Source organism: Salarchaeum sp. III (assembly GCF_036418315.1).
Classification (GTDB): domain Archaea; phylum Halobacteriota; class Halobacteria; order Halobacteriales; family Halobacteriaceae; genus Salarchaeum.
Map to the genome: position 1 here is coordinate 54,889 of NZ_JAZHPG010000019.1, position 55,893 is coordinate 110,781.

58 protein-coding genes and 2 pseudogenes (2 of these 60 cut by a window edge) are annotated in these 55,893 nt (G+C 59.2%); 30 read left to right on the plus strand and 30 right to left on the minus strand.

Annotated features, from left to right (window positions below; translation table 11 throughout):
* On the minus strand, positions 1–55 hold the 5' end (the start) of the coding sequence (locus U3A55_RS03710) for a DUF4396 domain-containing protein (RefSeq protein ID WP_330990161.1). The gene continues 689 nt to the left of window position 1, outside the view; the window shows 55 of its 744 coding nt (coding positions 1–55); the start codon lies at positions 53–55; the stop codon falls past the left edge of the window.
* Between the two features lie 324 nt (positions 56–379).
* On the opposite strand from U3A55_RS03710, the gene U3A55_RS03715 reads away from it, so the two are divergent.
* The 6 genes from U3A55_RS03715 (at position 380) to U3A55_RS03740 (ending at position 3,144) form a co-directional block, all read left to right on the plus strand.
* Positions 380–676: a hypothetical protein gene (locus U3A55_RS03715; protein WP_330990162.1), complete on the plus strand. Its 297-nt coding sequence runs from the start codon at positions 380–382 to the stop codon at positions 674–676.
* A 61-nt stretch (positions 677–737) separates the two neighbouring features.
* Positions 738–1,091 (plus strand): SHOCT domain-containing protein, encoded by a 354-nt coding sequence (locus U3A55_RS03720; RefSeq protein ID WP_230892622.1) that lies wholly within the window; start codon positions 738–740, stop codon positions 1,089–1,091.
* 93 nt (positions 1,092–1,184) lie between these two features.
* Positions 1,185–1,601, plus strand: coding sequence for a DUF302 domain-containing protein (locus U3A55_RS03725; RefSeq protein ID WP_330990163.1), 417 nt, complete (start codon positions 1,185–1,187; stop codon positions 1,599–1,601).
* 3 nt (positions 1,602–1,604) lie between these two features.
* Positions 1,605–1,958 (plus strand): SHOCT domain-containing protein, encoded by a 354-nt coding sequence (locus U3A55_RS03730; protein ID WP_330990164.1) that lies wholly within the window; start codon positions 1,605–1,607, stop codon positions 1,956–1,958.
* 123 nt (positions 1,959–2,081) lie between these two features.
* The gene (locus U3A55_RS03735) at positions 2,082–2,390 is read left to right on the plus strand and encodes a thioredoxin family protein (RefSeq protein WP_230892625.1); all 309 of its coding nucleotides are present in this window, start codon (positions 2,082–2,084) and stop codon (positions 2,388–2,390) included.
* Positions 2,391–2,409: 19 nt separating this feature from the next.
* Entirely contained in the window at positions 2,410–3,144 is a 735-nt protein-coding gene (locus tag U3A55_RS03740; RefSeq protein ID WP_330990165.1) for a plastocyanin/azurin family copper-binding protein, read from the plus strand.
* A gap of 43 nt (positions 3,145–3,187) precedes the next feature.
* Here the strand turns inward: U3A55_RS03740 and U3A55_RS03745 are convergent.
* A pseudogene (locus tag U3A55_RS03745) lies at positions 3,188–3,345 on the minus strand (IS5/IS1182 family transposase); the annotation flags it as partial.
* A 94-nt stretch (positions 3,346–3,439) separates the two neighbouring features.
* On the opposite strand from U3A55_RS03745, the pseudogene U3A55_RS03750 reads away from it, so the two are divergent.
* A pseudogene (locus U3A55_RS03750) lies at positions 3,440–3,877 on the plus strand (hypothetical protein); the annotation flags it as partial.
* 319 nt (positions 3,878–4,196) lie between these two features.
* Here the strand turns inward: U3A55_RS03750 and U3A55_RS03755 are convergent.
* Complete coding sequence (locus U3A55_RS03755) at positions 4,197–6,479, minus strand: heavy metal translocating P-type ATPase (RefSeq protein WP_330990167.1); 2,283 nt, start codon at positions 6,477–6,479, stop codon at positions 4,197–4,199.
* A gap of 148 nt (positions 6,480–6,627) precedes the next feature.
* Positions 6,628–6,825, minus strand: a complete 198-nt coding sequence (locus U3A55_RS03760) for a heavy-metal-associated domain-containing protein (RefSeq protein ID WP_157687662.1) — start codon at positions 6,823–6,825, stop codon at positions 6,628–6,630.
* 131 nt (positions 6,826–6,956) lie between these two features.
* Here U3A55_RS03760 and U3A55_RS03765 point away from each other — a divergent pair, with 131 nt between their 5' ends.
* Positions 6,957–7,556, plus strand: a complete 600-nt coding sequence (locus U3A55_RS03765) for an AsnC family transcriptional regulator (RefSeq protein ID WP_157687661.1) — start codon at positions 6,957–6,959, stop codon at positions 7,554–7,556.
* A 57-nt stretch (positions 7,557–7,613) separates the two neighbouring features.
* Here the strand turns inward: U3A55_RS03765 and U3A55_RS03770 are convergent, their stop codons facing one another.
* The 3 genes from U3A55_RS03770 to U3A55_RS03780 are packed head-to-tail and all read right to left on the minus strand — an operon-like array spanning position 7,614 to position 9,909.
* Entirely contained in the window at positions 7,614–8,348 is a 735-nt protein-coding gene (locus tag U3A55_RS03770; RefSeq protein ID WP_158832289.1) for a hypothetical protein, read from the minus strand.
* Positions 8,348–9,094 carry a hypothetical protein gene (locus tag U3A55_RS03775; protein WP_330990168.1) on the minus strand — a complete coding sequence of 249 codons (747 nt, stop codon included), beginning with the start codon at positions 9,092–9,094 and terminating at the stop codon, positions 8,348–8,350. Before U3A55_RS03775 ends, U3A55_RS03770 begins: the two co-directional genes overlap by 1 nt.
* A complete protein-coding gene (locus U3A55_RS03780) occupies positions 9,091–9,909 on the minus strand; it encodes an ABC transporter ATP-binding protein (RefSeq protein ID WP_330990235.1) in 819 nt (272 codons plus the stop codon). Before U3A55_RS03780 ends, U3A55_RS03775 begins: the two co-directional genes overlap by 4 nt.
* A 375-nt stretch (positions 9,910–10,284) precedes the next feature.
* Here U3A55_RS03780 and U3A55_RS03785 point away from each other — a divergent pair, with 375 nt between their 5' ends.
* Positions 10,285–11,619 (plus strand): permease, encoded by a 1,335-nt coding sequence (locus U3A55_RS03785; RefSeq protein ID WP_330990169.1) that lies wholly within the window; start codon positions 10,285–10,287, stop codon positions 11,617–11,619.
* 30 nt (positions 11,620–11,649) lie between these two features.
* Here U3A55_RS03785 and U3A55_RS03790 read toward each other — a convergent pair whose 3' ends face one another.
* From U3A55_RS03790 to U3A55_RS03800, 3 genes are all read right to left on the minus strand, one after another.
* Entirely contained in the window at positions 11,650–12,045 is a 396-nt protein-coding gene (locus tag U3A55_RS03790) for a hypothetical protein (protein ID WP_330990170.1), read from the minus strand.
* Between the two features lie 137 nt (positions 12,046–12,182).
* Positions 12,183–12,458: a DUF7521 family protein gene (locus U3A55_RS03795; protein ID WP_004515576.1), complete on the minus strand. Its 276-nt coding sequence runs from the start codon at positions 12,456–12,458 to the stop codon at positions 12,183–12,185.
* A gap of 3 nt (positions 12,459–12,461) precedes the next feature.
* Positions 12,462–12,812 carry an ArsR/SmtB family transcription factor gene (locus U3A55_RS03800; RefSeq protein WP_188870793.1) on the minus strand — a complete coding sequence of 117 codons (351 nt, stop codon included), beginning with the start codon at positions 12,810–12,812 and terminating at the stop codon, positions 12,462–12,464.
* Positions 12,813–12,926: 114 nt separating this feature from the next.
* Here U3A55_RS03800 and U3A55_RS03805 point away from each other — a divergent pair, with 114 nt between their 5' ends.
* Complete coding sequence (locus tag U3A55_RS03805) at positions 12,927–13,487, plus strand: DoxX family protein (RefSeq protein ID WP_066419124.1); 561 nt, start codon at positions 12,927–12,929, stop codon at positions 13,485–13,487.
* Positions 13,488–13,599: 112 nt separating this feature from the next.
* Positions 13,600–13,905 carry an SHOCT domain-containing protein gene (locus U3A55_RS03810; protein ID WP_330990171.1) on the plus strand — a complete coding sequence of 102 codons (306 nt, stop codon included), beginning with the start codon at positions 13,600–13,602 and terminating at the stop codon, positions 13,903–13,905.
* Between the two features lie 14 nt (positions 13,906–13,919).
* Here the strand turns inward: U3A55_RS03810 and U3A55_RS03815 are convergent, their stop codons facing one another.
* Positions 13,920–14,369: a universal stress protein gene (locus U3A55_RS03815; protein ID WP_330990172.1), complete on the minus strand. Its 450-nt coding sequence runs from the start codon at positions 14,367–14,369 to the stop codon at positions 13,920–13,922.
* 155 nt (positions 14,370–14,524) lie between these two features.
* Positions 14,525–15,910: a permease gene (locus tag U3A55_RS03820; protein ID WP_330990173.1), complete on the minus strand. Its 1,386-nt coding sequence runs from the start codon at positions 15,908–15,910 to the stop codon at positions 14,525–14,527.
* Positions 15,911–16,092: 182 nt separating this feature from the next.
* Here U3A55_RS03820 and U3A55_RS03825 point away from each other — a divergent pair, with 182 nt between their 5' ends.
* Complete coding sequence (locus U3A55_RS03825) at positions 16,093–16,464, plus strand: SHOCT domain-containing protein (RefSeq protein WP_158832271.1); 372 nt, start codon at positions 16,093–16,095, stop codon at positions 16,462–16,464.
* A 26-nt stretch (positions 16,465–16,490) separates the two neighbouring features.
* Positions 16,491–17,147: a hypothetical protein gene (locus U3A55_RS03830; RefSeq protein WP_330990174.1), complete on the plus strand. Its 657-nt coding sequence runs from the start codon at positions 16,491–16,493 to the stop codon at positions 17,145–17,147.
* 20 nt (positions 17,148–17,167) lie between these two features.
* On the opposite strand, the gene U3A55_RS03835 is transcribed toward U3A55_RS03830, so the two are convergent.
* Positions 17,168–17,692, minus strand: a complete 525-nt coding sequence (locus tag U3A55_RS03835) for an ArsR/SmtB family transcription factor (RefSeq protein WP_158832267.1) — start codon at positions 17,690–17,692, stop codon at positions 17,168–17,170.
* Between the two features lie 182 nt (positions 17,693–17,874).
* Between U3A55_RS03835 and U3A55_RS03840 the strand changes: the two genes are divergently transcribed.
* The 3 genes from U3A55_RS03840 to U3A55_RS03850 are packed head-to-tail and all read left to right on the plus strand — an operon-like array spanning position 17,875 to position 20,696.
* Positions 17,875–18,090, plus strand: coding sequence for a heavy-metal-associated domain-containing protein (locus U3A55_RS03840; protein ID WP_158832265.1), 216 nt, complete (start codon positions 17,875–17,877; stop codon positions 18,088–18,090).
* A gap of 4 nt (positions 18,091–18,094) precedes the next feature.
* Positions 18,095–20,014: a heavy metal translocating P-type ATPase gene (locus U3A55_RS03845; protein ID WP_158832263.1), complete on the plus strand. Its 1,920-nt coding sequence runs from the start codon at positions 18,095–18,097 to the stop codon at positions 20,012–20,014.
* A gap of 28 nt (positions 20,015–20,042) precedes the next feature.
* Positions 20,043–20,696 (plus strand): hypothetical protein, encoded by a 654-nt coding sequence (locus U3A55_RS03850; protein ID WP_006183494.1) that lies wholly within the window; start codon positions 20,043–20,045, stop codon positions 20,694–20,696.
* A gap of 32 nt (positions 20,697–20,728) precedes the next feature.
* Here the strand turns inward: U3A55_RS03850 and U3A55_RS03855 are convergent, their stop codons facing one another.
* From U3A55_RS03855 to U3A55_RS15195, 8 genes are all read right to left on the minus strand, one after another.
* Positions 20,729–21,976: a tyrosine-type recombinase/integrase gene (locus U3A55_RS03855; protein ID WP_330990176.1), complete on the minus strand. Its 1,248-nt coding sequence runs from the start codon at positions 21,974–21,976 to the stop codon at positions 20,729–20,731.
* A 22-nt stretch (positions 21,977–21,998) separates the two neighbouring features.
* Complete coding sequence (locus U3A55_RS03860; RefSeq protein ID WP_330990177.1) at positions 21,999–22,526, minus strand: hypothetical protein; 528 nt, start codon at positions 22,524–22,526, stop codon at positions 21,999–22,001.
* Positions 22,523–23,059, minus strand: coding sequence for a DUF7437 domain-containing protein (locus U3A55_RS03865; protein ID WP_330990178.1), 537 nt, complete (start codon positions 23,057–23,059; stop codon positions 22,523–22,525). The genes U3A55_RS03860 and U3A55_RS03865 overlap by 4 nt, the downstream gene beginning before the upstream one ends.
* A 405-nt stretch (positions 23,060–23,464) precedes the next feature.
* A complete protein-coding gene (locus U3A55_RS03870; protein ID WP_205252845.1) occupies positions 23,465–23,866 on the minus strand; it encodes a hypothetical protein in 402 nt (133 codons plus the stop codon).
* Positions 23,859–24,797, minus strand: a complete 939-nt coding sequence (locus tag U3A55_RS03875) for a ParA family protein (protein ID WP_205252858.1) — start codon at positions 24,795–24,797, stop codon at positions 23,859–23,861. Before U3A55_RS03875 ends, U3A55_RS03870 begins: the two co-directional genes overlap by 8 nt.
* A 136-nt stretch (positions 24,798–24,933) precedes the next feature.
* Positions 24,934–28,572, minus strand: coding sequence for a UvrD-helicase domain-containing protein (locus U3A55_RS03880; protein ID WP_330990179.1), 3,639 nt, complete (start codon positions 28,570–28,572; stop codon positions 24,934–24,936).
* Entirely contained in the window at positions 28,565–31,621 is a 3,057-nt protein-coding gene (locus tag U3A55_RS03885) for a PD-(D/E)XK nuclease family protein (RefSeq protein ID WP_330990180.1), read from the minus strand. The genes U3A55_RS03880 and U3A55_RS03885 overlap by 8 nt, the downstream gene beginning before the upstream one ends.
* Before the next feature lie 236 nt (positions 31,622–31,857).
* Positions 31,858–32,097, minus strand: coding sequence for a hypothetical protein (locus tag U3A55_RS15195; protein ID WP_442978269.1), 240 nt, complete (start codon positions 32,095–32,097; stop codon positions 31,858–31,860).
* 112 nt (positions 32,098–32,209) lie between these two features.
* On the opposite strand from U3A55_RS15195, the gene U3A55_RS03895 reads away from it, so the two are divergent.
* Complete coding sequence (locus U3A55_RS03895) at positions 32,210–32,575, plus strand: hypothetical protein (RefSeq protein WP_330990182.1); 366 nt, start codon at positions 32,210–32,212, stop codon at positions 32,573–32,575.
* Between the two features lie 30 nt (positions 32,576–32,605).
* A complete protein-coding gene (locus U3A55_RS03900; RefSeq protein WP_330990183.1) occupies positions 32,606–33,175 on the plus strand; it encodes a TATA-box-binding protein C in 570 nt (189 codons plus the stop codon).
* Here the strand turns inward: U3A55_RS03900 and U3A55_RS03905 are convergent, their stop codons facing one another.
* Positions 33,176–34,321 carry a DNA cytosine methyltransferase gene (locus tag U3A55_RS03905; protein WP_330990184.1) on the minus strand — a complete coding sequence of 382 codons (1,146 nt, stop codon included), beginning with the start codon at positions 34,319–34,321 and terminating at the stop codon, positions 33,176–33,178.
* Between the two features lie 233 nt (positions 34,322–34,554).
* Here U3A55_RS03905 and U3A55_RS03910 point away from each other — a divergent pair, with 233 nt between their 5' ends.
* A complete protein-coding gene (locus tag U3A55_RS03910; RefSeq protein WP_330990185.1) occupies positions 34,555–34,824 on the plus strand; it encodes a transcriptional regulator in 270 nt (89 codons plus the stop codon).
* A gap of 129 nt (positions 34,825–34,953) precedes the next feature.
* A complete protein-coding gene (locus tag U3A55_RS03915; protein ID WP_330990186.1) occupies positions 34,954–35,991 on the plus strand; it encodes a hypothetical protein in 1,038 nt (345 codons plus the stop codon).
* Between the two features lie 21 nt (positions 35,992–36,012).
* On the opposite strand, the gene U3A55_RS03920 is transcribed toward U3A55_RS03915, so the two are convergent.
* On the minus strand, positions 36,013–36,834 hold the full coding sequence (locus U3A55_RS03920; protein ID WP_330990187.1) for a hypothetical protein: 822 nt from the start codon (positions 36,832–36,834) through the stop codon (positions 36,013–36,015).
* Positions 36,835–36,911: 77 nt separating this feature from the next.
* Positions 36,912–37,547, minus strand: coding sequence for a hypothetical protein (locus U3A55_RS03925; protein ID WP_330990188.1), 636 nt, complete (start codon positions 37,545–37,547; stop codon positions 36,912–36,914).
* A 546-nt stretch (positions 37,548–38,093) separates the two neighbouring features.
* Here U3A55_RS03925 and U3A55_RS03930 point away from each other — a divergent pair.
* A complete protein-coding gene (locus U3A55_RS03930) occupies positions 38,094–39,122 on the plus strand; it encodes a Cdc6/Cdc18 family protein (protein ID WP_330990189.1) in 1,029 nt (342 codons plus the stop codon).
* Between the two features lie 18 nt (positions 39,123–39,140).
* Here U3A55_RS03930 and U3A55_RS03935 read toward each other — a convergent pair whose 3' ends face one another.
* The gene (locus U3A55_RS03935; RefSeq protein WP_330990190.1) at positions 39,141–39,827 is read right to left on the minus strand and encodes an SOS response-associated peptidase; all 687 of its coding nucleotides are present in this window, start codon (positions 39,825–39,827) and stop codon (positions 39,141–39,143) included.
* 986 nt (positions 39,828–40,813) lie between these two features.
* On the opposite strand from U3A55_RS03935, the gene U3A55_RS03940 reads away from it, so the two are divergent.
* The 7 genes from U3A55_RS03940 (at position 40,814) to U3A55_RS03970 (ending at position 46,768) form a co-directional block, all read left to right on the plus strand.
* Entirely contained in the window at positions 40,814–41,404 is a 591-nt protein-coding gene (locus U3A55_RS03940; protein ID WP_330990191.1) for a hypothetical protein, read from the plus strand.
* A gap of 2 nt (positions 41,405–41,406) precedes the next feature.
* The gene (locus U3A55_RS03945; protein WP_330990192.1) at positions 41,407–41,880 is read left to right on the plus strand and encodes a hypothetical protein; all 474 of its coding nucleotides are present in this window, start codon (positions 41,407–41,409) and stop codon (positions 41,878–41,880) included.
* Between the two features lie 5 nt (positions 41,881–41,885).
* Positions 41,886–43,538 carry a ThiF family adenylyltransferase gene (locus U3A55_RS03950; protein WP_330990193.1) on the plus strand — a complete coding sequence of 551 codons (1,653 nt, stop codon included), beginning with the start codon at positions 41,886–41,888 and terminating at the stop codon, positions 43,536–43,538.
* A 105-nt stretch (positions 43,539–43,643) separates the two neighbouring features.
* Positions 43,644–43,895, plus strand: a complete 252-nt coding sequence (locus U3A55_RS03955; protein WP_330990194.1) for a hypothetical protein — start codon at positions 43,644–43,646, stop codon at positions 43,893–43,895.
* A gap of 168 nt (positions 43,896–44,063) precedes the next feature.
* Entirely contained in the window at positions 44,064–45,164 is a 1,101-nt protein-coding gene (locus tag U3A55_RS03960) for a hypothetical protein (RefSeq protein ID WP_330990195.1), read from the plus strand.
* A gap of 450 nt (positions 45,165–45,614) precedes the next feature.
* On the plus strand, positions 45,615–46,454 hold the full coding sequence (locus tag U3A55_RS03965; RefSeq protein WP_330990196.1) for a hypothetical protein: 840 nt from the start codon (positions 45,615–45,617) through the stop codon (positions 46,452–46,454).
* A 2-nt stretch (positions 46,455–46,456) separates the two neighbouring features.
* Entirely contained in the window at positions 46,457–46,768 is a 312-nt protein-coding gene (locus U3A55_RS03970) for a hypothetical protein (protein WP_330990236.1), read from the plus strand.
* Between the two features lie 191 nt (positions 46,769–46,959).
* Here the strand turns inward: U3A55_RS03970 and U3A55_RS03975 are convergent, their stop codons facing one another.
* Positions 46,960–48,018 (minus strand): hypothetical protein, encoded by a 1,059-nt coding sequence (locus U3A55_RS03975; RefSeq protein WP_330990197.1) that lies wholly within the window; start codon positions 48,016–48,018, stop codon positions 46,960–46,962.
* 346 nt (positions 48,019–48,364) lie between these two features.
* Between U3A55_RS03975 and U3A55_RS03980 the strand changes: the two genes are divergently transcribed.
* Complete coding sequence (locus U3A55_RS03980; protein WP_330990198.1) at positions 48,365–50,533, plus strand: type B DNA-directed DNA polymerase; 2,169 nt, start codon at positions 48,365–48,367, stop codon at positions 50,531–50,533.
* Positions 50,534–50,671: 138 nt separating this feature from the next.
* On the opposite strand, the gene orc4 is transcribed toward U3A55_RS03980, so the two are convergent.
* The 3 genes from orc4 to U3A55_RS03995 form a co-directional block, all read right to left on the minus strand.
* Positions 50,672–51,904 carry a DNA replication protein Orc4 gene (orc4, locus tag U3A55_RS03985; RefSeq protein WP_254858762.1) on the minus strand — a complete coding sequence of 411 codons (1,233 nt, stop codon included), beginning with the start codon at positions 51,902–51,904 and terminating at the stop codon, positions 50,672–50,674.
* A gap of 712 nt (positions 51,905–52,616) precedes the next feature.
* Positions 52,617–53,270: an HNH endonuclease gene (locus U3A55_RS03990; protein ID WP_330990199.1), complete on the minus strand. Its 654-nt coding sequence runs from the start codon at positions 53,268–53,270 to the stop codon at positions 52,617–52,619.
* A gap of 54 nt (positions 53,271–53,324) precedes the next feature.
* Positions 53,325–53,648 carry a hypothetical protein gene (locus U3A55_RS03995; protein WP_330990200.1) on the minus strand — a complete coding sequence of 108 codons (324 nt, stop codon included), beginning with the start codon at positions 53,646–53,648 and terminating at the stop codon, positions 53,325–53,327.
* A 138-nt stretch (positions 53,649–53,786) separates the two neighbouring features.
* Between U3A55_RS03995 and U3A55_RS04000 the strand changes: the two genes are divergently transcribed.
* Positions 53,787–54,713: a helix-turn-helix transcriptional regulator gene (locus U3A55_RS04000; protein ID WP_330990201.1), complete on the plus strand. Its 927-nt coding sequence runs from the start codon at positions 53,787–53,789 to the stop codon at positions 54,711–54,713.
* A gap of 12 nt (positions 54,714–54,725) precedes the next feature.
* On the opposite strand, the gene U3A55_RS04005 is transcribed toward U3A55_RS04000, so the two are convergent.
* A protein-coding gene (locus tag U3A55_RS04005) for an RNA-guided endonuclease InsQ/TnpB family protein (RefSeq protein ID WP_330990202.1) crosses the window boundary here: on the minus strand, positions 54,726–55,893 show its 3' portion. The gene runs 62 nt beyond the window's last position; 1,168 of the gene's 1,230 nt are visible here — the last part of the coding sequence; its start codon lies beyond the right edge, outside the window — the gene reads right to left on this strand; it ends in the stop codon at positions 54,726–54,728.

Genomic DNA, 55,893 nt, shown 5'->3' on the forward strand with positions numbered 1-55,893 from the left:
GACGAACCGGTGCGAGCGCGTGTTCGATCTGTGTGAGGAGTTCTTGGAGTGGCATACTCGAGGGAATGAGTGAACGATTGGAAGCTGTTGATACCGCCCGCCAACTGATGACTCGATACATCCCTAGTTGCGCGGGGATACTTTCGATAGTTGTGGCTAATATTCCGAAGTGTAGCGTGTCACTGATGCCGACTCTGGCAACCCAGCTACATTGGAGCGAGCCGACCCACATCTCCGGTGATTTCAGTGGATATGAACGATTCCAATCTTGAGAAACGATTAGAACGTCCTATACACCTTCTCGGACGTTCTCCTGTGCGAATTTACACCCATCGTGATAACTCCAGAGGAGTCCTACGACTACCCGAGGAGAAAGACGATGACCAACATCAAACTCGGCCGCTGGCTACTCGTGGCGCTTGCGATCCTCGGATTCGCGTTCGCCACCCCACTGGTCAGCGCCCACGGCACCGACACGACCGCAGATGACGCGCCCACTGACAATGCTACTGCCGATGACTGGGCGGCTTGGATGGAGGCGCAGATGACCGAGCACATGGGCCCGGGTAGCGTCGAGTGGATGGAGTCGCACATGGGTGGGACCGTCGACGAGATGGCCCAGGACATGGTTGACGACGACTACAACGGCGGGATGTACGGACAGGGCCACTGCTGATAGGCCCTGACCGTTTCGATCGCCTCGACCGAATACCGAAACACACCACCAATTCACAATCATGACGCAACTCACCACTACGCTCGGACGCACTGCTCGTCGATTCGCGCTACTCGCCGTCCCACTGCTGGTCGCAGCGACTGGAACAGCTGCTGCCCACGGCGGCGGGAGCTACGGCGGCGGCATGATGAGCGGTGGATGGGGCCTCTTCGGCGGCGCGATGGGGGTCTGGGGACTCCTCTGGATGGGGCTCCTCATCGCCGTTCCCATCTACCTCATCTATGCACTTCTCAACCGAGAAACCAACGGGGATGACGACGGGCCGCTCTCAGTTCTCCGCGAGCGATACGCCCGTGGCGAACTCTCTGACGACGAATTCGAGCACCGATGTGAACAGCTGGAACGTGCCGGATGAGCCATTCGGTGCCAGTTCCAACACGAATGACTCCATCCGTGACGACCGCTTCGGAACCCCACCCTTAAGTCAATCAACAGAGTACTATATTGTATGAAGTACACAATACAAACGTCCGTGTCCGGTGACTTTGACCAAGTAGTCGAGACAACGATCGACGAGCTCGAAGATGAAGGATTTGGCGTCCTCTGCGACATCGACGTCCAAGCGACGCTCGAGGAGAAACTCGGCGAGGAGTTTCGACAGTACCGCATCCTCGGTGCGTGCAACCCGGGGCTGGCACACGAGGGCCTGAACGAAGAGATCGAACTCGGCGCACTCCTCCCGTGTAACGTCATCGTCTACGAAACCGATGACAGCGAGGTCATAGTGAGTGCCGTCGACCCACAACAGCTCGTCGGCATCGCCGACAACGAGGCACTCGACTCGATCGCGAACGAGGTCCACGACCGGTTCGAGCGCGTTCTCGCCAGTGTCGCGGACGAACTCGAATCATCGACCGAGATCTAAGCCATGGCATCATCAAACCAACTGGACACCACAACCATCGTCCTCCTCATCCTCGGGGCGATCATCGTCCTCCCGTTGCTCACGATGGGGATGGGATTCGGCGGGATGATGGGGTACGGTGGAATGATGGGTGGATACGGGACGGCCAGCGGCTGGTGGCCACTCGTCAGGATGCTCGTCCAGCTGGTCTTCCTCCTCCTCCTGCTCGGTGGCGGATATCTCGTCTTCCGTCGCGTGACGGCATCGCAGTCGTCGCGGAATCCTGCAATGGAGGAGCTGCGTATGGCATACGCCCGCGGAGATCTCACCGAGGAAGAGTTCGAGACGCGTCGGAACAAGCTCGAACGCGCGGAGTGACGGTCCGACCACCAACTTCCGGCGTTACTCACGTCCGCCCCCTTGGAATCCGAAACCTGTGACCCTCACAGCTTTCGGATGTAAATAGAAATGTGCTAAAGGTACAAGACCATACTAGCTACTATGACGGAAGTTATCCTGTTCACGCAGGAGACCTGTGGAGCGTGCGCAACGCAACGAGAGAAAAACGAGGGGCTCGAAGATGCGTATCCGGGTGTCGAGTTCCGGGAGGTCGACATTCAGACCGATCTGGAGACGGCCGAGGAGTACGGTGTCCGAAAGACGCCAACGACGCTCGTGTATGCGAACGGGGAACAGACGGCCGAGTTCATCGGCATCGTCGACCGGGACGAATTGGAGGCTGCCATCGAGAGCGCCGGCCAGCAATCGCCCGGACTCGCGAACCGGCTCGCCAGCATCATCCGTGGATAACAGAAGCCAACCAGCTACAATGACAGACTACAGTAGACGCCAGTTCCTGGGAGCGCTCGGTGCTGGCACAGTCGCGAGTGCGGGATTCACCCACCCAGTCGCCGCACAGGAGACGCCCGTCGTGAAGATGGGCAACAACTACTTCGACCCGATCGGGCTCCACGTCGAACCTGGCACGACCGTCCGCTTCGAGATAGCAGCCGGAGCCCACTCGGCGACGGCCTATCCGGACCGCGTTCCCGCCGACGGCACCGCCTTCGACAGCGGGACCATCTCGCAGGGGAGCTTCGAGCACACGTTCGAGGCACCCGGCACGTACGACTATTACTGCATCCCGCACAAGACGGTCGGCATGGTCGGTCGCATCGTCGTTGGTAGCCCTGGCGGTCCAGCTGAAGACAGCCCGATCCCGGACGGCGAGGTCCCCGACAGCGAAACGATAGTCCAGAACGGCTCCGTCGCAGTCGGCTCGGACGTTGAGGGCAGCGGAAATACCGATGGCGGCATGATGGGTCCCGGCGGCGGCATGATGGGCGGATCGAGGGGCGGGTGGGGCGGTGTCCCCTTCATCGGCGGGGCACTCGGAATGCTGGGACTGATCGGTGGATTCTTCTACTGGGTACTGGGTCGAAGTGATGAATCTCCCGAGAGTCAGGATTCCGCGATGGACACCCTCCAGCGCCGGTACGCACAGGGCGAGATCGACGAGGAAGAATTCGAACGCCGGCGCGACCAGCTCACGTCGAATCGATGAAGTAGGTCGCTGACAAATATGACGGTATCCGACGATATCGGTGACTCCGAATGCGTGGTATCTCGATGTGTTCGTCGAAGAACGCCCTGTACGTCGTGTTCTTCCGAGCTTTGAGAAGAGGAGAACGATGTGCTGGTAGAGTGTGTACGTCATTTTGAGAACTTAGGAGTGACAAGTGATAGCTCGACGTGCCAAGTACATCGCTTGCTCAACGAACCGGAGCAACCGCGATTTCGGGAGGCTTCCATCCGGTTCGACGACCGGACGTACTGTAACTGCCTGAGGGTTTCAACAGAGCCATCGAACTGGCATCGCGATGCTGCAGTTCTGTATTGAGAGTGTGGACTCGGATTTTGCGATGCCACGAACACACATTGACGACGATACCTGGCGAGAGTGGGTCGACCCCTACATCGTCGACTCCAAGCGGCTCATCACGGTCCGGCGGAACAACCTCCGTTTCAAGCAACTCGAAGACCTGGATGTCGACCTCGTCGAACGGAAAGATGGGATCCAAATCCGATTAGCCGAATTCGAGCTGGATATGCACTGGCGAGAAGCCCTTTCGAAGTACGCTGGGCAGCATGAATCCCACTGTACGGACTTCGGACAGGCAGTTCTCGAACGAGCAGAACGGGACGATCTACTCGACCGTCAAGGACCAACGAAACAAGAGTTCATCACGTATCTGGAGAACGGACTGGTCGAACGGGACTTCAGAGAAATGTTCTGATCAGTCGCGAAGCTCGGCGACTGACTGACCAACCTCACGGACGTGTTCACTTCGCTCGAGGTCGAGTTCCTCGGCGAGGTAGTCAACCGTCTCTTCGAGGCTCATATTGGAAAGAAGTCCGTCAAGCGGTATAAACCTAGTGCTGACGCAGCAATGTAGCCCATCAGACGAGCGTCTGTGTATACCGAACTATGCACCCTTCGGAAAACTGTGGAACCGGTGACCGCGTAGCGATACCCACCGAAATTACGCAGTGTCGCCATTTGCTGTCCACCAACCGGACTCAATTGAAAGAAGCTCCGAAGCGTTCGGGAGCGTTTCAGTCTGCAGGTTGTGCGTCAGTCGCTGGTGTCCCGCCTGGAAGCTCGGGAATGGACAGGTCCACGCGGCGGAGCAGCTGGGCGTTGATCGCGACGATGACTGTACTCAACGACATCAAGAGCGCACCCACAGCGGGGGACAGCAGAATCCCGATCGGTGCCAACACGCCTGCTGCGAGCGGAATTGCGAACACGTTGTAGCCGGCCGCCCAGACGATGTTCTCCTGCATCTTCCGGTAGCTCGCCTTACTGAGCTTCACCAGCCGGACGACGTCCATCGGGTTGTTCTGGACGAGGATGACGTCGGCCGACTGGACCGCAACGTCGGTGCCGCTCCCGATCGCAATGCCGACGTCAGCTCGCGTCAGCGCCGGCGCGTCGTTCACACCATCGCCGACCATCCCCACGAGCTTCCCCTGGTCCTGGAGTTCCTGGACTTTCTCGTCTTTGTCTTCAGGGAGGACCTCCGCGAACACCGTGTCGATGCCCAGTTCGTCGGCGACGGCGTTGGCGACGTCCTGGGAGTCCCCCGTCAGCATCGCCACCTCGATACCCAGATCGTGGAGCGCGTCGACGACGCGGAAACTCTCCTCGCGGATCACGTCGGCCATCGCGAAGGCGGCGATTAGCTCTCCGTCACGAACGAGATACACCACTGTCTGGGCGTTCTGTCCGGCCTCGTCAGCGAAGCGCTGGAGATGGTCGGGGATCTCGCTATCGAGCTGGGTCAACAGGTTCGGCCCACCGACGTACACCTCGTTTCCGTCGACGTTTGCGCGAACCCCTCGGCCTTTGATCGCCTCGAAGGCGGTCGCGTCGGGAGTAGTTAGGTCTCGCTCGTCGGCGGCCTCGCGAATCGCTCGCGCGATCATGTGCTCGGAGTCGCTCTCGACGGCTGCCGCCAACCCGAGCGCGTCGTCCTCATCGACGCCGTCGACGGTCGCCATATCCACGACACCGTGTTCGCCCTCGGTGAGCGTCCCCGTCTTGTCGAAGATGATCGCGTCCAGGTTCCGCGCGTCCTCCATCGCGATGCCGTCGCGAACGAGCATCCCGTTGCGAGCGGCGAGCGACGTGTTGATCGCGACCACCAGGGGGATGGCGAGCCCGAGGGCGTGTGGACAGGCGATGACGAGCACCGTCACGACGCGTTCGATGACGGTCGCGTCGAACGAGACTGCGACCGTCCACGCAATCGCCGTCACGACTGCCGCCCCGAGGGCCACGTAGAACAGCCAGCCGGCCGCGCGGTCGGCCAACACTTGCGTCTTCGACTTGCTCTGCTGGGCCTCCTCGACCAGGCGCATGATGCCCGCGAGCGTCGTCTCCTCGCCCGTCGCACCGACGCGGACACGGAGGCTGCCGTCGCCGTTGATGGTGCCGCCGATGACCTCGTCGCCGGGTTCCTTCGAGACCGGTTTTGACTCGCCCGTGATCATCGACTCGTTGACGTCCGAATCACCCTCCTCGACGGTACCGTCAGCAGGGACACTCGCGCCCGGCCGGACGAGCACGAGGTCGCCTTCCGAGAGCTCCCGGACGGGAACCTCCTCGGTCTCCCCGTCGTCGGTAATACGCTCGGCGGTGTCTGGCATCAGTTTCGCCAGTTCGTCGACCGCGCTGGAGGCCCGCCGGACCGACCGCATCTCGATCCAGTGGCCGAGCAGCATGATGTCGATCAGCGTGACGAGTTCCCAGAAGAATGCCGACTGTGTGGGGAAAATCACGCTCGCGAGACTGTAGACGAACGCGACGGTGATCGCCATCGAGATCAACGTCATCATCCCCGGCGACCGGTCTTTCAGCTCCGGCACCGCCATCTGGAGGAACGGGACCCCACCGTACGCGAAGACGATGACGGCGAACACCGGGTTGATCCACTCGCTCCCCGGGAACGTGGGGACGGAGAAGCCGAGCCACTCCTGCAGCATTTCGCTGTACAGGAGGACGGGAACCGACAGGAGCATCGAGACGAAGAAGCGCCGTCGGAACATCTGCTCGTGGCCTTCGTGCATCCCTCCATGGCCCTCGCCGTGTCCCTCGTGGGAACCGTGGCCGTGCCCTTCGCCCTCGTGTCCGGCGTGTTCGTGCTGTTCGTGGGACGCCATCTCACCTGCCGCAGCAGGGTGAGCCTCCTCCTCCAGTAGCTCCTGTTCTACCCCTTCCTCGTCAGATTCCGCGACCGCTTCATCGTGGTCGCCGTGTTCGTGCTGGTGACTGGTGGTGTCCGGCTGGTCCTCTCCTCCCGGGGAATTCTCAGCTGTATCTTTGTGGTCGTCCATGGGTCATGTTCTCTTTTGAGGTGGTTCCGCCGGCTTCCTGAATCTTCGGCCCTGAAACCGTACAGCAGGGTCAAGGTGGGTAAACTCCGAAGAGAACGGTGGACCGTTCACCTAGGAGCGTGATGTGCTATCCCCAGAGCTACACTACTCAGGCGTGGGCAGTGTATCCGGCGTCTTCGACAGCCTCAACGAGGACCGAGGCGTCGGCGTCACCATCAACCTTCGCCTGTTCAGCTTCCCGGTCTGCGGTTGCGTCGGTCACACCAGGTACCTCTTGAAGCGTTTCTTCTACTGTCTGTTCACAGTGGCCACAGGTCATCCCCTCAACGCTGATGGTCGTCGTCATACGTATGAATGTATGTCCTCCTCCCTTTAGCGGATTTCTCCTTCGATAGGCTGGTATGAGGTTCGGTTTGACTTTAGAATCAAAATAGGGATTGTCGTGATCCTTTAGGTACTCGCCAACGGCGTGCTACTATGCGCGACTTGGACGAAACTGACCTCGAGATCATTCAGCTACTGATGTTGGACGCTCGTCGACCGTACAGTGAGATCGCAGATGTTGTAGACCTCTCAGCGCCAGCTGTGTCGGACCGAGTCGAACGGCTACAAGAGATGGGAATTATTAATCGATTCACGCTTGACGTCGATCGCTCACAGCTCCGAGGCGGAATTCCGGTCCTGATTACGCTCGATGTCGAATCAGCCAGCCATAGCGCTGCATCGATCAAAGACGATCTCATCGACGAAGGCGCCATCGAACACGTATTCACCACAGCCGAAGCTGATCTAGTCCTGTACGCCAGAGTTCCAGATACAGACATCGCAAGCTGGCTTGCGGATACCATCGATACTGGAGCAGTCGATGACTTTGAGGTAACCCTTCTCGCGGGCGCTAACTGGGCACCAGAATTGGGGGAAACGGAGTTCGCGCTCTCCTGCGCTCAGTGTGGAAATACAGTTGACAGTGAAGGAACAGCCACCCGCATCGATGGGGAGCTGTACCAGTTCTGTTGTCCATCGTGTGAGGCTCGGTTTGAGGAGAAGTACGAGCAACTCCGAGAAGAGGCTGACTGATTCGGGATTACGCGCCGCGCTTCATGACTTCTCCCTCGACTTTGGTCGTTGGAGAAGTCACTCAACGTCCGTCGCCTGATAGAAGACCAGCACGCCGATTACGAGGAGGCCGACGGTATATACGACGGCACCGCCGAAATCCCACACGTCGATGCTCGACGTGAATGCCGCGTCGAAGAGCGCGTTCGTCGCGTAGTGGCTTGGCAGTAGTTTCGTCCACTCAGGCGCGTCGGTCGCGAGCGGATTCTGGAACAGGAGGACGTCGACCATCGGCGAAAACAGCATCACGTACACCCCGCCCAGTCGACCCAACACGATGCCGACAACAACGCCGAGGATACCGTACGTGAGCCCGACCAGCAGCGTCGCGGCGACGAACGGAACGGTCGATTCGGGCGTAAACGCGAACACGGCGACGACAACCGACGCCATCGTGACGACGACGATCCCGAGTCCGAGCGTACCGACCCGTGAGACGACGAGGTCAGTCGCAGTATAGCCGGCCAGCCGGAGCCTGTCGTCGGCCGCTTGCGACGTCTGGACGAGGAACAGTCCGACGATACCCGAGAGGATGGCGACAGTAACGGGCGTCATGAACGCCGCCGCGAAGTCCGTCATGGGGACAGCGACCCTCGTTCCGTCAATCGTCGCGGGGACGTCGACATCCGGGACGAGCAGGACGAACGCGCCGATGATGTACGCCGGCAGGAAAACAAGCAGCGCCAGGAGGACCGGCGTCCGGCGGAACTCTCGAACGCCCATCCGCACGGCGGTCGTGACGCGGCGGTTCATCAGGCGTCACCCCCTGACTCGATCTGATACGTGTACGCGGCCACGCTCAGGAGGGCAAACAGCGAGAGGTGGCCGAGAGCCGGGGCGAGGTGTTCGGTCGCTAGCGAGCCCTCGACGACGGCCTGCGTCACGATGGCGTGCGGGTGCGCGAGCGGTGCGAACTGCGTGACGCTGTCCTCGATGCCGAACAGGCCGCTCGCGAACACGTTGTCCACGTCGGCCAGGATGACGAGCAGGAGCGAGCCCTCGAGTTCCCTGGGGAGCACGCTGCCGACGACGATGCCGAGCAAGCCGTAAATGGCACCGGCTATCGCGAGCCCACCGAACGCGGCGAGCGGTGCTCCAATCGGGTCGTCAACGAGGACAATCAGAGAGAGCGTGGCGACCACACTGACGACGGCGCTCGCGACGGCGACGGTCGCGAACCGTGCGGTGACGAGTTCAACGCCGCGAAAGCCACAGATGGCGAGTCTGCGGTCGGCGTGCCGGGCGCTAATCATCTGGAAGAGGCCGAGGACGCCCGCGAGCGCGCCGGTGGCGAACACGGCGCCGGTGATCCGTCCCACTGTTGCGACCGACCCGCTCACCGCGAAGACCCCTACGTCGGGGAACTGCCCCATGCCGATCCCGTAAATCTGGATCGACAGCGCCGGGAGGACAACCAGCAACACGACGGTGAACGGCTCTCGGACGAACGAACGCGTGCTCGCTTGGATTCCCGCGAGCGTCCGGTGAACGGTGCTCATTCGCTTTCCTCCTGGCCGGCGGTCGCTCGCTGACCGCTCCCGGCGCCAGCCTCGTCGATAAATGAGGCGGTCCGCTCGCAGGCGACGTCGTCGTCTGTCGGCTCCGAGCTGAGGCCATCGTCGTCGCCGATCTCCTGTCTGTGGAGGTGGCCTTCGTGGAGCTCGTAGACGACGTCGAACCGGTCGCGCTCGTTGATGATGTGAGAGATGATGGCGACGCCGACGCCGCGGGCCCGAAGCTCTTCAGTTAAGTCCCAGAAGGCTAAGAACGTCTCCCAGTCGAACCCGGTGTACGGTTCGTCCAGCAGAAGAAGGTCGGGCTCGTGCATCAACGCGACCGAGAGGTTGACTTTCTGTCGGTTCCCGCCGCTGAGGTGGCGGATCTGCCTGTCACGGAAGCGCTCGAAGTCCAGCACGTCGGTCAGCCACGCTCTGGCGTCGACGATCTCGTCGTCGCTCATCCCGTAGGCAGTTCCGAACAACTCGAAGGTCTCGTCGACGGTCAGCCGGTCGTACAGCCGCGGCTCTTGCGGACACCAGCCGATAGAGCCCGCCCGTTCAACCTCGCCGGCGTCATGGTCAAGGACACCGGCGAGGATGCCCATGAGCGTCGACTTCCCGCTCCCGTTCTCGCCCATTATCCCGACAACCTGTCCACGCTCGACGTGGAGGGTCGCGCCGTCGAGTACTTCGACGGACCGGGTAAACGGGAGGACGGAGTCGTAGGTCTTCTCGACGCTGTTCGCACTAACGACGGTGTCACCGGAACTGTTCGCAGTACCTCCGGCATCGTTACCCTTGGAAGCTATGTCCATCACATTCGTATGTACGCATACATGTTCTAATGCGATTTCTCTTAGAAAACCTCAGTATCTGGCCGCCGCAAAATTATATTCAAAATGAATATCGGTTTGTAGATTTCGTATTCGGAGCATACCACAGCTGTGATTCTTGACGGGGAGACCCGGTAATTCACCAATCAGATCACCGTATCGCTGAGGGAGAAGAGTTTGTAACCGCTCACTCCAGCCAGCTACAACTCCGTAATACCCCGCTGAAGGCCCCGGTTTCATATTCCAAATTTCCCCCGAATCTCACCACTGGAATTGAAAGGGCAACACACGAGGGAGTCCGCAATAGAAGCCACAAGCGCATTAGGGAGAGGACCCGTATCTAAGAGCACCAAGATAATGGACAGATCAGATTACGCGATCCTCACGGCCATCGCCGTAATCACTGTCATTATCGGCCTTGTGACGACCAACCAATCCCTCGGGACGTTCTTCGCGGAGAGCACGCGGCAGGCCGCGACAACGACCGCCGCGATGGCGTGGATCACCTGGTGGGCGCTCGTCGTCGGCTTTGCCATCGCTGGCGGTGTGGAGGCGTGGGTCTCAACCCAGCAGATATCGGAGCTGCTCGAAGGCCACGGTCCGCGATCGCTCGGCGTCGCTACGTTCTTCGGGTTCGTCTCCTCGTCGTGTTCGTACTCGGCAATCGCTACAGCAAAGAACCTCTACAAGAAGGGTGCGTCCGCGGCGGCGGCGCTAGCAGCGTTCCAGTTCGCCTCAACGAATCTCGTCATCGAGATCGGGATCGTCATCTGGCTGCTGCTCGGCTGGGAGTTCCTGCTTGCCGACATCATCGGTGGGCTGCTCCTCATCGGCCTGATGTCGGTCGGCTTCGTCTACGTCGTTCCCGACAAGATTCTCGACGAAGCACGCGAGAATGTCACCGACGACGAGGGGATCACCGTACAGGACCCCGTCTGTGGGATGGAGGTCGATCCCGAGGAGACGGACTATTCCATCGAACACGATGGCCAGACGTATTACTTCTGTTCGCAGTCCTGTAAGGACTCCTTCGACCCGGAAGCGGCGAACACCTCTATCCCGGAGAAAGCAACCTCGTGGTCGGGGTGGAAGGGACTCGCTGACAAGCAGTGGAAAGAGTGGGCGATGCTGTGGGACGAGATCGCCATCGGGTTCATCTTCGCCGGCCTCATTGCCGGGTTCATCCCCGAATCAGTCTGGACGAGCGTCTTTTCCGGAGCCACGTTCGGCTTGCCGGTGTACGTCCTCTGGACGGCTGCGTTGGGGGCGATTATTGGTGTCGTCACCTTCGTCTGTTCGGTCGGGAATGTCCCGTTCGGCACCGTTCTCTGGACACGGGGTCTGCCATTCGGATCGGTGCTCTCGTACATCTTCGCTGATCTCATCGTCCCACCGATAATGAAAGCCTACGACGAGTACTACGGAACGACGTTCGCGGCGGTGCTGTCTCTGATGATCTTCGTCGCTGCAGTCATCGTCGGGTTCGTGATTCACTTCCTCTTCCTGAGCGTCGGCCTCATCCCCTCGCGGGCTGCCGCCGAGGTTGCCGAAGTATCCATCGAACTCAACTACAAGCTCGTATTGAACGTCCTCGCGACTGTGTTCTTCCTGTTCCTCTACTGGCTCCACAAACAGGATTCAGTCGGCGGCGGGGAACGCAGTAGTGAAGACCACGCGACGATGATGAACTGACCCTTGGCCAGCTGTCGATGGCAGGTAGGATCAGGTATCGTTGTGGCGCTCTCTGTACGTCTTCGCTGCGAAAAAGACGTATAGTGCGCCGATAGCCCGAACGGCCGATTTGAATGGCTCATTCCATTCGATCGACTCCGGACGCTCGTACAGGAACGCGGTGGCGAATCTCCGATACAGATCGGGAAACAGGAGGACGATCGCGCCGAACAGGCCGGTAAGATTCATCAGCCACGCGTATGCTCGCCCGTTAAGGAGGGAAACCGCAGCTATCAGAACGCCCTCCGACCGGACTGCCGGACGGACCCACCCTCTCACCGTCCCCTCGCTTGGATTCGCAATCGCGAGTTTCTCGAAGAACTCGACGATTTCGTCCGGGAACAGCGCTGAGAGAGTGCCAAGGACACCCACGAGTGTTCGAATCATACGATACGGTACGACTGAGACGGATATAATTCCCGCTGTGATCCTACACTCCCGAGAACGATGGGAGACCGAACAGTACCGGCTTCGAACCTAAGACGATACACAGAAATCGTTTTTCGAATGAACGTCCTGAATCCTCAGGGGTTCGGGGCATACAGGGCGTAGAGGATCGACAGCATCCCGGCGGCGGTGACGAGTGCTGCGACGAATCCTGCTTCGAAAATCGACACTTGGAGGAGTTCGAAGAGCACGCCCTCAAGGAGGCCACCAAGACCGACCAGCGCGAAGCCAGCGGCGACGTACAGGAGTAACTGCGTGTGATGCCGTTGGTATCCGCGATAGGCCTGGTAGGCGATGACCAGCGCCAGTGCGGTCGTGAACAGCTTGCCGATGACGAATAACGTGTGTTCCATGAGTCAGTCTCCCCGCATTTCCTCGAAGATGGACGTAATCCGGTCGGCGGGGTCCGGCCGGACGTCGATCTGCACGTCGAACCCCTCCGCCTGCAGGAGTACTTCGACGCGTTCGAGGCGCGCTTCGTACTCGCTGTAGTGCCGGCCGCCCGGGTCGACGTGCGTGTACTCTTCGAGGAGGCCCTGCTCGACGAGGCGGGTGACCCGGCGCGAGACGGTCGGGCGTGACATATCGCATTCCTCGCTGAGTTCCTTCGCGGAGAGTCGGTCGGTCTTCGTCGCCACGAGGATGTCGCGGGCGTACTCGTCGTCGAGCGTGGCGAAGATGTCCGACGGGTCGGCCTCCCCAGTCACACTCCTCTAATCGCCACAGGAGGGTAATATAGTCCCCCGGTTTTCTGACTCAGAACGCCGGCTCGCTATTATATCGTCTCTACCCGCCTACTGATAGTTGAAGGTGCAATAATTATGTCCACACTCGACTCCGGCATGAACCAGCTCGAGAGCAGAGTCGGCGGCCTGACCGTCGGCGGGAAAGTCCACAGCCTCAGCGCGTGGTTCGTGCTGGCGCTCCGGCTCATGATGGGCTACGCGTTCGCGTACTCCGGGTTCACGAAGATCACCGGCGAGTTCGCCGCCGGCGGCTACCTGTCGAACGTTGCGGCGACGAACGGCAACCCGCTCGCAGGGATGTTCGCGTGGATGGGCTCGACGCCGTGGTTCGTCGAGTTCGCGAACGTCGCCGTGCCGTGGGGCGAGCTGTTCATCGGCCTCGGCCTGCTCGTCGGTGCGCTCGTCCGCCTCGCGGCGTTCTTCGGCGCGCTCATGATGCTCATGTTCTACTTCGGGAACTGGGACATGGGCCACGGGTTCATCAACGGGGACTTCGCGTACATGCTCGTGTTCCTCGCGGTCGCCGCGTTCGCCGCGGGCCGCATCCTGGGCCTCGACCAGTACATCGAGAACTACGACGTCGGCGGCGAGACGCTCGTCGAGCGCTATCCCGCCCTCGAATACATCCTCGGCTAACCACGCCGAGACCTTTGGGAGTACAACTATGCAAAATCCGATTCAAGCACGCGGGATTCGTTCTCTGGGACTCATCGTCGTTGGAGCGCTGGCTCTGGCCGTCGTCGCCGGAATGGCGCTAACACACGCGACCGTCCCGGATGCAATGATGTGGAGCTGGCACGACGGCATGTGGAACGACGGCCACATGGCCGGATGGGGTAGCTGGGGCTGGGGGATGATGCTGTTCGGGCTCCTGTGGATGGCACTCCTCGTCGCCGTCCCCCTCGGTCTCATCTACTGGCTGGGGACGCGGTCGCAATCGAACGGCGCCGCCGAGGATAGCGCACTCGCCGTCCTCCAAGAGCGGTACGCTCGTGGCGAGATCGACGACGAGGAGTTCGACCGCCGTCGCGCCCGTCTCATAAGTGGACGGTAGCGGACGGTCGTTGCCTACTCGCTGACTTCTGTTTTCACGACGGTTGCCGGACGCGTCGTCAATCGGAGAACGCGGTCGGTGACACTTCCGAGCAACGCACGATATTCGTCCGGCCGGCGTTTGGTACCGAGCACGAGGAGATCGGCGTCACAGTCGTCCGCGTAATTCACGATAGTCTCAGCGGGGCGACCATGTTGCATCGACGTCTCGATGTCGACATCGGCCTCTTCGGCTCGATGTCGGAATTCCGAAAGCGTCTTCTCGCCGTGTTCCTCGAGACCGTGTTCGGGTCCTTCGGCTTCGTCGACGTACTCGTCCCCGCTGTATGCAGTCACGACATCCTCGTCGACGACATAGAGCACGTGAAGGACTGCGTCGTTGGCGGCTGCGAGCTCGAGTGCGTGTGTTTCAGCCTCTTCAGACGCAACAGTTCCGTCGGTCGACAGGAGAATTCGGTCGTACATTCAGTCGGAATTCAAAGGCGGGTATCATAAATTCGGCTTCCAATTCCCTCCGCTCAAGAGTCACGGAAGCTTGTTCAGTATGGCCACGTCAGCGGATGTGCCCAAGAACGACTGACGGACTCAATCGATACTGTGAATCCTCGACGAACTGTCCGTTAGTGGTCGTGTCCCTCCATCACCATCGGATGCCCGGTGGCGTATTCGTCTGGGTCCTCCTCGAAGGTCTCCTTACAGGTCTGCGAACAGAAGTAGTACGTCTCACCGTCGTGGGTCGCCGATGGCTCGCTGTCGTCAGTTCGCATCCCACAGACGGGATCACGGTACTGGCCAGGCGCACCGAGGCCGCGACGATACACGTACAGGAGAAAGCCGGAAAGCGCGAACGCAATGAGGTTGAGGTAGAACGTGTAGTTGACCTCGAAGTACGTCTGCTCGGTCGCCGTCTCGCCGCCCGCCAGATCAGGGACGATGTTGAGGGCGTCGAACAGCAGCTCCATGAGGAAGCCCGTGAACGCCATCGTGACGAAGAAGACTCCGAGAATGTACAGCATCACTTTCCAGCCGTAGTATTTCCGGTAGACGTTCAGCACGGGAATCGTGATGAGGTCGGCGTAGACGAACGCGATGACGCCAGCGAAACTGATGCCACCGCCCCAAAGCGCGACCGCGAACGGGACGTTGCCCATGCTGCCGACGAAGCTGATAACGGCGATGGCGACGCCCATAATCGCGTTCTCGGCAGTCACAAGTAGCCCGTCGCCCTGGATGAACAGGGTATTCCACACCCACTGGGGGACGAACACGATGACGAACCCCGATATCAGGAAGCCGGCGATGACGTCCTTCCAGATCATCGACCACTCCTTGCGGTACTGGTTCCCAACTTTGTACCAGCCACCCCACGACAGTAACTCGTCACGCCACCCACCGCGGCTCGACATCTCCTGGCGGTAGGTCTCCATACAGCCCTCCGAGCAGAACTTGAGCGTCTCACCGCCGTCAGTCGTAAGCGTGTACTCGTCTTTGCCTTCCATCCCGCAGGTTGGATCCTCGGTGACGCCCGCCTCGTGATCGCGCTCGTTGAGCGTCTCTCGCACCTCATCGAAGAGGTTCTCCGGAAGCGTGAGATGAACGATGACGGCCATCACGGCGATGAGGATGAGTCCGCCGAGTAACTCTGCGACCAGGAACTCCCAGCCGAGCAGAATCAGAATCATCAATCCGAGTTCGACGATGAGGTTCGTCGACGCGAACATGAACGCGAGGAAGTTCACCGCGTGCGCTCCCTTCTTGAACAGGCCCTTCCCGATAGCGACGGCGCCGAAACTACAGCCACTACTGGCCACGCCGAACGCAGTCGCCTTGGTGAGTCCGCTCAGATCACCGTCACCGAGGACCTGGGCCATCCGTTCCTTGGAGACGTAGACCTGGACGAGGCTCGTGATCGTGAGGCCCATGATGATCGCCCACGCTGCCGTCCAGAGGAAGCCCACACCGATACGTAGAGCTTCGAAGATGCCATCAATCATCGTCGCTACCATAGGTATCAGTTCGAAGGGATCATCTATTGCAGTTTTCCTTCAGATAGTTCGGGTCAGAGCCGTGGTGAGTAGGTATTCAAAAGAATAGTGGTGGGTGGAGCACGCAGTTCAAAGGCACAACCGCATTGAATAGTTAGTGCGTAGTATAATCTGAGAACCCCAACTCACGGAGGGAACACAATATGCCGACAAATTCAGACGATACGCGACTTGTTACGCTCCTCCTCGTTATCATCGGTGCCGTATTCATCGTCCCGTTGTTCTTCATGGGCTTCGGGATGATGGGGTTCGGTCCGATGATGGGCGGGATGTGGAGCGGTCACATGTGGGGCGACGGGACGATGCCCGGCTGGATGTTCATCGTCGGCATCGTGATGCAGCTGCTGTTCCTCGCTGCCCTCGTCGGTGGTGGGTACCTCATCTATCGCGCAGTCACGGGCGATTCGAGTGACTCGGACCAAGCACTCGAAGAGCTTCGGCTTGCCTACGCTCGCGGGGAGCTGACCGACGAGGAATACGAACAGCGACGCGAGGCACTCGAACGAGATACCTGATTACGACGAGACATCAAAACCGAAGAATGACCGGCTTCCCCGACCACCGTCAACAGTCTCCCCGTTCGCAACTTCCAGCGTGGCTTGACCGATACACGACGGTGGGGTTATACGGGCTCCTCATCGGGACTGGACTCTGTCTGGTCGCGTTCCTCACGAATCCCGTTCCCGATCCCTCGTTCCCGTGGGCGACGCTGCCCGAGTCTCTACGATTACCGATTGCACAGCCCCGGATCGAACACTGGCCTATGACCTACACTATCGGCATCTGGCTGTGGATTATCGGCTTTCCCGCGCTGTTCCTCGCTGGCTATAGACGATTCGGAGACTGGATGCCGTTCGGAACACCGATGTGGCTTGCTGGACTTCCGGCGCTCGCGATGCTCAGCTGGACGACATACTGCCGGTTTTTCTGGCCGAAGCTTCATCCGCCGACCTGGAACGCTCCCTCCTACACGGTCGTCTGCTGGCTATACTGCTCCTCGTACAACGTGCTCTGGAGTGATCTTGCCTATCTGATTGCGTTCGTCGGCGTCGCCGCGACAGTTCTAGCTGTGCGACGCCGGCACGTAGCCGGATACATCCTACTCGGGTTCGGAGTCTTCGCACTTCCCCTCGGATTGCCAGCTGTGTATGAGGGATATCGCCGGATAACTAAAACACACGGTGAAGTGAGGCCTTGACACCGGTACAGGGCGCAAGCTCAAGAATCTCGGTGGCCACGAACGAACGCCCGGCGGAGGACAGTCAGGAGCACGTAGGTTTCGTACTTCTGGGTCTGACAGTGCTCACACGGCTGCATATCTGCGACGATCTCCGCTATCGCGTCGTCGTGGTCTTCTGTGAGAGTATCGAGTGCATCCCCAATCTGGGGCTGAACGGCCTCGATCATCTCCTCGACAGCGTCATCGGCTGACGCCGGCAGCGAGTACGAGAGGACGATCGTATTCGCGTGGTAGTACTTCGTCGTTCCACCGCGCCCTTCCTCGAAGCGGACGACGTCGACGAGACCGGCATCCCGTAACTCGTTGATGTGATGACGAACCGTGTTCTCCGTGCGGTCGACGCTGCGGTCCTCCAAACGGCCGTGGACCTCAGTTGCGGTGAGCGCCTCCTCAGAGAGGATATCGAGAATCATCGCCCGCATCGGTTCGTCGATGGCGTCCGAAACCCGGGTGTCTCGCACCGCGATGTCCTCAAGCCGGTGGTCGGTACCGGAACTACTCATACGAGAACTGAGTATGAGCAGGCGGGAAAAGCTAGCGGGACGCTGCTTTGAACTCAGGTTGCTGGGTTCGTGATACCGAAAGCCCTAGACGACCCGTTTAACTGTTCCAATCACCTATATCCATATTCAAACATATCATCTAAAAAATACTTATTGGGGTACGGGCACTACCTCAAACTGTAATGAGCGACACAACCCAGTTCCGCGTCCTCGACTTCGACTGCCCGAGCTGTGCGAGCACCGTCGAACGCGCCCTGTCGAACGTCGACGGTGTCCAGCACGTCGAGGTTCACTACGCGACCGGCCGCGTCGAAATCGAGTACGACGACAGCGTCGCTGACCCCGACGCCTTCGCACAGACCATCGAAAACCAGGGGTACACGCCCCAGCCCGCCTAACACCATGACCAAACAATCGATCACGCAGTACTACCAAAAACACCGGAAGGCAATCGTCACGGCGACGAGCGGCCTGCTGTACGGCAGTGGCTGGAGTCTGGGCTACCTCACGAGTTTCGAGATGGCAAGCGCCGCCATCCTCGTCCTGGCGACAATCGTGGGTGGCTACGACATCGCCAAGACCGCCTACCACGAGGTCACCAGCCGGACGCTCGGTATCAAGACGCTGGTGACGCTGGCCGCTATCGGTGCCATCGTCATCGGCGAGTACTGGGAGGCTGCCGCCGTCGTCTTCCTGTTCAGCCTCGGCAGCTACCTCGAGGGCCGGACCATGCGGAAGACCCGGACGGCCCTCCAGGAGCTGCTGGAGATGACGCCCGACACGGCCACCGTCCGTCGCGACGGGGAACTCCAAGAGGTTCCCGCCCGGGAGGTCGAAGCGGGCGAGGTCGTCGTCGTGAAGCCGGGCGGGAAGATTCCGGTCGATGGCGAGGTCGTCGACGGCGAAAGCGCCGTCAACCAGGCGCCGGTCACAGGCGAGAGCGCGCCCGTCCACAAGGCCGACGGCGACGAAGTCTACGCCGGGACGGTCAACCAGGAGGGCGCGCTAGAAATCCGGACGACGGGTGCGGGCTCGGACACGACTCTCGAACGTATCATCCGTCGCGTCGAGGAGGCCCAAGAGGCCCAGTCGCCCACGGAGAGTCTCATCGACCGGTTCGCGAAGTACTACACGCCGGCCGTCATCGTGCTGGCCATCGGTGCGTATGCAGTCACGCAGAATGCGATCCTGTCGCTGACGCTGTTGGTCATCGGCTGTCCGGGCGCGCTGGTCATCGGGCCACCGGTCAGCATCGTCTCGGCCATCGGCAACGCCGCCCGATCGGGCGTGCTGATGAAGGGCGGCGAACACCTCGAACGCGCCGGCAAAATCGACCTCGTCGCCTTCGACAAGACCGGGACCCTCACGAAAGGCGAAACCACCGTGGCCGATATCGAAGGTTTCGGTATCGCCGACGACGACGTCCTCACGCTCGCGGCGACCGCCGAGAAGAAGAGCGAACACCACCTCGCCGACGCCATCGTCGACGCAGCCCGCGAGCGCCCGACTGCTGCGACGGACGGTGGGGCGACGGTCGCCCAGGCGGACGAGACGGACGCGGGGAGCAGGTCGATTCCCGGTCCGGACGATTTCGACGTGGTCGCTGGTAAGGGCGTTATCGCCCATACCAAGGGCACCGAAGTTGTTGTCGGCAATCGCGCACTGCTGGAGGACCGCGACATTAACGTCCCCAGTCGGATCGCCGACTACGTCCGCGAGCGTGAGGAGCGCGGCGAAACTGTCGTCCACGTCGTCCGGGACGGGGACATCATCGGCGCAATCGCACTGCGGGACGAGCTCCGGAAGGCAGCTCCTGGGGTCGTCACGGCGCTTCAGGACGTCGGCATCGAGACGGTGATGCTCACCGGCGACAACGAGCGGACGGCCGCCGCCGTCGCCGAGGAAGTCGGCATCGACGAGTACCGCGCCGAACTCCTCCCCGAGGACAAGCAGACAGTCATCGAGGCCTACCAAGCCGACGGCCACGTGGTCGCGATGGTCGGCGACGGCATCAACGACGCGCCGTCGCTGGCGACCGCCGACGTTGGCATCGCGATGGGTGCCGCCGGGACGGACACCGCCATCGAAACGGCAGACATGGCGTTGATGGCCGACGACCTCGACCGCATCCCCTACGCGGTCAAACTCAGCAAGGCGACGCGCTGGAACGTCCTCGAGAACGTCGGGCTCGCAGTGCTGACCGTGACCGTCCTGCTCGCGGGCGTGCTCACCAGCTACGTCACCCTCGCCGCGGGAATGTTGGTCCACGAGGCCAGCGTCCTCGCGGTCATCCTCAACGGGATGCGACTGCTTCGCCACTGACCACTAGATACGATCATCACCACCACTCATGACATCAAACTCGACTGCGACCGCCGAGACCCAGACTAGAACCAATTGGAAGGTAGACTACGACGTCGATCCGATCGAAATTCGCGACCCTGTCGCGGAGGCCCTCGGCGTTCTCGAACCGGGTGACCCGTTCGTCATCACCTATAGAGACGCGGTGAAAGAGGCGGGACATTCCTGTCCGACTGCCTCGGGCGCCTACCGGATCGTCCAGTTGGGGCTCGACGCCCTGTATCCCGACGACTATCCAGTTCGGAGCGAAATCGAGGTGCAGGCGGCCGGCCCGCAGGACGATGCTGCGTATGGCGTGATGAGCCGCATCATCTCGTACGTTACTGGCGCGACCGAAGACGACGGATTCAGCGGGCTCGCCGGCGGCTACGGCGGCCGCCGCGACCTCCTCGTCTTCGACGCGTTCGACCCGGACACGGCAGAGCCGACGTTCCGGTTCCGGCGAACCGACACGGACGAGACCGTCGAAGTGACCTACCACGTCAGCGACGTTCCTGACGGTGGACCCGCAATCGGGAACCTCCAAGGGATTCTCGACGAATCGGCAACTGAACAGCAACGAGAGGCTTTCGCTGACGCCTGGCACCGCCGGATACAGGTCGTCCTCAGTGACGACTCGCTATTCACTGTCAAAGCGGTTTGACGCGACGGTCTACCCCTCTCACTCGAAATAAGTTACTGCGGTACACTATCGATCTCCTCGAGGGCCTCAGTAGCGACATCACCTAACTCACCAGCCTCGATGTGAGAGTACCGCTCTCGAACCATCTCTTCGGAATTATCAAGATATCGAGCCGCAACTGTATACCCGAATGCACGGACGAGGACTTCACCCATCCCTCGGCGACCGCCGTGCGGAGCAAGATAATCGTGTTTCGGATGGTCGATGTCGATCCCTGCGGCCTCCGAGAGCCGTTGAAGAATCGACCGTGCGCCGTCCGTCGTGATCGACGGCGGCCGAATATTCTCATCGAGCGCCAGCAAGAGGTCCCGGGCGCATGCCTCACGTCGCTCGTCGATTCCTTCTGGGCGTTCCCCTCGTTCGGCTAGCTCTTCCCGGACGAGCTCTGCGAGCGTCCGTTGGTCGAACGTCGGAAACACCGGCCAGCGGTCCGTCGGCGGGTCCACCAGCTGACGGTAGCTCCGCAACGGAGAAATCACCGGATCGGGAAGGCTCGCGGCGTCCCACTGCTGTTTCTTCCGGTAGACGTCCATACTCCCGTCGTCGAGGGAAAGGTCCTCCCAGCGAACGCCGCGCCGGCGTGGGTCGTTCGGATCTCGGAGGAGTTCCCCGACACGGACAGCTGTGTACGCGAGGACGAACACCAGCGCCCGGTCACGAGCCGCCTTCAGCGCCGCGTAGCGCGCTCGCTGCTTATCGATGGGGTCAGTATCCTCTGGGAGTGTCCTGTACGCCTCGACGGCGTCGCGGGCCCGTTCGTCGACGTGGCGGGTGAGGGCGTGGCGCTGTTCGGACGTCCAGGCCTGCTGGTCGCCGGGCTTGCGGCCGTCGTCCTCCGGCAACGGCGCCATCGCACTCGCCCGCTGCGCATAATGTGCTTCGAGATATCCCTCGTTGACGCACCAGCCACACCACGCAGAGATATAGCGGTAATAGGTTTGTACCGTGTTCTGCTTTAGTCCCCGGTCTCCACCGAGATGCCGGGCGTACTCCCGGAACACGCGTTCGTCGAGATCGTCGAAGGTCGGCTCCCGGTCAATGTCCTCCGGGACGATCCCGGTCCAGTCGTCGCGGCCGCGGTCGCCGGCTGCCCACTCGGCGAACCGCTCAAGTTCGCGCGCAGCGTTACGTCGGTAGTTCCCGCCGTCGCCCCCACGGCCTTTCCCCTTGTCTTGGAGGTAGCGCTCGAAGCTGTCGTTGAGAGAGCTTTTGGAACGGGAAGAAGACCGATCGTCGCTCATCGGGCCTCACCTCGGCGCTGCGTTATCGAAATTCGTCGGCTGTGATCGTCTCGAGATACCCGACACTGACGTACCGGAATTCGATCCGGTCGTTGAAGCCGTGTTGCGGCAGGAGCGTCTCGGCCGCCCGTCCCGCCGGTTTGTCGGTCGTGAGGAGAACAACGTGGTCTGCCTCTCCAGTATCGAGTACCTGAGCAGCAAGCCCCACGAGTGCCGTGTCCGCTTTCTCGGTGATATCTTCGTCGCGGTCGGTCTCGTTGGCGATGAACCTTCGTGCTTCGTCCATCACCGTCGAGACGAGCGGATTGGCGTAGTCGAGGTCGTCGGCGACGATGATCCACCCCTCCTCGAAGCCATCGGGATAGGGAATGTTCCCGGAGGGATACTCTTCCGCTGCCGGATCGCCCCCGAGCTCTTCGTAGACGCGCTGGGGGACATACAACGAGACACCTGCCTGGCGGAGTGCCCGACGGAGCCGTTGAAATTTGTCCTTGTCCGGGCCACCACACCGGACGAAGACGCCGGTATCGGCGATATGGACCGTCGTCATGCAACCGCGTCGGCGTACTCGGTGGCAACCGGTTCCAGTGCCTGGAGAATGATCTCGGCTTCAAGCGGTGAGAGGTCGAGTTCCCGGGCCGCAATCCGATGGTTAACCGTGCCATCGACGTACTCGTAGGCGTACTCAAGCGCGACGGCGAGGCCGTCAAGACCGTGACGCTCGATGTAGATGTCGATGTCCTCGTCCTCGTCGCGGCGGGCAACGGCAGCGATGAGCGCTGGCGTGATCGTCTGGGTTTCGCCGTCCGTCGAGAGCGTGAGTGCAATCGACTCGGCGTCGTATTCGTACGGTCGCTGCTCACGGGTCTTCCCCACTAAGCCAGCCGTTTCGAGGTTCTGCACATAGTCGTAGGCGGTCCCCTGTGGAATGCCGAGTTCGTCGACAAGTTTGGACACGGTGACCGGACCGTGTTGTAAGATATGGGCGTACAGCCGAGCGAGTGCCGGCGTGTCGAGAAGGTCGGCCACCGTCTGAAGCTGCTGAATTGGTGGTCGACCTGACCGGGACGGTGATTGCGCCATCTCGATTACGAATTATCGATAATTCGTGATAAGACTTCCGGCGATAGTGCGGAACTCGCAACCAATCCAATATTCGCAGAGAGCCAGCCACTTCCACCGGCTCTACCCCAGGAGAAGCGCCGTCATGAGGCGGTTGCAGCATTCGTGCTTCACCGACGGCGGCGGGGTACTTCAAAGTGGTCGTGATTACGAGCATAATCACGTCCAAGCGCTTATTTGCCTGAAGTGCCGAATTCCGGCGGTAGAAGTGTTAGTAGCCAAGAAACCGGATTTATAAATTATATATCGCTATACCAAAACTGAGGCGGCGGCTCCAACTGAGTCCACCGTATAGAGGCGGAATCAGACTATTCTGAGGTTGCTGTTGGGATATTGTAGAATAGTTTTCTATTTCGGAATAGTACGCTATTCAGCCGATTCTGAAGAAGCAGATTCGCGAGCTTGTTCGAATCTTTCGGCCACTTCGTCTACGAGATCTTCCTCCACGACGGTTCGGAGAAGAGCATCAGTCATTTCCCGAACGACGATGTTCTGGTAGCCCTGCTGGTTGAGCTCGCGTTCTAGTTCATACTTCAGCCAGGAATCGAAGTCCTCGATCGTAGCCTCCCGAGCGTAGAAAGGCCGCTGTTTAGCGGCCTCATAGCTGAACGCTGAATCGGTCATCGGGTTTTGTCGTTCGACGGGTTCCTGAGAGGGCGTCTCCTCGTCGCCTCCCGATTCAGACGCGTCATCCGTATCCTGGGGTTCGTCGTCCGGTTCATCTTCGAGTGTCTCCCCGAGGTCGGCAAACGGATCGTCGTCAGACATGGCGGACCACCTCACCTGCCTCGACGATGTGCGCCAACTCGTCGAAACACTGCAACTGGTCACAGTCAGGGTCGTAGTCCAGCAGGGGTTTGCGCTCGCCATAGGCCTTCGTGATGCTGGTTCGGTCCCGGATGCCCGGTGAGGGTTTGAGATCGCCGGCGTCGACAGCCTCCCAGTCCGTGATTCTCGCGAAATTCGGGATGCGGTCCTGAAGGTTATCGTGCGAGTTGAGACGTTCGAGGAGCTGTCGATCTTGAGTCTGCTGGTCGATACGGCCGCTCAACATGTTCGGAACCAGTGACAGAACGTCGACGTCCATATGCTGCCGAAGCGGTGAGATCTGTCGCTCGATGGTTCGCTCCAAGCCGGCCATCGCCTCGTTCCCCGGGGCGAGCGGAAGCACGAGATTCGCTGTCGCGACGAGCGCGTTGTCCGTGAGTCGGGACCGGTACGCCGGCGAATCCGTGACGATATAGTCGTACGTATCACCGAGGAGTGGGTCGACGACTTCCCGTTTGAGCAGCGCAGAGGGTTGGAACACGTCGCCCACGACGATCTCCCGCTCGACCTGTTCTAAATCCTCGCTGGACGGGAGAATATCGAACTCGTAGCTGGTATCGTAGACAACAGAAGTCGGGTCAGCATCGTCGAAGAAGACGTCGCCGATTGTTTCCTCGGTGTTGTGATACTGGTCGTCAAACCCCAGCCCAACGGACGCGTGACCGTTCGGGTCAAGATCGATGAGGAGGACATCGTGTTCGTGTGCGGCCAGTTGTCGGGCGAGGTTGACCGCAATCGTCGATTTGCCGACGCCTCCCTTCAGCATACACACCGAAACAGCCCGAGAGTTCCCATCGGTCTGTACCGAATCATATGGGCTATTTGGGCTATTCGTTCTATCTATGCTATTCTTGCTATCTGAGCCACTCATACTATTCAGCAGTATCAACCCCTCTCAACTTAACTCTGTGGTGAATAGTCCGAATAGTATTCTATTCCAAAGCTACACGCTATTCCAGAATAGTTCACTACTCTAGAATAGTTAGGATAGAATCAGTAAATGTGGCTCAGGAGACGAGCTCCAACATAGAGCGAAGTTCAGATTCGATATCAGTCAGTTCACTCCGTTGCCACTCAAACCGTTCTTCCACCCCAACATCGGTAAACCGGAGTGAAGCACGAACCTGCCGGGCGGGATCGTGCTGGAAGAGCGCGAGAGCGTAGGCAAGCATTTGCGGCCGATAGTGGTCAGCGAGGGTATCAGTCGTCGTCGACGAAAGATCGTTCGTCTTGTAGTCGATGATATGATACGCATCAGGAGTGACCAGAAGACGGTCAATATCACCCACTATGCGGGAATCATCAAGACGAGCGACAACTGAGTACTCGTCATAGGTCGCTTCGAGTGGGAGGTCCGCCTCAGTTTCATCGACGAACTGGATCGCATCCTGGGCATGGCTCACGGCCGCTTGGAGATCGTCATCCGTCGGTTCCTCGCTCCCCATACGACTTAATTGACGAATAAACGAGGGCCACTCTTCTCGTGGGGGACGGAGCTCATTGAGCCGATGGACAACAGTTCCAAAGGTGGTGGGACTCAATCCGACTGTCCCATCCCCCGACGTGTAGCTGTGTCCGTCTTCGGAGGCATCCGCAACAGCACTGACGAGGGTCGTCGCGGCAACGCGAACGGCAGCCTGACGTTCCGGCGGGGAAGGGACAGTAATCGCAGGGTCTAACTCTTCAGTCGGAGCCTCAGATTGCCATTCAACCGGCCGAAATGGCGCCTGAATGGTGTATGGGGCATCACCAATTCGAGCGTCGGTAGCCCCATCGTGGAAAGCCTCAGCGACTAGCTCATGGTCGTCAAACAGAATGGGCTGGAGCCAATCCCGCCATCGACTGGCGTCGTCGAAATCATCTGGCTCACCGAGTTCGATGTGGCCAGACTCATCGATATCGATGTCGTGTGTTCCACACAGCAGCAGGTGGTCCCGAGTTCGGGTACAGGCCACGTAGAGCAGTCGTTTGGATTCCGCACGCTCTTGCGGGAGCATGCGGCGATTGGCATATTCGTGGACTGCAGTCTTCTCGATTGAGAACGCATCGTTGGGGTGGGGACCACCCACTGCAGGAATTGGTGGGGCATCAGTTGTCCCCCCGACGAGGCGGACATAGCCGTGGTCATCGACGGATCGCCCGAAATTGAGGTCACTTCCGAGATCGGGTATAGTGACGATTGGGAACTCGAGTCCCTTCGCGGAATGGATCGTCATAATCCGGACGCCCTCGGCGTCACCCGGAATATCTGCCTCCCCCTCACGAGGGTCGATCTCGGCTTGGCGGTCGATACGGTGGAGCAACCCGGCAGCTGTGTGAACACCATTCTCGCTCCAAGTACGGACCTGGTCGCGGAACTTCTCGACGTTCGCGACGGCCTGTCGACCGCGTTCATCTGCACTCACACTTGCCAGATACCCGGTGTCGTCGATCACCCGGGACAGCAAGCGGTTCCACGGGAGGACGCCATCTTCGGACGGCGTCGCACAGCCGCTGAGGGTCCGCCACGTCGTGAGGAGGTCGAACGCGTCCGCGAGCTGTGGATCGTCCGTCTCGGCGAGCGCGCCCCACACTGAATCAGCCTCTGCGACCGCCGGTGCGAGGCGATCATCCGCGAATCCGAACAGCGGCGAACGAAGCACCCCGTAGAGGGAGACGTCGTCCTGTGGATCACCGAGTACTCGAAGCAGGTTCGTGAGCGCCTGGACCTCAGGCGTATCGTAGAATCCGACGCCACCGACGACAGTGTAGGGGATGTCGTACTCCTCAAGGGCGCGCTGATACCGATCCAGATGAGTTCGCCGGCGCAGGAGGATAGCCGTGTCGTCGGGAGTAGCGTCACGATGGACACCTGTATCGGGGTCTTGGACTCTCGGCGGATCGTCGAACAGGTGGGTCAGTCGAGCAGCGAGCGCTTGCGCCTCGGCCTCGATAGTGTGGTCCAGCGCACCTTCGGCGACCGGATGGTCGTCGCCGAAGAGCTCCGCTGCCGTATCGGCGTCGTCGGGCACAGCGAGATACTCAACGCTCCCGGTCAGACCCTCGATGTCCTCGACACGGTCGCGCTGCGTACTCAGTCCCTGAGGTGGCGCTTCGTAGGGTTCGTGGGTGTCACCTTCTGGTTGGAACAGGTACTCGAAGAGCTCGTTCAGGAACGACAACGGCTCGTCCAGCGTCCGGAAATTCCCGGAGAGTTCGAGGGCGGTCGGACTCTCGCCGTCGCTGTCGGGAACGTCGTCAACCCCACGAGCCTCGTTGACTGTCTGGAGTTCTCTGCGCGCATCCCCGAACGTCGTCACGTCGGCCCCACGGAATCCGTAGATGCTCTGTTTCTCGTCGCCGACCAGGAAGACGTTCGACGCCGCTTGCTCGTCAACGCCCGTGAGGAGCTTGACCAAATCCCACTGACGCGGGTCCGTGTCCTGAAACTCGTCGACCATCACGGCCGCAAACTGCTCTCGAAGCCGCTCCGTGACGGCATCGTTGGCTCGCAGGAACTCAAGGGTCGTCTCGATCACGTCGGGAAAGTCGAGCGTATCGCGGCGCTCCTTCTCGTCGGTGTAGGTTGCGAGGACGTCGTCGAAGACCCGCATCAGAGCCAGCGCGTAGTGAGCGCTATTCGCTTCCAGTTCCCCTGGCGTCGTCTCGACCGCATCCGCGTGCGGTTCGACGGCATCGATGACCGTGTCGATGGTGTCTTTCAGGTCGTCATAGACGTCACCGTACTCACCCCAATCGTCCCGGTCACCGACGACGTACCCCGAACTGCTGTACAGGCCGCCGTTCTTCTTCTCACAGACCTCGTAGAGCTCGAGGATTGCCTGCTGACAGTCGCGAGGATCGCTTTCCTCGGGGTCGTCCGAGAGTGTCGTCGCGACCTCAGAGAAGGTCTGGTAGGCTCGAAGGCCGTCCTCGTCGGCGATCGCACCCTCGCGGTCGACACGGCCCGCAACCGGGCGTAGCTGCTCAAGGAGTCCGTCCGCATACAGCGTCTGTCGGGCGTCGGCGACGTCGAGATCACAAACGACCTCCCAGCAGATATCGACGTAGTCGTCGACCTCCGCATCACGCCACTCCTCGAGGACCGCCTCGCTCTGTGGGCGCTCATCGAGTAATCCAGCGAGTACATCGACCAGCTGGTCACGACCCCAAAGCTGAGCGAGGAGCGCGACGTCGTCATCGTCCTGGTTGCGTTCGAGGAACTCCGTCACGACTTCGCGTTGGAGTGTCGCGGCGCCGTCTTCGTCGAGCACGTCGAAGCCGAGCGGGACCGGAGCCTCGACGGCCCGTTCTCGCAAGAGCCGCGTACAGAACGCGTGAATGGTGTGGACGTAGCCATCCTCCAGGTCGTCGAGGACGTTTCGCCAGCGGTGGTAGGCCTCTGGTGAGTCGACAGCCTCGAGCCGGTCGTACACCTCCTCCCGAACGCGCTCGGTCAGTTCGGCAGCAGCCTTTCGCGTGAAAGTAATCGTGACGATGTTCTCCGGCGTGAGCGACGGGTTCTCGGCCAGTATCGTCACGTACCGCTCGGTGAGCGTTGTCGTCTTCCCTGTCCCGGCGCCGGCAGTGATCGCGACGTTCCGGCCCTGGACGAGCGCATCCTCCTGTTCCTCCGTGAGCTGAATCTCCTCGGGGTCCTCAGTCATCGCTCATCACCGTCTCGATGTCCTCGTCGTCGCGAACACGTAGCGGAACATACGCTGCGTCGTCCTTGTGAACCTCGTCGACGAACTCCCGCTTGCGGTGATGGCGGACATCGCACGCCCGACGGTAGTCACAGTATCGGCAGTTCGCTCCGCTGGCCGACAGAAGCGTCGTGTGGAACCGTCCGTTGCCGATCGCCTCGTCGATCTGGCCCAACCACTCCGGAACAACATCGTTCAGGAACCGGCGGAGTTCGACCTCTGAATCGAACTTCGATTCGACGCCGCGTGGAACCTTGAGGTCGTTTGGCGGTCGCACCTGATAGTACGTCGCCGAGAGCGAGCCCTGTTCGAAGAGATCACCGTCGACGACCTTGGCGGCAGCGAGCAGATAGATGGGGAGTTGGAACTTCGTGCCGCCGGTCGTCTTCGTCATATACGGTGCTCGACCAGTTTTGTAGTCGTAGAGCGTGAGCGTCGGTTGTTCGCCACCCTGGCTCACGTCAACGCGGTCGATGTATCCCCGAATCGAGACAGTCGAGCCGTCCGGTCGCTCAACTGTGAACGGCCCAGCATCCGAGTCGGGAAGTCCCTCGCCGAACGGGGCCTCGAACAAGTGTGGGCGGTCAGCGCCGTCCCGCGAGAGTTCGTTGTCGAGGAAGGTAGCGAACAACCCCTGTTCCGGTGCGTCGTGAGGTTTGCTCCCGGCCTCGTACGGAGCACTCTCGCCGTCACCCAGGCCCGCGAACAGCTCCGCCTTCCACCGTTCGTAGAACAGGCCGTCGTACTCGAAGTCAGCATCCCGGAGTTCTTCGACGGCAATCTCGCGAAGATGTATCGCCAGGTCGTTCCGGTCGAACTCGGTGAGGTCGACACCATCTTCGGTTTCGTCCTGTAGATCCGCGAAGAACCGTTCGAGGACGTCGTGGACGTACGATCCGGTTTCGAGGGGCGTAGGGACGACCTCGACGTCGTCGGGATCCTCGATTCCGAGCACTTCGTCGGCGTAGAACTTGAACCCACACTCGACGTATCGCTCGATCCGACTCGCGCTGTAGGGTTCTCGTTCCGACGGAGGATAGACCTCAGCGACGGTCTCTGGTTCTAACACGCCGTCGTGTTCGGAGAGGCCAGCCGTTCCCCTGTTGTCCGCACAGTGGAGTCCCCGATCCGTGCGCTTGGTCTGCTCGGGGGAGAGGTCACCTCGGTCGCCGGCGTGGGTGACTGCCGCACGCCGGTTAGTTGTTGCGGCGACGTGCCGCTGAAGGTCTTCGCGGGAGCCCACGCGGTCATCGACGCCGTCTTCGGGTTCGATGCCTGTCACGCGCTGGAGTTCGTCGAGCACCGCCGACCGGACGACGGCGGATTCGTCATCGCCCGTCTCTGGTGTGGTGATCGTGAGTTCGTCGACGTTCGCGAGGAGCGTCGCGAAGAGATAGCGCCCACGGAGGCGCTCGTCGCCGGTGTCGAACCGCGGGTGGGCGTCGGTCATCTCCTCGAAGAAGGCCGGGCGTTCCGGCGTCACCGGGAAGTGCTCGCTCGTCAGGCCCACGAGAAACACCTTCTCGAACGAGCGCATCCGAGCGTCAAGCAACCCCATCACTTCGACGTGGCCGCCGGCAGCGCGCTGCGGAATCCGGATCGGCACACCATCGAACGCACGGGTGAACAGTGCCAACGGGGAGAGATCGCTATTGACCGCCGCCAGCGACTCGAACGAGGAGAGGGCCTCGTCTACGAGGTCGTAGGCTCGCTGTTCGACGGCTTGCTCGGCGCCGCTGGCGTAGTCCTCCGTGGCCCCCTCCAGGTCGAATCGGTCATCCAACAGTCGTCGGAGCGTTTCGGTTGCGTCCTCGACGTCGCCTGTTCGGAGCGTCTCTAGCGTGGCCAGCAGCTCCTCGATCAGTGCCGCCGCCTGGTCGTCGACGTCATCGAGCAGGGGTGACACAGAAACCGTATCGCGCCGGCGAGCAGCTGCCGTGACGGCGTTGGCCTGTTCGGTATCGACGACGTTGACCAATGGATTCGCTAACAGGGACGTGAGGTCCTCAGCACGGGGCTCGGGTTCGGCGAGGTTCAGGAGATCGTGTACGACGCTCCCGGTGAACGTCCGGTTCAGCTGAGAGGCAGCGGTCGTCACGTGCGGAATGTCGAACGTATCGAACGTGTCCTCGACGTACCCCAAATAGGCCTCGGTCCCGGGAACGACGACAGCCAGGTCGTCGGGATCGCGACCATTGGCCAACTCAGTCCGGAGCTCGCGAGCGACGAAGCGAATCTCGCGCTCGGGCGTCGGGAGTTCACGCCATCGCAGAGTGTCTGGAGCAGGGGCAGTGTCCGGGTCCGGGCGGTAGAGTGACTCGGTGATCGTTCCAAAGGCCCGTCCTGACTCGTCGACGGGCTCGAGTTCTACTGCCTCAAAGTCAAGTGCTTCGTAGACATCCAAGGCGTCCTCCGCAACGGCGTCGACTCCGCTCCGGCCATCCTGGTGGAGCGGCAGAACTGCGATCATCGGAAGTTCGTCGACGAGGCGTTCGATGAGGCGGCGTTCGACAGGACGGAACTCGTGATACCCGGAAAGGATGACGACATCCGGTACCGGGGAGAACGCCGATAGTGACTGCTCCGCCGTCGCCACGACATCGAACATTTCTCCCCGGGTACAGACCCACTCGTCGACATAGTCGCCGTGGAGATCCCGGTAGTGTCGGTACGCATCGACAGTGGCTTTCGCGATACGATCATCGAGGTCAGAGCCCTCGAACTCCGCAACGAGCGCGTCAGCGGTACCGACGCCGGCGTCGTCGAAAAGTGAGAAGCGGCTACTGAACGAATCAGCGAGGGCGGCAGAGGCCGGTTCGCCAGCAAGAGCGCCATCTGTCTCGGCTGTTGTTCGGTCAAGCGCGTACTCCGCGAGTCGACGGTTCAGTTGCCCGGAGAGCGGTTGAACCGGACCGTGAAGCTCCTCGTACCACTCCCGAACGACCGCGTCGAGCGTTTCGGCACGAAGAAGGAGGGGTTCGTGGGACGCGGCCCAGCGGTCCTCAACCATACTCCGGCGAGCGTCGTTCCGCGTTATGTAGAGGATACTCCCCAGCGAATCGGTGGCGATGTCATCAGCCCGCTGAAATGCCCGTCGTTCCAATCGGGCGTGTTTCGGGCCGGTGAGAAGCGTTGAATCCATCGAACACTCTCTACCAAGATATCGGTCTCACTTCACTCTTGGCGAGACTGACAGCTTAGGAGTGGCTTACCGAGAGCGGCCAAAAATCAGAGAGGACTGAGAACTCAGTCGACGGTCGCTAGCACCCGGACATCTTTGTCCGAGTGTCGTTCACGCTGAGTTCGAGCACCCCGTTCTTGCAGGAAGTCCTCTATCTCATCGGCCAGCGTATCGGCGTCCTCTCTATCGACGTGTACGATCAGCGTTGGCCGGTCTGGATCGTTGTTGTCGATGACAAGCGATACGTCTTTGAATTCGTCCGGCTGTCTGTACGCCTCGAATTCCTCGGCGACCTGGTCAGCCAGCCATCAAAGTTGTCAACCTGATCTTAGTCCATAGACTCCTCCAATCTAATTACCGTCAGTTTCCAAGTCAGCATAACGACTTTACTTAGTCTCGGTATAGAGGAAGTCAGCGATGTACAACGACGAATGGGAGCCGGTGATGACTGCAGATTCAATAGAACAAAAAGTAGAGGAATTCGCTGCGCTCGCAAAAAAGAAAGCCGAAACTGAAGGGAAGTCAGTAGAAGATCTAGTCCACAGCCTCACCCACGAGTCCTATTTAATGAAGCATACCACGAGTGACATCCTCAAAGAGCTTCAAGAATTGGAAGAGACCTATACTGACGAGTTTTACAACGGAGAAGCTAACGACCACATTATACAGTACCTCGAAGAGGAGCAAGATTTCGAGTTCTGGTACGACTACACTGCATTGTCTCTTGCTGCCGGACTCGAATGGGCAGTTCTCAATGAGCTGAAACAGCAAACCACTCAGTGAGGTCATAGATTAGAAGATCAAATCTTTACGATGGTGGAGCTGGCGAGTGCTGTGGGTGGCGGGAAACTGGACAGAGAACTTGACCTCGACGAGTTAGCCCTGGACATCGAAGCAGAAGAGGTCCGATATAACCCCGAGGATTACCACGGCATTATTCTCCGGTTCGATACTGAGGGCCCAGCGGTCATCATCTACAGATCCGGGGCTTTCAGCATCTCCGGAGCCCCCTCTCTCGATGTGCTCCACAACACCTTTGACCTGTTCGAAGACCTGCTGTCCGACCTGTTCGGAGACGACGTACCAGGTTATGAGGTCGGATTTGAGGTCAGGAACCTGGTTCTTGTAGAAGAATATAAGTCTCCGGATCCTCCACTCAATCTCTCGAGTCTCAGTATCTATCTTGGGATGGAGAATGTTGAGTACGAGCCTGAACAATTCCCTGGAATCTTCTACCGTCCTGAGGACAGTCCGGGCCTGTTTCTCATCTTCGGCACAGGAAAACTCGTATTGACTGGGGTACGCGATTGGGACACCGCCCGACAGTCGTTTGAACGGCTTCGAGGGGAGCTTGATGAACTGTACCGTCAGTCTGTGACGTAGCTACTCTTCAATTTCGCCGTTCTCGATCTTCTCCAGCTTCGGCCGGAGACCCAAGGCAACGTTCTTCGCCAAGGGTACCGGTACAGCGTTTCCGACCTGGAACATCACCCGCTTCATCCTTCCCTCGAAGATGAAGTCGTCAGGGAAGCCCTGTAGCCGAGCCATTTCCCGTGCAGAGATCACCCTGTTCTTCTCGTGGTGAATGTGAGTTCCGCCGTGGTTCTCCTTAACCGCCATCGCTGGTACACCTTTTCTCTGCCGCTTCCAGGCGTCCTTGTAGGAATCGTAGAGCGACTCTCCCGGAGGGACCTCTGAAATCCGCTCCTTCGTGTCTTCGCGGTGGTTGGTCCACTCGTGGTTAATGTCCGGGTCTCTCGGCTTGTCAGCCAGGTCGTTGATCGCCTCACCGATTGGAAGATACTCTTCTTCATCCAGCAAGGGCTTCGGATACGGGTTGTTGAGGCCAAACCGGTTTCCGATCAGGATGGCACGGGAACGGATCTGGGCGACCCCGTAATCTGCTGCCTCAAGCACCAGCGTGGACAGAGGATAGCCGATGTCCTCGAAATCAGTTTGAATCTGGTTCAGGGCCTTCCCATCTTCCATAGTGACAAGGCCAGGAACGTTCTCCATCGCCAGGTACCATGGTTCAAGTTCCTTAACAATCCGGAGAATCTCCTCATAGAGGAAGTTTCTCTCATCCAGAGGGTCTCTGTCCCCCGCTATGGAGAATCCGGGGCAGGGGAAGCCTGCGCAGAGGACGTGGATCTGCTTGTCTCCGACTGCGTCCTTGATTTCGTCGATGGTCAGGTCGCGGATGTCCTTCTGCCAGTGCGTGGCTTCCGGGAAGTTCCGTTCGTAGGTGTCTGCTGCGTCAGGGTCTTCTTCGACTCCAAATACAGGCTGATAGTTTGCCTGTGTGAATCCCAATGTGAGGCCTCCAGCGCCGGAGAACAGGTCAACTATGTTGTAGGTGGTGCCTTCCGGGCTGATTTCGGTCGTGTCGACCCATTCAGTTCGACCGAGGTTGGTGAAGTTTCCTTCCAGTCTTTCCTTGACCTTCGTATACTTCTTCATCCCCTGGATAATCTCAGTCTTGGACTTCTCCTCCGGCTCGTCTCCTGCTTCAGTAGTTTCACTAGACATCAGTTATGCTCTCTCAATTTCTAAGGCGAGGGTGTCTTTCGTCCGGTACGCCTCGGCGTCCATCTTGGTTATAAGCGCGTACACTTCTCTCATAAGTACTTCGCTCCGGTTCTTGACGTTCAGGTAAGAAGTGGGCGTACATAGTACTTACTATAACTGTAAGACTAACGAATATTGTACGTAAACTGTGCGCACTATTTTAACGCGATACCCGGAAGTCGTACCCATAGTTAATGGACTCTATCGACTGGGAGAAGTACGGCTGGGTCAAATCCAGCGATTATCGGCAGAAGCTTCTTTTAGAGCTGGATGACTTCCCTCAGACACCTACCGATCTCAGGGACAAGACCGAGTTCCACCGCAGCCACATCAGTTCCGTTCTCCAAGATCTGGCTGATGAAGACCTGGTTGAATGCTTAAATCCTGACGCGAAGAAGGGTCGGGTCTACGGCTTGACTGACGAAGGTGAACAGATCGTTGAGGCTCTTCGGCAGTCCAGTTAATCCCTGCTTTCCTTTCCCAAACTGTCTTCATCTGTCTCAGAAGTTGTACGTATCTTGTGTCTATCTCTTACTTATTTTCACAGTACTCTGTGGCTAACACTATCCGCCGCAGCCTCTTCGTCTACGAATATGGCAGATGACGCTGAGGAAGTAGACGAACTCACAAGCGAACATATCGATGTTTTAAGGAAACGAGAGCACACGAAGGCCAGCGAAGTCTACCTTGACGTCGAGTTCGAATACCCGGAAGAGGACCATACCTGGGAGGGCTCCGTCCCTGTCTATTATCGGAGGACCGGGGTGTTCGAGGAGCAGCCTGAAGGCATGGCGACAGTCATCGAAGAGGCCTACGATGCCATGCATCCGGAGAAAAAGGAGGAGTGGGAGGAAGAGCAGGAGGACCACTGGAGCAGCTTCCGAGGCAGTGTCACGGACAAGTTCTTTTACGAATTGATGGACTGCGAATGGACCTGTCAGGGCCACGAACTCCCGGACAATCCTAACTGGGCTCGCAGGATCCAGGACATCAAGGAAGACGGGTACACTCTCGCCACTGAACGCCGTCACTGCGATGTCTGCGGGGAAAACAAGACCTTCCTGATCATGACCCGGTTCCCCCGGGGGGGTCCCCGCGGGTATGAGACAATGTCGCCAGAGCTCCGGGACCGTATCATCAAGGTGCTTGGCAATCACGACGTCTACGAGAACAGGACCCGTCGTCAAGGCCTGATCCCGGATCACAAGTTCCCTGAGATCCGGTGGGACGAGACGGTCCGCGAGGACAATCCCGACGATATGCCTGAGGAGAAGATCAGGCAGAAGTTCCAGTTACTGGATAATCAGCGTAACCAGCAGAAGCGTGAGGTATGCCGGAACTGCTTCCAGAACGGGGAACGTGGTACTCCATTCGGCATCGAGTTCTTCTATGAGGGCGGTCCTGAGTGGCCGGATGATGTCCCGAAGACAGGGCCTGAAGCCGAGAAGGGCTGTGTCGGTTGTGGTTGGTATGATATGCAGACGTGGCGTGAGGAGTTGAATGAGCACATTGAGGAGACCCTGGACTTCGAGAGTACTGCTGAGGGTATCGAGGTCTCGACTGTCGACGCTGCCCCTGAAACCGACGGTGGAGAGGAAGAAGGTAGCGGAGCCACACTGGACGACTTCTGAGCGGACGGTTTTTCCACGTTTTCAATCAGCAGTCAGTTCGGCGTCCTCTAACAAGGTTCCCTCCAGATCGACTTCATCATCCTCATATTCGAGGGTTTCCTTGAGATGCTGGTTTAGTTCTGACCTCCATTTATCGAAGTTGTACCAACCGCAACCAACACAGCCTACCTCTGCCTCTTCACCTTCTTCAGGAACATCTTCAGGCCATTCAGGACCACCTCTATACCAGAATTTAATCCCCAGTGGGGCTCCTCTTTCCCCTGTTTCAATACACTGCTCACAGGCACGGGACTTCAGAAGGTTGTGATTCCCTTTACTGTCGTCCTTCAATAACTGGAAGTTGCGTTGAATCTCCTCATCGGAGATGTCTTCTGAAATTGCTTCTTCCTCTTCTCCCCACCGAGACATTGGAACTCTGTGATCAATGATCAGATCATGTTCATCTCTTTCCCGGTTTTCGATAGCGTCCCTGTGTCCGTAGTAATCCAAAATCTTGTTTTTGACGTCTTCTGGCATTTGCGCTGCGGTGACAGCTGTTTTAAATTCCCCAGTCCACCTGTCATGCTTCTTTGTTTCGCCGCAGTCATCGCAGTGCTGATTCTCGGACTCGATTTCAAGGCCTGGCCTGCTCTTTGTTCCACCTTCCAGACCCTGGATTCCACCACCACCCGCTGGCTGGTCGCTATTGATGTGCTCGTATTCATGTCTACAGTGCCAGTTTCGGTCAACTAAGACCTCAAAAGTTTGGAAGATTTTGCTGTCTCGGCTCTGGAACCCGTCATCCATCTCATCTAAGATCTCCTCCTCAGACAGATCTTCGAGTTCCTCCTCGGAATGAAGCATATAAATGAGATGCATAGGAAAGCGATGAAAGCTATACTACAGGATAAGTAATAGATACGTACAAGTTAGGAAAAGTGTTACTCAGACGCTGTTTGATAGTACTCGCAATAATCACTCGCGAAGCACTGTTCGCAGTTGGGAGAGCGAGCAGTACAGATCTTCGCCCCGAAATCCAAGAGAGCCCAACTAAAGTCCTTGAACTCGGTTTCTGGGAGATCGGCTTCAATGAGTTCCCGTAGTTCTTGGTTTCTGTACATCTGGTGACCGGTTCCGAAGTCTCTGCCGAGCAATCGAGAGTAGATTCTCGCCACGTTAGCATCGATAATAGCTTGTTCTCTTCCGTATCCGAAGCAGATAGTGGCGTCAGCAATGTAGGGTCCAACGTGAGGGAGCTCAAGGAGTTCCCCCCTTGTATCTGGGAGTCCTCTGGGGTATTGTTCTGCGATGTCTTTGAAGGCCTTCGCTCTCTTGTTGTGAAGTCCCAGGGGCTGGAGTAGTTCAGCTATCTCCTCTATGTCTGCCTCCCTGAGAGAAGATAGTTCAGGGTACTGTTTGATGAAATCTTTGTAGACCGGTTCCGCCGCTTCTGCTGTGGTTTTCCGGAGCAGCATCTCGGCTACGAAGACTTGGTATGGTGTCAGACTATTTTCACGCCAAGGAAATGATCTCCGGTGTTCTCCATACCATTTGATGAGGTCAGCGGGAAAGCCCATGGTCAATATACATAGTTTGCGTTCGATGAACTTACTTCTGCTCAGTTCTACTTTCTTGTGAGGCGACCTTTTTGCGCCATCCGGTCAACACTCTCTGATAGAAGGGAGTGCTAAGGCCCTCAGTCGCACCCTCCAATCCCCGAACCCCATCCTCTTCCGTTCCCCCTGTTTTCCAAGAGGCTACCCCAGATGTGGCTGCTCAGGAACTGCAACCGCTCGGTGTTGGCTCGTTTTGCAGCGAGGACATTTTCCCGCAAAGTCCACATGCAGTGAGAAACACGGTCAGGCGAGCAGGAGACCCGGACGGAATTCCTGGCTGCACGAGGTCGTATGCCCGGCATGACAAACCAGCTAAACGAGTTGAAGCGTCACGCGCACCGCCCATGGTCCGATTCCGGAGATTCCCGGAAACGCAAGTTTTCCACAAAGAGAATCACGTTACAGCGCAAGTATTGTGGAAGACAATATCGGACTAAGTTGGGTGTTTCCGGAAACAACCCGGTCAGGCTTTTGTAACCTGACCCGAAATCAGTCTGTCAGAGACAGATGATCCGCGATGCTCGCGTTCTTCGCGCCGGGTTCGTTCCTCGGGAAGTTGAGCATCGCGACGCCGAAGTCAACCATCTCTCCAGCGTTCTCGAGCCCATCACGAACGGTGAACCCGCCGACACGGCCATCGTCACTGGACCCAGCGGCGCCGGCAAGACCTGCATCTCGAAGTTCGTCACCGAACGACTCCGGGAAGAGGTCCTCGACGTCGAGGCCACCTACGTCAACTGCTGGCGCAACTACACCCGGTTCCGCACGCTCTACCAGATCCTCGACGACCTCGGCGCCACCATCGACATCCACCGGCAGTCGACACCACACGATGAACTCGTCGACCGCCTCCAGCAACACGACGGCCCGCGAACGGTCATCATCCTTGACGAGGTCGATCAGCTCGAGGACCCCAGCGTCATCTACGACCTCCACAGCCTCCCTCAGTTCGCGATCATCTGCATCGCGAACAAGGAAGAAGAGCTGTTCAGCCGCGTCGACGACCGCCTCGTGAGCCGCCTGCGCTCCAGCGAACACGTCCGGATGGACAAGTACCACGACGAGCAGTTGTACGACATTCTGAGTGCGCGGGCGAAGTGGGGCCTCGACGAGGACGTCATCACCGACGACCAGCTCTATCGTATCGCCGACGCGGCCGCTGGCGACGCCCGCCTCGCAATCGGCATCCTCCGAACGGCCGCCGGCAAGGCAGATCGCGAGAACCACGAACGCATCACCGACGACATTCTCCTGGACGCCGCCGAGGATGCTCGGGCCCAAATCAAGCAGAAGAGCCTCGACTCGCTCACCCCCCATCAGCGGGTTGTCTACGACATCGTTCGCGAGCACGGCCCGGTCGGGCCGAGCGAGATCCACGAGCGCTACTCCGAGGACGTCGATGACCCACGGACGAAGCGGACTATCCGCACGTACCTCTCGAAAATGGAGCAGTACAACCTTCTCGAGGCGGAAGGGACGAGTCGGGACCGAGAATACTCGCTCGTCGATTCAGCAGCTGCGTCGCCGATGCAGTGACCGTAAGCCCGTCAGCTATCAGGAACTGAACTCGCCGAGGCCCGATTGCTCGTGGTCTAGCGGCTCGATGACCTGGGGATCGTCGTTGCCGGGGTTGTTGACCCGCGTCGAAATCTCGTAGGCGTCCAGATCGTCCTTCGGGTACGGCTGGCACAGTCCCTTGCGGGTGTCCGGGTCTGCGGCGAGCCAGTCAGATTCCGCGTCCTGCGGGAGGACGACCGGCATCCGGTCGTGGATTGAGTTCATCAGGTCGTTCGGCTCCGTCGTGAGAATCGTGACGCACGAGATCGTCTCGTCGTCGCCCTCCCAGACATCCCAGAGCCCGGCCATCGCGAATGCGGGGTCGTCCTCCCGGTAAATCCGGTAGGGCTGCTTCGACCCGCCGTTCGGCGATTTCCATTCGTAGAAACCTGACGAGGGGACGAGGCAGGGACGTGATTCCCACGCCCGCTCGAAGACGCGTTTCTCGTCGGCAGTCTCGGAGCGAGCGTTGATGATGCCCTCCTCGGGTTCGTCCACCCAGAACGGAATCAGCCCCCAGTGGTAGGCGTCGATCTCGTCGGGGGCCTCGTTCGTGATGATGTGGAGGTCGGCGCTAGGCGAGATGTTGTATCGGGGTGTGTACCCGCCGTCCGCGACGACCTCGGCATCGAAGCGAGCCTCGAGGTCTGCTTGGTCGATGAAGAGCGAGTTCCGGCCACACATACATCCGGGTCCGACCGGGATAGTCTTCAACGTATCTGGAAACGTGAAGGGCTGGTGCTGTTGCTCCTTCGTTTGATGGTAGATTTGGGGATGATCGGTATGTACATGTCAAATACTACTACCGCAGTTACTTGGCAAGTAAATAACTATTAGATGACGCACGCTTGCAATAAGCGTGCGTACGCGGCGAGGGAGAGTTTTGTCCATGTTCAACAGACTGGGTGCCAGATTCGGTGGGCAGTGGGGGTGGGGTTGATGTCTACAAGTAAGCCACCGTGCATAAACTCTACCACGCCATACGGAACTTTGTAAAATTCCAATTACAGGCCGAACACCCGAACCCGAACCTTTTCATGCCAGGCTAACCCCCTGTCGGTTCCAGTCGAAACCGCAAGATAGCGTAGGGGGACCGTTACCCTTATTAAGGATAGAGCCCAGTGGCCAGATGCCTTCGGAGCGGTGGGATGATTCTTGATTCCCACCTAACCGCCAGACTCAGTAGCTGTGGCCCCGGTTCTACTCAGCGCGCGTCGAACACGAGATCAGCGTGGCGAGAACATAAAAGAGGTTGACCAAGCGGACTGAAAGTAAAAGTGGAGTTCTGACGGCGGACGTTCGACACCGGTTTATAAGTAAGTAATTACTCACTGTTCGACAGTCAGACAGCCTTTTTTACGTCCCTTCCCCTAGGTTTATGTTCAAGTATCCTCTACCCAGAGCCGGGTTGGTTACCCACCGCTCCGAAGGCATCCCCCGCGCCACCGCGACCGACGCGGCAGGGGGACGGCGGGAAACGACCACAACCGTCGTGACGAGCCAGCAGCAACGCGCTGTGCCGGCTATGACTCACTTCGCGTGATCGCCCGCTAGTCGGTCTCGACCGCCGAGCGACCGGACCCCCGGCCTCGCGACGCACGACCGACACAGCAGTGAGTGCAGCATGGCGGTAGGCCAAGCCGCCAGGTCAACGGCGGAAACGACAACAAATGACCGCCAAGCACGACATTTCGGACGAACTCGCAGACCGAATCGAAGAAGCAATCGACGTCACGCGCGACCACCTCGAAGAGGCTCACGAGGAGGCGCCGGAAGCCCTCGACGACGACATCGCCGACCTCGTCTTCGACCTCGACGACATCGACAACGCAGTGGACGACGCGCAGGACGACGAGGGCGACAATCCCCTCGGCATCGTCCCGGCAACACTCGACTACGTGCAGGCCATCGCCGACAACCTCGCGGAGCAGGCGGACATCGACGCCCTCGACGACGTCGAGGATGACTTGGAAGCCGTGGAGGAACTCTTCGACGGCCTGACCATCACGCAGTCACTGTGGTTCGCCACGGTAAACGAGATTCCCACGCTCTTCGACGAGCAGAACGTCGGGCCGAACGCGCTGAAGAAAAAGGGTAACGTCGACGGGAACCCCACCGACTACTCGCTCCACATTCTGCCGACGCCGACGGCGGACCACGACGAGAACATCGGGAAGATTCCCAGCGACGACAACGACCCCGTGGACCTCGAGGAGTACACCCACTTCAGCACCGAGAAGGAACACGGCGGGGTGGTCTAACCGTGGCGAAGGCCAACGACCCCGGCGGCGACCGCGACCTCTCCCAAGACTTCGAGAGGGGTCTCTCCGCACTTCGCGCGGCGGTATCGCAACGAACGCCGCCGCTCGATACGGACATCCGTGTCATCGGCACTGACCGGAACAACGTCGTCGTCCGTCTCGGTGTCTACCCGACGGACAGGTACCCCACGGTGGTATACGCACACGACGAGTACACCGTCTACGTCCGCATTCCGGAAGCGTTCCCGGTCGGTAGCGGCAAGGGGTTCGCCACGGCACCGCCACTCGCGCGTGACGATGGGGCCCTCTCGAACAACTCCGACTGGGATAAACAGTTCAAGCAGACCGTCCAGCGGGAGACGGAGCACAAAGACGTGGAATCGTACTCCTACAACTGGGAGAACGCAGTGATGAATGTCCCCAGTGACATGGAGAAGTTCGTCGACGTCGCGGATGAGTTCCTCAGTCAAGGGTAGCACTCATGGGGCTGTTCAACTCTGACGACCCGAGCGAGGAGACTGCGGGTTTGCCAAACCCGACCGCAGACGTGGACACCGGCCGGGAGCATCACCTGGCGATGACCGCGCCAGACGCGGCCCGCCTTGAACGAATCCTCTCGCCAGACTCCGGGCCGATGGCTGATTGGGGTGAGCGGGGCGCCTTGTGCGTCATCACGGAGTCGACCGGCGCGAATCGCACGACCCTCAACGTGCGGAAAGTCGTGGAACCGTCACCGTCGGACTTCAACCTGAAAGACAAGACATTGGGCGTCGAGCTCGAGTTCGAGCCCGAGTACCGGAAGCGAGCGCGTAAGCACGCGGAGGCACTGGATGTGGATGCTGGCCTCCTGTACGTCCACACCCATCCCAAGGGAGCGTCTGGCCGGTTCTCACAGGGCGACCGTGAACACGACCGTGCGCAACTCTACGAGGAGGTCACTCAGTTCGGGACCGACGACGTCCCGCTGGCGGCGGCCGTGTTCCACGATGGCGACGACCCGCCGACGGTCTGGCGGTACGACTTCCAGCAGGCTCTCACGCCGCGTCAGCGAGAGAGCGAGGAGTTCGGTCCGGAGTCAGTCGAGAGGACCGCCATCACCGCCATCAGGATCGTCGACGCACGCGTGGAGAAGCGGCCAACAACCGATAGCCAGGAAGTCGCTGGCCCTATAGGAGCACAGGGACGGTTAAACGAGGACCAGCAGGACTCCACAATCAAGCTGTGGGGTAAGAAGGGGCAGCGGGACTTGGCCGGCCTCCGGGTTGGCGTCATCGGGAGTGGTGGCGCCGGGTCAATCCTCGCGGAGATGCTTCCCCGACTCGGCATCGGAGAGCTCGTACTGGTCGACTTCGACCGGGTAAAACCGGCGAACGGGAACCGCCACCTCGGTGCGTCACCAAGCGACATCGAGAATCGGCGTGACAAGGTCGCTGTAAGCGCCGAGGTTGCAGAACGGGCCGCCACCTGCCCGGACTTCACGGTCCGGCCAGTCGTCGGAAGCATCTTCGAGACCGGCGCCGACTGGAGCGAGTACCACGCGCTCGACGAGGTCATAGACTGCGACATCATCGTGAACGCGGCGGACCCCCATACGGTTCGCTGCACCCTCGGACGACTCTCGTACGCGCACATGATTCCAGTCTTGGACGCCGGCTCACTCCTCAAGAATGAGGACGGCGTCCTGACCGGGGCCGCACGCGCGACTGCCACGGTGAGCGGTCCTGGTCACCCCTGCCTGGCCTGCGCCGGCCAGTGGAACGACACGGGGTACACCGAAACCCGAACGGGCGAGTCACTGGACGCCGGCTACGCCGACGACGAAGATGGTGACGAGGACGGCGAAGACACGCGGCAACCGTCGATGATGCCGGTCAATATGTTCACGGTGGGGCTGTTGGGCCAGCGGTTCTTGGAGCTCGTTCATGGCCTCGCCCCAGACTTGGCTCGCGGGAAAGCAACAGTCCGACTAGGCTCGTTGACCGTGAACTGGGAGCCAAGAGACAGAACTGGTACCCAATTGCGGACTTGTCGGGACTCGTGTTATCGGCCGAGTCCCGGGGACGGTGACGGCGCAGACCTCAAGCGGGGTCCCGACCAAGAGCTCCGTGATGAGCGACAACCGCCCTCAGAGTAACCAGTCCGCACCTAGTCGTCGACGAGTATACAGTCGCAAGACGATCTCAAGCCTCGCACGAAACGTGCCGTCGCCGACGACGAACGGCCTGGTGCGTTGCTGATTATGAAGCGATTCCAGGCGCTGGTCGTCGGGATGTCGACGTTCGCGGGTCGGCAAACCTACCGGCCGACCAGCGGCAAGATGCAGTGGCTGACGGCGAACGGTGACCGCCGCACGCACTGCAAAGACGACTGCGAGAAGTCGCGGACGGTGGGTTTCGGCGACTACGTCGATCTAGACACGGGCAGGACCACGACCTCCGCGTCCAGAACCCCCACGCCCGCTGAGGAGCGGCCTCTACACGCTGGAGAATAACCCTCTATCGAACACCACCCCGCCTATTGCTGGTGATTTTTGAAGGTAGGATGAGATCTGTTCCGAAATCCTATTCCAAATTTCCCGAAAGCTGAGGGCCCCTTCCAGTATGAGTTACAGCGGAACGCATGGGAAAGAGGGAATACAGTTCAGTATTATCGTCTCACCATGATTGACCGGGATGCTGAGCCGCGTGAGTTGACGCTTTTAGAGGAGTCTGTAGACGAAACCTTCGAGGAATTTGACCTGAAGTCGGAGGAGGACCCTGACCAGTGTGCAATCTGTGGTCAATGGATACGAGACATTGGCGAGCCGGAGCAACTGCTCCCTGTTTCCGTATTCCCGGGTACGGCAGGATTGTTCAAGAATTCTGAAGCAGTAGAGGTCACTGACCAGACTCGTTCGCTACTGGTTCGATTCTGTAACGAACACTGGGCGGCTATCGTAGAGCAAGCTGAGGACCCCGGCAGGCTTCCACTCCAGGCGATTGATGGCGAATACGTCGGTCAAAGGTTGATTCCAGAGAAGAAACGGTTCCCCCGAGATCAGCCGGTATGGCGTGAGACATGGGACCAGAATCGAATTCGGGTGTCTCGTCAGTCTGCGTATTTCGACCCTGAGTATGAGACAGAGGGGGCAAAGAGCGAAGTTGAGGCTGCGCTATTAGTAGCAGCAGTTGACGGCTACGGAATCGAGTATGGACCTGTCGAAACCCTGAAAGAGTCGTTAGTAAAGACGCTACAAGAGTACAGTCTCAATGCACGGCGGCTTCGGCACCCAAGCTTCGATATTGAGATCGAGTTCGACGAATCTAACCAAGAAGTCGTTGGAACCGTGTTCAGAATCCCTGAAGAGACTCAACGGTTCATTTCTAAAATGCTCTCTGAATACGAAGCGACGCCAGAACGACGAGTAACGAACACACAATACCTCAGACTCAGACAGAAGTCCTATTATGAAGCTGTTGCGGATGACGACGATGCAGCCCAATATGTGGGGTTCTATTGGCTCGCAGAACAGGACCAGTGGGTGTGGTATCCGTTCAAATCGGATCACGACACCGGAATTTATAGCGACGACCGAATGCATCTCCCAGTTGACGGCCCGACTGAGAGTGTTCCCGCCCTACCAATCTCGGACTTGTCGGCCGAGACAACCACCCCCGAGATGTATGAACAGCGATTGCAGGACCGATGGGAGAGAATCGAGCAAAACCGACCCCTTCTCGGTCGACTCAAAGATAGCTTGCTTAGAAAAACACGCAAATGAATAGGTACAGTAGTTTCCAATATGGTTTCTTGATCGGGGTTTCGGTGGTCGACGTGGGTTCGTGGATAGCTCATAGAGCACTTCTTCCAACGTGGCGTTGAGCATTAACATACCGAGCAGTCAGGCTAGAGACTGCAGCTGGGTAGGTTTAACCAACACACCGCCGTCAATACGGCCGGGTGTTGGTTAACACGAAGTCACTCGATTCAGGAACTATTCTCGGAAACAGGATCAAAACAGAGACTACTGGGGACTGTACCGGGATTGGAGGAGACCAAGTCGAGTTCCCTGAAACGCGGAAGCGACACGCCGCGGCTTATCGGGAACGTAGACAACTAATCGAGTATGGGAAAACACTCAACGTCGAACCGATTGGCGGTGGACCAGCCGACACGGGGCGCTGACCGCAATCGGTCCCTTGCTGACCAGGCCGATCCGACTACGGACGAGATGTTGTTGCCGTCACTCGGCGACGGCATCACGCTGCTCGACGTCGAGGGAGGCCGCGGCGTCCCGATCCTGCAGTCGCTCGTACTCGACCATCTCCTCCTGCACGACGGGCCCGCCTTCTGGATCGACACAAATGGTCACGCGACGACGACGACACTCGCTCAGATCGCGCCCAGTCAGCGGTTGCTCAACCGAATCCACGTGGCACGCGGATTCACCGCCTACCAGCACTACGGCGCCGTCTGTGATCTCCCGACGGCAGTGAACAAGTCGATCCAGACATCCACCGCCGACGCTCGGGTAGCCGGTCGAGGGGCACCAGGTCGTGATGAGGACACGTCGCCACACACACCCGCCCTCATCGTCGCGCCGGCCGTCGACGCCCAGTACCGCGCCGACGATACCCTTGGCGAGACTCACGCGAAAACCCTCCAGGCTCGAACTCTCGCCCGGTTGGCGACCTACGCCGAGGGGTACGACATCCCGGTGCTCGTTACGCGAAACGAACGAAACGAATTCACCGAGCCGGTCGCGACGGTCGCCGACCACCACCTGGAGTGTGAACAGACGCGGATGGGGCCACGGGTCGTCGGCCAGGACTTCGAGACGCTCGTCTATCCCGTCGACGACGGCGCGTACTACCAGACGGCGTTCGCGTACTGGCGGCAGCTGCTCGCGGCACGCGCCACGCAGGTCGGCGTGGAACCGACGACGCCGGCGCCGTCGACGCCGACCCCGGAGGGCGTCGGGACGGGCGTCACAGCTGACGGGGAGACGGTGGCGGCCACCGCGGACCCCTTGCTCGATACGTGGACGGCGAGCGGTACAGGAGGCCGATAGCGATGGGGCGCACGAACCCGACGTACCGGGACGCGCTCCGGGCCATCGAAGAGCGCTGGGCGGAGTTCCGGCGGGCACTGCGGCGTCGCGACCAGCCGAGATTCGACCGGCTGTTCGAGTACGCCCGCGAGCACGCCGACGCGAGCGGGCTGTTGAACCACCAGAACCCGCTGCTGCCGGCGCTGCTCAGCATCGATATCGAACAAGAGGTCCGCCTAGATGACCACGAGGAACGTCTTGAGAAGCTTGAAGCCGCGGTCGATAAGAGCGGAGAGGACCACGAGAGGCTGTCTCGCTGCGACGATCACGAATAGGAAGGGCAATAACGATACTTAAACTCCCACTTCATGGTACAGTCATTCGATCTCGTCAAGTGAGAGCTATATCTCCACGATTCCAGAGTTTTGCTAAGACTGGATCATTAGATTGAGAGTCGGAATTTCTACTCATAGACATTGAGCGTCCTATTTGAAGAAACACGTCACAACCGATGTTCGTACTGAAATCACCAGCTAACACTGGCTGTAAGATTCCACGTACTGTTTCGGTTGAAAAGGGGCTTGATGTATGTCGCGGATAATCCCTTGAACTCATACTCCCGGTCCTCAGACAGTCCGTGGTTGTGAGTGAGATCACAGTACAACTCGTCGTAATTTGCTAACACCTCAATATGGTGTTCTGCTTCTGATTTGGACCGATCAGGTCCGCTAAGTTCCGATTTGAGATGAGAAAGGAGATCATCGTTATTCTGTAATGGATTCTCGATGATTAGCCCGTTAACGCTTGGGTCGTCGTAGTTCTCCTCTTCCGTGGTGATTTGTTCGGTAACAACTGGTGTGCTACCTTCTGGTGCGTTGAATCCGGTTCGCGGAAGATCGAACGCCGTGGCATTGAATAGTTCATTAAAGCCAAAAGCGCGAGCCAGACGTTGATAGAGTGCTCCAGTGACGGGAACGCCTTCTGTGATGAACCGGAGTTCGACATTCGAAAGTACTTGTTTGTCACGGGATGATCGGGGAATCTCTGCCCTGATAAGCAAGTACTCATCTTCGTAGGCGAGGTTGGCAATATAGATGAGGTGTCCATTCTTGTACGTTGGAATTTCCTCATCAGCGAACCTGGCGTGGGCTTCTCTAACGGCCGTGACAAGGTTAGCAGGTCCCCGACCGACGAGTGCCCCACCCAGCTGATGAACGGTGAACCAAGACGTGCTGAGTCTTCCTACGTTGTGGAGTCTTGCCAATCGGTCTGTGAACTCATCGACATCCATATCATCCATCCGTGTTCGGATTTCCATTGAGTTCTCACCGAGGTGGAAAAACGGATGGAACGTCACTGAGTCATTAATGTCCGGTGAGTCCGTTCCTTGCGTTCGAATAAGTCGTGGCCCAAAATCGTTGTAACCGGGACTTGGAAGAGTAACCTCTCCCCGCTGTTCGGGAAGATCGCGGACTCCATTCTCAAGGGTTTCAATATACGCTTCCTCGATTGTTTGGTCGGTCTGCTCTGCGTGCTCCTTGATTCTCCCATGGATGGACCACGGAATGTCAACATTCGGCCTCATATATCAATACCATACTCCAGATACTAAATAAGTCTTTGGTCCGTGTATACTCAGAGTATGGTTTATCGGATAGAGATGACGGCCAAAGGCTCTGTTGGCATATAAATGAGATATACGAGGATCAAATCCGGTGATTAACCAACAAATGTCGCCAGCATCCGGATCTGTTGGTTAATACTTGGCTGTGTTCCCGGAAATCACCCCGGAAAAGAAAGTGTACGCGCCAAACAAGACAAGATCGGATATTAGAGACGTTTTGTACCTATTCGGTTGAAACTCGGAAACGACACGCCTTAGCTTATTAGAAACGCAATCGACCAAATCGGCAGAGGCAAAATATCCAAAGATGCCGTTCAGTATCGACTTTCTAGACGACGGCCGCGTCCTGGAGTGGGAGGCAACTGCCGACGGCGCCGTCGCAACCGAGCGCGGTGACTACACCCCACGCTTCTACGTCGCCCCTCGGGACCCTGATGCCGACCTCGATCTCACGACACTCCAGTCGGTGTACGACCAGCACCCGGACGTCGTCGCGACCGAGATGGTTGCGCGACGCCCCAGCTTTCGACGAGACGAGGAGGCCGTTCTCGCAGTCGACGTTGCCCACATCGATCGCGTCACTCCACTCGCCCGGCAAGCGCGCCAGCTGTCGGCCTATCCAGTCGGGGATCTCGCCTGTTTCAACGTGGACTTTTCGCGAGAGTTCCGGTACTGTCTGGAGACCGGCGCCGATCCGACGCCGGCGAGCGAGCTGTCGACGCTCCGGCTCAGTGTTCCGGTGACCGAAACGAGCAACGATGTCTACGAGAAACTGTCCGTCGCCCGCGACGCCGTCACCGGCTCGCCGACGGATATTCTGACCGCCGTCCAAGGGGCACTCGAAGCGCACGATCCGGACGTCCTGGTCTGCTCAACCAGCGAGATCGTCCCGACCCTGTACGAGATGGCGACGGACGCCGGCGTCGACGACTTCTCTCTGAGTCGGTGGCCGGACATCGACTACCAGCAGCTCGCGAGCCGGTCGACGTACTCGAGCTACGGCCGCGTCGGCCACTCGCCGGCGCGGTACAACGTGCCCGGCCGGGCGATTATCGACGAGTCGAACACGTTCTTCTACGGGGAGACGAACCTCGACGGCGTCCTCGACCTCGTGTCGCGCTCAAAGAAGCCCGTCCAGGAGCTCGCGTGGGCGTCGATCGGGAACGTGCTGACGGCGATCCAGATCTGCGAGGCCCACGACCGCGGTGTCCTCGTCCCGTGGAACTCCTGGCGCCACGAGTTCTACAAGCCGATGAGGACGCTCCACGACGCCGACCGCGGCGGCTTCATCTTCGCACCCGAGGTCGGCCTCCACGAGAACGTCCACGAACTCGACTTCTCGAGTCTCTATCCGAACATCATCTGTACCCGGAACGTCTCGCCGGACGTCATCCGGTGTAGCTGCCACCGCGACCGCGACGACGTCCCCGGCCTCGAGTACTCGATCTGCGAGGACCGGGGCTACCTCGTCGACGTGCTACAGCCGATCATCGACGCTCGCGACGAGATCAAGGCGGCCATCCGTCGCGAGAAGGAACGGGACGATCCCGATGAGGACCGTCTGGCGGAACTCGAGGGACGGTCGGGAGCGTTGAAGTGGATCCTCGTCGCCTGCTTCGGCTATCAGGGGTTCAGCAACGCGAAGTTCGGCCGCATCGAGTGCCACGAGGCGATCAACGCGTTCGCTCGTGAAATTCTGCTGACGGCGAAACAGCGACTGGAAGCTGGCGGCTGGCGGGTCGTCCACGGCATCGTCGACTCCATCTGGGTGACGCCGGACCCTGACGTCGACGACGAGGACCGCGAGGACCTCGAGACGCTCGCGACGGCAATCACGGAAGAGGTCGAGATTCGGCTCGAACACGAAGCTCAGTACGACTGGGTGGCGTTCGTCCCGCAGCGCGAGAGCGACGCCGGCGCGCTGACGAAGTACTTCGGGAAGGTCGCCGGTGACGACGACTTCAAGATCAGAGGTATCGAAGCCCGGCAGCGCTCAACCCCGCCGTTCATCGAGGACGTCCAGCGGGACTGTCTCGACCAGCTCGATGCCACGCGGTCACCGGACGCGGTACTCCGACGGCTCGAACGAGCAATCGGCGAACTACAGGCGGGCAACGTAGAAGTAGAGCGGCTCGTTGAGCGGAACCGTGTCTCCAAGCCGCTGGAAAGCTACTCACAGAATACCCAGAACGTGGCCGCCTTGAAGCGAGCCCGCGAGCAGGACCTGGCAGTTCATCCGGGCCAGGATATCGAGTACGTGGTCGTCGACGACGAGAAATCCTCGCGAGACCGGGTCGCCCTCGCCCACGAAGCGATCGAGACCTACGACGCCTCGTACTACGAGACGCAGCTGGTCAGAGCCGTCGAGAGCGTGCTTTCACCCCTCGGGTGGGACCGATCCGACATTCGCCGAGAGCTCTCCGGTGAGAGGGATGCCGTTTTGAGTTCGTTCGGAGCCTCCAACGAACTGTCGTAGTGGACCCACCCCTGGTTTCCGTCGTTTCGATCCAACCCCACGTTTCCGACGTAATTTTCGACCCCCCTCGTTTCCGTCGTTTCCTCACGCCCCACCCCGGATTTCCGTCGTCCGCACCCACTCAGTAGTAGGGGGTCACTACTCGCGAGTCCAGTCCTGCATCCGGCTGTCCTCGAGGATCGTCTCGCGTACGACCTGGGGATCTTCGATGAGTCGGTTCTGGAGGTGGATGCCGCCCGCACTCCCCTTGTTGATCTTCTCGATTTCGACAACCCCGAGGAAGGCTTGCTCTTTCAGGATGTCGCGGAACCGGCGGACGGAGAGGATATCCATATCGAGATGGTTGCAGATGCGTTCGTACTGGTCGTACACCCGACTCGTGAGGAACGCATCGTCGTTGCTGTTGACACTCAGCTCCGTGAGCGCCAGCAACGCCGCCTTCGCCTGCGTGGGTGCGCCGTTCACGAGTTCTCTGAACCGGTCCTTTTCGGCGTGCTGCTGTGCCTGGCGGACGTGTTCCTCCGTCACCTGCTCTGCTCCGGCCTCGTAGGCGACCTCCCCGGCGTGGCGAAGAATGTCAATCGCCTTCCGAGCGTCGCCGTGTTCCTGCGCTGCGAAGGCCGCCGAGAGCGGAATCACGTCCTCGGAAAGGACGCCGTCCTGGAAGGCGTCCTCACGGTTGAACATAATCTCCCGGAGCTGGTTGGCGTCGTATGGCTTGAAGAACAGCTCCTTGTGCTGGAAGCTGCTTTTCACGCGCTCGTTCACGTTGTCGACGTACTGGATCTTGTTGCTGATCGCGATGACGCCGACGCTACAGTCGATTTTCCCCGCCTCCTCAGCGCGCGAGAGCTTCATCAGCACGCTGTCGTCGTTCATCAGATCGATCTCGTCGAGGATGATGATCACAGAATCGAATTGAGCGTCGAGCGTCTTCCAGAGGAGTTTGTAGTATTTCGACGTACTGAGGCCGGTATGTGGGACGGAGATTCCAGTCGAAGATTCATCGTTCAGCTTCGCGGCCAGTGAGGAGATTGCTTGGGTTTCGGTATTGTCTTCAGCACAGTCGATATACGCGGTTCCAATCTCGACGCCATCCTGAGCGGCATTCTTAGCTCGTTGGCAGACGTGTTTTGAAACGAGAGATTTACCGGTCCCAGTTTTCCCATAGATCATCACGTTTTCCGGGGAGTACCCGTGGACAGCACCGTTGAGACGTTTCGCGAGCTTCGAGATTTCCTCGTCGCGACCGACGATCCGGTCAGCCTCCGGCACGTGGCCGATTTTCAGGAGATCCTTGTTCGCGAAGATGCGATGCCCGGATTCAAAGAGTGGATCGTCGACAGAACTGGGTGAAGAGTCGGGCGTCATTGAATATCACACGGTGTGAGCGGGGGGAGTATAAATCTAGTGGAGAACGCCACCCCGCGTTTCCGACGTTACTTGTACGATATCAGCGGGAAAATGCCGTAATTCGGTGGAATTGGATTGCTGACAATATAGCCCCGTTTCCGACGTGAGAGAGGAAACCCGTAGACGGAAGCGTCGCCTCGATGTCGAATCCCGAACCCACACACCCCACGTTTCCGTCGTAATCACCGAACAGGTGGGGAGGGGACTTGAAGAAGACATCTACGACGAGATACCAAAGACGAGAGCGGCCTAGCCGTCCAATACTGGCCGTCTACAGAAGCAGCTGGAAAGGATCGTTTCATCTGAGGGGGCGAAGTACTTCGCCCCCTCTTTGGTTGAAGTACACTTAATGAGCGTTTCTCAGCTATACCACTTTAATCTATGTGTTGCAGAAGTTAGTTCATCTCTAGATTCGTTCTAGGTCAACAGAATTAGTGGCTGTATTGCACTATCGTAGCCTCTCCCTACGCCGTCGTGGAGAAACGACGGAAACGCGGGGGGTGTGGTCCCTTCGAAATCAGCGTCACCCCCTCCACCAACATCCAGTTACGACGGAAACGTGGGGTGGGTGTCCTCCATCATCGAGTTTTACTCGTCCGGGTTGATCGGCCATCCATACTCTGCGACATCTCGTCGAGTTCGGTCCTGAGCAAGGTATCTTCCTCCGGACCTATTCTAAGAGCAATTTCGGACGAAGCGGGACGCCTTCCCATCTGGTGTGACAAGGCTCACAGAGCGAGACTAGATTCGATGGATCGTGAGCAGCTTCGACCTCATCCTCATCGAACTCCGCGAACGGCCGAATATGATGTACTCGCGGCGTATATCCGAGTTCGTTTTCGCTACGGCCACACCCCTGGCAGGTTCGATTATCTCGCTCTAAGACCTGTTCACGCCGCTCCTTCCATAGCGGTCCATAGTTCGGGGTTGATACCCAATCGTAGGTAGCTGTCTCCTCCTGCCATTCCCACTGACAGTCTCGACTGCAGAAATGGCGATCAGCTGATTCGATATCGTACTGAATCCGCCCGATTGTCTCACCGCAGTTTGTACATTCTGTCTGTGGACGATTTTCTATCTGCCATCGTCCCCTACACTCGTTGCTACAGAACTGGTTTGTCTGATCGTCTTTGAGATTCCACTCGTATCGTTTGAAATCCGTCCCACAGTAGTCGCATTGGAGGGTGACTCTGTTGTCCTTTTGTTCAGACCGCCAATTCCCCTGACAAGTCTTATCGCAGAAGTGGTGCTCTGCACGCTCCACTACCGACGGAGATCTTGAGATTGTCTCACCACAGAAATCACACTCAACTTCGATGGGCATGGGTCGGCCTTTCGCCGCCCATTAGCAACCGGCATCACTGATGAATGTCCGGGGCTATTCGTCCGGGTTGACCGGCCCTTTATATTTGGACTTCACTGAATCGCCCTCCCGCCACTGCCAGTAGTAGTAGCGATTGTCGTTGATTTCCTTGATCGTGATCGTCGCTTTGGCAGGGAGGTCGTCCGGAAGATCGTCTGGTCGCTCTTCGACCTCGTCTTGACCTGCCGACTCCTCGAGACGGGCCTCTCGTTCCTTGTGCTCGGCGAGCGCCTCAGCGTACGTCGCAACGTCTCGGAGCTGCTCCGGGTCCGACTCGTTGAGCGTGTTGACGATCTCCGTCGGGAGGTTCGCCGGTGGGGTCGGGGGTTCGTAGGACATCGGCTACTCTCGTGTTAACCAACACGGCCCACGAATCCATAGTTTTGTTGGTTAAGACGATGGAGACGACTCTTGTGCCTGCTGACTGTAACACTACTCGAAACTTCTTTATATACAAGTTTCGTACTATGTTACACCGTGCTCCGGCGTATCGAACTCGAGGTCCTCGCCACGGTCGACCGCGGCGACACGATCTCCGAACTCGCGACGAAGCTCAACCACAGCGAGAGCTACCTCTCTCGTGCCGTCGCCGACCTCGTCGAAAAGGGACTCGTCTACACGGAACGCGACGGGCGGCGAAAACGAGTCGTTCCGTCGGATGCTCGCGCCGTCGAACTCTACCGGGACCTCGTCCGCCAGCACTCCCATATCGACTTCCCCGAACTGCTGACGGGCAAGGCACTCGAAGTGCTGTACTACCTCGACCAGCCGCGAACCGTCTCCGAAATCGCTGACCGGAGCGACAACTACCGCAACACGGTTAACCGCGTCCTGAAGCGGTTTCGTGACCGTGGTCTCGTCGGGACGGCCGACGGCCACTACGAGTTCAACGCCGACTTCGACCGCCTCCACGAGTTCGCCCGTGAACTCGCACACCAGCTGCATCGCCAGCGCCTCGAAGCCGTCGCCCCGAAGGGGACGATTCTCTGGGAGGACTACGACGAATTCCTCGCCCAGGCTGAGACGGAGATCGACGCAGAGGGGTTCCACGAAACCGGCCTCGCTCGATTCGCGGCCTTCGACCTCCAGTTCCTGCTCACCGGCCACCGCTACTACGTCTACTCCGAAGACCTCGACGCAGTCTCGCCGGCGGAGCTCTGCTGTCACACGCTACTGATCGACGACGGCAGCCGCCACCGCTCATACTGTCTCCTCCTGCTCAGCCACGTCGACGTCGACGAGGCGGTCCTCCGAGAGCAGGCGGCGAAGTATGATCTCGAAGACGAAATCGACGCCCTGCTCCGCTACCTCGAGACGCACGGCGAGGTCGACAACGAGCGACTCCCGGAGTGGGATGAGTTCCAGGAGCTGGCGGCTGAGTACGAGGTGCCACTACCACAGTAAGCTCACTACGGTCTAGGTGCCGTGGTGTTCACCGTGGACTCCCGCTCTGGCCGAATCCGGCAGGAGCTTGACCCCGTTCGCGTTCAGCATCCCGGTGTTCAAGCGCACGCCTACGGGTGCGCCTCCCTCGCCCCCAGTTTGGTTGCGAAGGAGTCGATAGCCGATGTTCTTCGCTGCGTTGTAGTCCGCGTGGTTCTCGTACCCACAGGACTGACAGCAGAACGTGTCCTGCGACGGGCGGTTTTCCGTATGGGTGAAGCCACAAGATGAACACCGTCGGGATGTGTTCTTCGGGTTCACTTGTTCAACCTGGATCCCGCGTACCTCCGCCCTGTACGAGACGTAGTCGTACAGACGACGGAACGCCCACTCGTGGAACTTACGGGCGTCGGGCATCCGATCGCGGATATCCGTCAAGTTCTCGAAGGCGATCACCGTGCAGCCATTTTCAGCTGCCTCGTCTACGAGTTCGTTCGCGACACCGTGAAGATACTGCTCGAAGCGTCCCGTTTCCTTGCGCCCGACTGCTTGGACGTTCTCGTAGGCCCACCGCGACCCACACTCTTGGAGCGATTTGCGGCGCTGAACGTACTCCTGTCGCCAGTGGTTGAGTTCGTCGGCAGACCAGAACACGCCAGTCGAAGTAACGGCGATGTTCTCGACCCCGAGGTCCACACCAAGAACCGTTCCGTTCTCGGCTGGAACGGGGTCGTCCACATCCGCCTTTGTTCGGACGTGGAGGTAGAAATCGCCACGGCGATAATGGAGTGTCGCACCAGTAGTCTCCCACTTGTTGCTCTGCAGATATTCGGAGAAGGGCGTTTCACGGGTTACCTCGGGAATGACGTACTCGACAGTGACGCGTCCCTCGACGGTAGATAATGAGGCGTGATCGTCGTGGAATGTGGCGTTCCGCTGGTTATATTCCACGAACGGCGAGGTGAACGTGGGCAACGAAGCGTACTCACCCTTCGACCACTTCGCGACCACACTTTCGAGTGCGTCAACGGCACGGTCGCGAGCCGACTGAACGTGATTGCTGTGAAGCCGTGTCTGCTCGCGTAGTTCGTCGTAAGTCAGTTCGTGCAGGACTGACTTGCGAGTTTTGGCCCATTCGCCGTCCCACGCAGCATCTACGACATAGTTGGCGGCCCACTGAAACTCGTCGATGGTCTCGTGA

Excerpts from the sequence above, each read along its gene's own strand:
- U3A55_RS03715 (WP_330990162.1), top strand. The coding sequence starts at position 380 with ATGACCAACATCAAACTCGGCCGCTGGCTACTCGTGGCGCTTGCGATC.
- U3A55_RS03720 (WP_230892622.1), top strand. The coding sequence starts at position 738 with ATGACGCAACTCACCACTACGCTCGGACGCACTGCTCGTCGATTCGCG.
- U3A55_RS03725 (WP_330990163.1), top strand. The coding sequence starts at position 1,185 with ATGAAGTACACAATACAAACGTCCGTGTCCGGTGACTTTGACCAAGTA.
- U3A55_RS03730 (WP_330990164.1), top strand. The coding sequence starts at position 1,605 with ATGGCATCATCAAACCAACTGGACACCACAACCATCGTCCTCCTCATC.
- U3A55_RS03735 (WP_230892625.1), top strand. The coding sequence starts at position 2,082 with ATGACGGAAGTTATCCTGTTCACGCAGGAGACCTGTGGAGCGTGCGCA.
- U3A55_RS03740 (WP_330990165.1), top strand. The coding sequence starts at position 2,410 with ATGACAGACTACAGTAGACGCCAGTTCCTGGGAGCGCTCGGTGCTGGC.
- U3A55_RS03755 (WP_330990167.1), bottom strand. The coding sequence starts at position 6,479 with ATGGACGACCACAAAGATACAGCTGAGAATTCCCCGGGAGGAGAGGAC.
- U3A55_RS03760 (WP_157687662.1), bottom strand. The coding sequence starts at position 6,825 with ATGACGACGACCATCAGCGTTGAGGGGATGACCTGTGGCCACTGTGAA.
- U3A55_RS03765 (WP_157687661.1), top strand. The coding sequence starts at position 6,957 with ATGCGCGACTTGGACGAAACTGACCTCGAGATCATTCAGCTACTGATG.
- U3A55_RS03770 (WP_158832289.1), bottom strand. The coding sequence starts at position 8,348 with ATGAACCGCCGCGTCACGACCGCCGTGCGGATGGGCGTTCGAGAGTTC.
- U3A55_RS03775 (WP_330990168.1), bottom strand. The coding sequence starts at position 9,094 with ATGAGCACCGTTCACCGGACGCTCGCGGGAATCCAAGCGAGCACGCGT.
- U3A55_RS03780 (WP_330990235.1), bottom strand. The coding sequence starts at position 9,909 with ATGGACATAGCTTCCAAGGGTAACGATGCCGGAGGTACTGCGAACAGT.
- U3A55_RS03785 (WP_330990169.1), top strand. The coding sequence starts at position 10,285 with ATGGACAGATCAGATTACGCGATCCTCACGGCCATCGCCGTAATCACT.
- U3A55_RS03790 (WP_330990170.1), bottom strand. The coding sequence starts at position 12,045 with ATGATTCGAACACTCGTGGGTGTCCTTGGCACTCTCTCAGCGCTGTTC.
- U3A55_RS03795 (WP_004515576.1), bottom strand. The coding sequence starts at position 12,458 with ATGGAACACACGTTATTCGTCATCGGCAAGCTGTTCACGACCGCACTG.
- U3A55_RS03805 (WP_066419124.1), top strand. The coding sequence starts at position 12,927 with ATGTCCACACTCGACTCCGGCATGAACCAGCTCGAGAGCAGAGTCGGC.
- U3A55_RS03810 (WP_330990171.1), top strand. The coding sequence starts at position 13,600 with ATGGCGCTAACACACGCGACCGTCCCGGATGCAATGATGTGGAGCTGG.
- U3A55_RS03815 (WP_330990172.1), bottom strand. The coding sequence starts at position 14,369 with ATGTACGACCGAATTCTCCTGTCGACCGACGGAACTGTTGCGTCTGAA.
- U3A55_RS03820 (WP_330990173.1), bottom strand. The coding sequence starts at position 15,910 with ATGGTAGCGACGATGATTGATGGCATCTTCGAAGCTCTACGTATCGGT.
- U3A55_RS03825 (WP_158832271.1), top strand. The coding sequence starts at position 16,093 with ATGCCGACAAATTCAGACGATACGCGACTTGTTACGCTCCTCCTCGTT.
- U3A55_RS03830 (WP_330990174.1), top strand. The coding sequence starts at position 16,491 with ATGACCGGCTTCCCCGACCACCGTCAACAGTCTCCCCGTTCGCAACTT.
- U3A55_RS03835 (WP_158832267.1), bottom strand. The coding sequence starts at position 17,692 with ATGAGTAGTTCCGGTACCGACCACCGGCTTGAGGACATCGCGGTGCGA.
- U3A55_RS03840 (WP_158832265.1), top strand. The coding sequence starts at position 17,875 with ATGAGCGACACAACCCAGTTCCGCGTCCTCGACTTCGACTGCCCGAGC.
- U3A55_RS03845 (WP_158832263.1), top strand. The coding sequence starts at position 18,095 with ATGACCAAACAATCGATCACGCAGTACTACCAAAAACACCGGAAGGCA.
- U3A55_RS03850 (WP_006183494.1), top strand. The coding sequence starts at position 20,043 with ATGACATCAAACTCGACTGCGACCGCCGAGACCCAGACTAGAACCAAT.
- U3A55_RS03855 (WP_330990176.1), bottom strand. The coding sequence starts at position 21,976 with ATGAGCGACGATCGGTCTTCTTCCCGTTCCAAAAGCTCTCTCAACGAC.
- U3A55_RS03860 (WP_330990177.1), bottom strand. The coding sequence starts at position 22,526 with ATGACGACGGTCCATATCGCCGATACCGGCGTCTTCGTCCGGTGTGGT.
- U3A55_RS03865 (WP_330990178.1), bottom strand. The coding sequence starts at position 23,059 with ATGGCGCAATCACCGTCCCGGTCAGGTCGACCACCAATTCAGCAGCTT.
- U3A55_RS03870 (WP_205252845.1), bottom strand. The coding sequence starts at position 23,866 with ATGTCTGACGACGATCCGTTTGCCGACCTCGGGGAGACACTCGAAGAT.
- U3A55_RS03875 (WP_205252858.1), bottom strand. The coding sequence starts at position 24,797 with ATGAGTGGCTCAGATAGCAAGAATAGCATAGATAGAACGAATAGCCCA.
- U3A55_RS03880 (WP_330990179.1), bottom strand. The coding sequence starts at position 28,572 with ATGACTGAGGACCCCGAGGAGATTCAGCTCACGGAGGAACAGGAGGAT.
- U3A55_RS03885 (WP_330990180.1), bottom strand. The coding sequence starts at position 31,621 with ATGGTTGAGGACCGCTGGGCCGCGTCCCACGAACCCCTCCTTCTTCGT.
- U3A55_RS03895 (WP_330990182.1), top strand. The coding sequence starts at position 32,210 with ATGTACAACGACGAATGGGAGCCGGTGATGACTGCAGATTCAATAGAA.
- U3A55_RS03900 (WP_330990183.1), top strand. The coding sequence starts at position 32,606 with ATGGTGGAGCTGGCGAGTGCTGTGGGTGGCGGGAAACTGGACAGAGAA.
- U3A55_RS03905 (WP_330990184.1), bottom strand. The coding sequence starts at position 34,321 with ATGTCTAGTGAAACTACTGAAGCAGGAGACGAGCCGGAGGAGAAGTCC.
- U3A55_RS03910 (WP_330990185.1), top strand. The coding sequence starts at position 34,555 with ATGGACTCTATCGACTGGGAGAAGTACGGCTGGGTCAAATCCAGCGAT.
- U3A55_RS03915 (WP_330990186.1), top strand. The coding sequence starts at position 34,954 with ATGGCAGATGACGCTGAGGAAGTAGACGAACTCACAAGCGAACATATC.
- U3A55_RS03920 (WP_330990187.1), bottom strand. The coding sequence starts at position 36,834 with ATGCTTCATTCCGAGGAGGAACTCGAAGATCTGTCTGAGGAGGAGATC.
- U3A55_RS03925 (WP_330990188.1), bottom strand. The coding sequence starts at position 37,547 with ATGGGCTTTCCCGCTGACCTCATCAAATGGTATGGAGAACACCGGAGA.
- U3A55_RS03930 (WP_330990189.1), top strand. The coding sequence starts at position 38,094 with ATGATCCGCGATGCTCGCGTTCTTCGCGCCGGGTTCGTTCCTCGGGAA.
- U3A55_RS03935 (WP_330990190.1), bottom strand. The coding sequence starts at position 39,827 with ATGTGTGGCCGGAACTCGCTCTTCATCGACCAAGCAGACCTCGAGGCT.
- U3A55_RS03940 (WP_330990191.1), top strand. The coding sequence starts at position 40,814 with ATGACCGCCAAGCACGACATTTCGGACGAACTCGCAGACCGAATCGAA.
- U3A55_RS03950 (WP_330990193.1), top strand. The coding sequence starts at position 41,886 with ATGGGGCTGTTCAACTCTGACGACCCGAGCGAGGAGACTGCGGGTTTG.
- U3A55_RS03955 (WP_330990194.1), top strand. The coding sequence starts at position 43,644 with ATGAAGCGATTCCAGGCGCTGGTCGTCGGGATGTCGACGTTCGCGGGT.
- U3A55_RS03960 (WP_330990195.1), top strand. The coding sequence starts at position 44,064 with ATGATTGACCGGGATGCTGAGCCGCGTGAGTTGACGCTTTTAGAGGAG.
- U3A55_RS03965 (WP_330990196.1), top strand. The coding sequence starts at position 45,615 with ATGTTGTTGCCGTCACTCGGCGACGGCATCACGCTGCTCGACGTCGAG.
- U3A55_RS03970 (WP_330990236.1), top strand. The coding sequence starts at position 46,457 with ATGGGGCGCACGAACCCGACGTACCGGGACGCGCTCCGGGCCATCGAA.
- U3A55_RS03975 (WP_330990197.1), bottom strand. The coding sequence starts at position 48,018 with ATGAGGCCGAATGTTGACATTCCGTGGTCCATCCATGGGAGAATCAAG.
- U3A55_RS03980 (WP_330990198.1), top strand. The coding sequence starts at position 48,365 with ATGCCGTTCAGTATCGACTTTCTAGACGACGGCCGCGTCCTGGAGTGG.
- orc4 (WP_254858762.1), bottom strand. The coding sequence starts at position 51,904 with ATGACGCCCGACTCTTCACCCAGTTCTGTCGACGATCCACTCTTTGAA.
- U3A55_RS03990 (WP_330990199.1), bottom strand. The coding sequence starts at position 53,270 with ATGCCCATCGAAGTTGAGTGTGATTTCTGTGGTGAGACAATCTCAAGA.
- U3A55_RS03995 (WP_330990200.1), bottom strand. The coding sequence starts at position 53,648 with ATGTCCTACGAACCCCCGACCCCACCGGCGAACCTCCCGACGGAGATC.